This window comes from Pseudomonas sp. PDM28, from assembly GCF_019219115.1.
Taxonomy (GTDB): domain Bacteria; phylum Pseudomonadota; class Gammaproteobacteria; order Pseudomonadales; family Pseudomonadaceae; genus Aquipseudomonas; species Aquipseudomonas laurylsulfatiphila.
The window spans coordinates 1-56,521 of record NZ_JAHUWG010000011.1 but is presented as its reverse complement, the minus strand read 5'-3'; the positions used below and the strand labels follow the sequence as shown (position 1 = coordinate 56,521).

The window sequence follows — 56,521 nt, the reverse complement described above, 5'->3', positions numbered from 1 at the left end:
TTCTCCGGCACGGCGTTCACCATGCCGCGCAGCGAGGCGCGGCGGACGTGGATGTACCGCATTCAGCCGTCGGCCAATCACCCGGCATTCGTCAAGCTGGACCGGCAACTGGCTGGCGGCCCACTGGGTGAGGTGACCCCAAACCGCCTGCGCTGGAACCCGCTGGACATTCCCGCCGAGCCGACCGACTTCATCGACGGCCTGGTGAGCATGGCCGCCAACTCGGGCGCGGAAAAGCCGGCCGGTATCAGCATCTACAACTACCGTGCGAACCGTTCCATGGAGCGGGTGTTCTTCAACGCCGACGGCGAGATGTTGCTGGTGCCTGAACTGGGGCGCCTGCGCATTGCCACCGAACTGGGCGCGCTTGAACTGGAACCGTTGGAAATCGCCGTGCTGCCACGCGGTCTTAAATTCCGCATCGAGCTGCTCGATCCGCAGGCCCGTGGTTATGTCGCCGAAAACCATGGCGCGCCGTTGCGTCTGCCGGACCTGGGGCCGATTGGCAGCAATGGTCTGGCCAATCCGCGGGACTTCTTGACCCCGGTGGCGGCCTACGAGAACCTGCAACAACCCACCACGCTGGTGCAGAAATTCCTCGGCCAGTTGTGGGCGTGCGAGCTCAATCATTCGCCGCTCAACGTGGTCGCCTGGCACGGTAACAACGTGCCGTACAAATATGACCTGCGCCGTTTCAACACCATCGGCACCGTCAGTTTCGATCACCCCGATCCGTCGATCTTTACCGTGCTGACCTCACCGACCAGCGTCCATGGCCTGGCCAACCTCGACTTCGTGATTTTTCCGCCGCGCTGGATGGTGGCCGAGAAAACCTTCCGTCCACCTTGGTTCCATCGCAACCTGATGAACGAATTCATGGGTTTGATCCAGGGCGAATACGACGCCAAGGCCGAAGGCTTTGTGCCCGGCGGTGCGTCCTTGCACAGTTGCATGAGCGCCCATGGCCCCGACGGAGAGACTTGCACCAAAGCGATCAACGCGGACCTCAAACCGGCGAAAATCGACAACACCATGGCCTTCATGTTCGAGACCAGCCAGGTGTTGCGCCCGAGCCGTTTCGCCCTCGATTGCCCGCAACTGCAAAACACTTACGATGCCTGCTGGGCTACGCTGCCCGCCACTTTCGACCCGACCCGGAGATAACCCATGACGCAGACTTCCATCACTCGCAGCTGGGTTGCATCCGCCAACGACCATGCGGACTTCCCCCTGCAAAACCTGCCGCTGGGTGTGTTCAGCCTCAACGGCTCGGCGCCGCGCAGTGGCGTGGCCATCGGTTCACACATCTTTGATTTGCAGGCGGCCCTGGAGGCCGGGTTGTTCGATGGCGCTGCGAAAGCAGCGGTCGAAGCGACCCTTGGCGGTCAGTTGAATGCCTTCTTCGAACTGGGGCGTGAAGCTCGCGTCGCGTTGCGCGAGCGTTTGCTGGAACTGTTCGCCGAGGGCAGCACCCTGCGCGGCAAGATCGAAGCCCAGGGCGCAAAACTGCTGCCTCTGGCGGTGGATTGCGAAATGCACCTGCCGGCAAAAATCAATGATTACACCGACTTCTACGTCGGCATCGAGCACGCGCAGAACGTCGGCAAACTGTTCCGTCCCGACAACCCCTTGCTGCCGAACTACAAATACGTGCCGATCGGCTACCACGGTCGTGCGTCGACCATTCGCCCGTCCGGTACCGACGTCCGCCGCCCGAAAGGCCAGACGTTGCCGGCCGGTCAGAGCGAGCCGACGTTCGGCCCTTGTGCGCGCCTGGACTACGAACTGGAGCTGGGCATCTGGATCGGCCAGGGCAACGACATGGGTGACTCGATTGCCATCGGCGACGCCGCCGATCACATCGCCGGTTTCTGCCTGCTCAACGACTGGTCGGCACGGGACATCCAGGCCTGGGAATACCAGCCACTGGGGCCGTTCCTGTCGAAAAGCTTCATCACCAGCATCTCGCCGTGGGTCGTCACCGCCGAAGCGCTGGAGCCGTTCCGTCGTGCCCAGCCTGCGCGTCCGCAAGGCGATCCGCAGCCACTGCCGTACCTGCTCGACAAACGCGATCAGGCCGCTGGCGGGTTCGACATCGAACTGGAAGTGCTGCTGCTCACCGAGGCCATGCGCGAGCAGAACCTGCCGGCTCATCGCCTGACCCTGAGCAACACACAGCACATGTACTGGACCGTGGCGCAAATGGTTGCGCACCACAGCGTCAACGGCTGCCAATTGCAGGCCGGTGACCTGTTCGGTTCGGGCACCTTGTCGGGGCCGGAGAACGGTCAGTTCGGCAGCCTGCTGGAAATCACCGAGGGCGGTAAAAAACCGATCGAACTGGCCTCGGGCGAGGTGCGTAAATTCCTTGAGGACGGTGACGAAATCATCCTGCGCGGCCGTTGCCGTCGTGACGGTTTCGCGTCCATCGGTTTCGGTGAGTGCCGCGGCAAAGTACTGCCGGCGCGCTGAGAGGAGCGGGGCATGGATCTCTATACTTACTACCGTTCGACGTCGTCGTACCGGGTGCGTATCGCGTTGGCGCTCAAGGGCCTGGATTATCAATCCCTGCCCGTCAACCTGATCGCACCCCAGGGCGGCGAGCATCGACAGCCACCTTATCTGGGCATCAACCCGCAGGGCCGTGTGCCGGCCTTGCGTACCAATGAGGGCGAGTTGCTGATCCAGTCTCCCGCGATCATCGAATACCTGGAGGAACGTTATCCACAGGTGCCACTGCTGTCCAAGGACCTCGCCACCCGCGCACATGAGCGTGGCGTGGCGGCAGTGATCGGCTGCGATGTGCACCCGCTGCACAACGTCAGTGTGCTCAATCGGCTGCGCCAGTCGGGCCACGACGAACCGCAGGTGGTGGAGTGGATCGGGCACTGGATCGGTCAGGGCCTGGCCACGGTAGAGCAGTTGATCGGTGATGACGGTTACTGCTTCGGCCCCGAGCCGGGGCTGGCGGACGTCTATTTGATCCCGCAGCTGTACGCGGCCGAGCGTTTCAATGTTTCTCTTGAGGCTTATCCTCGGATTCGTCGAGTGGCGGCATTGGCGGCGACGCATCCGGCGTTCATCCAGGCGCATCCGGCGAATCAGCCAGATACGCCATAACGGTTCACACCGACCCAATGTGGGAGCGAGCTTGCTCGCGATAGCGGTATGTCAGTCATATTGATTTGACTGACACTCCCTCTTCGCGAGCAGGCTCGCTCCCACAATGATTTTTGATCAATGAACGATGGCATTCGGCGGCAGGTGCCCCAGCCGTTCCGTGAGGCGAATCCGCTGGATGGGATCGTCGGTGAGCAGCAGTGCGTGCTCCAGGTCAAAACGCTCGGCGTTCGGGCAGTCCAGCCGTTGGTACAGACTGGCTCGGGCCAGATAGTCGGCGGTGCTGGCATTGCCCAGTTCCAGGACGCGCCCGGCGTCGATCAGGGCATTGATGAAGTCGTCGTGGGAGAGGTACAACTGGCGCAGGTTGCGCGACAGCCGTTGCAGCATCTGCACCGGCTCGGCGGTGACCAGATGGTCGGCGCTGAGCTTCATGTTCGGGCCATACTGGCGCTGCAACAACTCTCGGCAATCGTTCGGATAAAGGCGGCGGCCGCCGCAGGGATCGAGCAAATGATCGGCGCCCGGCACCCGCAGCAGGAAATGCCCGGGAAAGTTGACCCCGACCATGGGGATCTCCAGGCCCCTGGCCAACTCCAGCGCAATCAACCCCAGCGTCAAGGGTTGCCCTCGTCGGCGTTCCAGTACCTTGTCGAGCAGTGCCACTTGCGGGCGCAAAGGTGTGAAGTCGTCCTGGGCAAAGCCCAGGTCGTTCATGCGCCGCAATAGCGGTTGGGCCAGTTCACTGACCGGCAACATCGGCAAGCCACCGCTGACCCGTTGCTGCAACTCCTGGAAATCGGCCAGTACCGCTTGGGGCTTCACGTCACCGTCATGCTCGACCGCAATCCATAGCGCGGCCTCGAACAGCGCGGGCGGTGAACGTTGCAGGCAGGCGAAAAACGATTGGCGCGGGGTCATCAAAATCTCCGGGCAATGCCTCGTTTTAGTCCCCTCTCCGGCATTCGTCCAGTGCTGTACAAGCGCGAATTCCGGTTATTTCCGAAAGCCTGCATCGCGGCCGCGCTTATTCCGGTGCGCTTCTGCAATTTTCGGGCGCAAGCCTATACTGGCGTCTACAAGAAGTGATTCGGGAGCCTTACGATGTTCGCTCTCATGCAAAGTACTCGCCTTGAATCGCTGCATCTGAGCGTTGACCCGGTCACCGGGTTGAAGGCGGTCATTGCCATTCATAACAGCCGACTGGGGCCTGCCCTGGGTGGTTGTCGTTATCTTGCCTATCCCAGCGACGAGTCTGCGGTCGAGGATGCGGTGCGCCTTGCCCAAGGCATGAGTTACAAGGCGGCACTGGCCGGCCTGGCCCAGGGTGGCGGCGTGGCGGTGATCATTCGCCCCGTTCATGTGGCCAACCGCGCCGCACTGTTCGAAGCCTTTGGGCGCTGTATCAATCAACTGGACGGGCGCTACATCACGGCCATCGACAGCGGCACCTCAGTGGCGGACATGGATTGCATCGCCCAACAGACCCAACACGTCACCAGCACCACCTCGGCAGGTGACCCGGCGCCGCACGCGGCGATGGGCGTATTCACCGGCATTCGCGCCACTGCGATGGCGAGACTGGGCAGCGATAACCTTGAAGGCCTGCGCGTCGCCATTCAAGGCCTGGGCAACGTCGGTTATGCCCTGGCAGAACAGCTGCACGCCGCCGGGGCCGAACTACTGGTCAGCGATATCGATCACGGCAAGGTACAACTGGCGATGGAACAACTCGGGGCTCACCCCATTGCCAACGACGCACTTCTCAGCACGCCTTGCGATATTCTGGCGCCATGCGGGTTGGGCGGGGTGCTGAACAGCCACAGCGTGACGCAACTGCGCTGCTCGGCAGTGGCCGGCTCGGCGAACAATCAACTGACGCATCTGGATGTCGCCGACCAACTGGAACGTCGCGGCATCCTGTATGCGCCGGACTACGTGATCAACGCCGGCGGTCTGATCTATGTGTCGCTCAAGCACCGTGGCGAAGAACTGTCGACCATCACCGCACACCTGTCGAAAATCAGCTCGCGCCTGACCGAGGTGTTTGCCCACGCCCAGGCGGAAAAACGTTCGCCGGCACGGGTGGCGGACGAGTTGGCGGAAAAGGTGCTCTATCGATAAAAAGATCGGACATGAAAAAGGCCCTGACTCCATCGGAATCAGGGCCTGTTCAATTTGGGCCTTGCTTACTTGGCGGCTTTGGGGGCCTTGGCAGGCTTGGCCGGGGCAACCGGCTCAGCGTTTGCCTCTTCCACAGGAGCGGGCACTGCAACCGGCTCGGCGACTTCAACAGGTGCCGCAAGCAGTTCGGACAGGGCGTCCGGCTGGCTCTTGAACGCCTTGGCGAACACATCGCGATTCTTCGCCATGTAGATCCCGGCTTCTTCCACTTGCTGCTCGGTCAGCGACGGAACGGCTTTTTGCAACACTTCAGCCAGCAATTCGGCCAGTTCGAGCATTTTGTCATGACGGTCAGCTTCGGCTTTATCCATGAACAAGCGCTCCAGATCTCGGCTGCTGCGGTATACCACTTCGACGGCCATTCACCACCTCACATGCCTTCACATTGGTTGTCGGTTTCGACTACTGTATCTATATACAGCTAAAGGATAAGCGAAACCCTGTCTTTTGGGTAGTGGCTTTTTAATGTAGACCGGTTTCGGCATTTGTCAGGCGAGGTCCTGCACAGGTGCGACCAAACGCCACGGCGCGCAATCCAGAGCAGCTCGCCATCATGGGCTGGCCTTTTTTCTGCATGCAGAAAAACCGTCACGTCCAACCCGCATCATCCGGTCGAGCCGACCTAAGGAAGCATCATCGTGAAAATCAACTGGGCCGAAAAACTGCGGCAGAGCGTGCATGAACTGGCCGAGTCCCTGGGCAATCTGTTCGTCGAGACCTTTCATTACCTGGCGCTGTTCGCCATCGGTGCGGTGACCGCGTGGGCAGCGGTGATGGAGTTTCTCGGGATGATCGAAGAGGGGCACATCAAGATCGATGACATCCTGCTGCTGTTCATCTACCTGGAGCTGGGGGCGATGGTCGGGATTTACTTCAAGACCAACCATATGCCCGTGCGCTTCCTGATCTACGTGGCGATCACCGCGCTGACGCGGCTGCTGATTTCCAATGTTTCGCACCACAACCCGCCGGACCTGGGGATCATTTACCTGTGCGGGGGGATCCTGCTGTTGGCGTTTGCGATTCTGGTGGTGCGTTACGCTTCGTCGCAATTTCCCTCAGTGAAGATCGAAAACCCGCAACGCAAGACCGGCGCGGGTTCCAGTGAGCATCCAGAGGTCGAGAAAGGCGAAATCTAGAGCCCGAGCGTGGGACGCAGCCGCCCTTTGAGAGGAGGGGGCGGCAACGCCGGTCCGCTGCCGGTGGTCATGGCTTCGAGGATGGCCACGGCGCTGTGGCCCTGTTCGATGGCAATGCCGAATTGAATGCTTTGAACCAGGCGCTTGAGGCGTTGGGGGTCATTGCGTTGTTCGGCGCTGATCATGCGTTTGGCCACCACGCGTCCACTGTTGGAAAGGGTCAGCATGATGCTGCCGTCCAGGCCCTGAATGCTCAGGTTGATCTGGTAATCCGCTGCAAAGGCATCGGTAATGAGCTGGAAAGGGTTGTCCATGATGCGTCACCGCCTGATTGAACGTGCAGTTGTTGACCGGCCGTGATCAGGTTGGTTCGCAACGCCAGACCATCGGCCATCTCGCCATCATTGTTCCAACTGGGAAGTAGCAAGGCCCATGCCGGAAAAATTGTCGGACAAAAAACAGGTTCTGTAGGAGCGAGCCTGCTCGCGATGGTCGTCAACGATAACGCGTAAACCCAGACACCCCACGGTGCCTTCTGGTTTTTCGCGAGCAAGCTCGCTCCTACAGGGAACCGCGTTTTCTGCACGTTTCAGGGCAATAACGGCGGGCGTGCAACCAAAACGGTCAGCACTCCACCCAGTTCACCGCCAGACCGCCTCGTGACGTCTCTTTGTATTTGTCGTGCATGTCGGCTCCGGTATCGCGCATGGTGCGGATCACCCGGTCCAGGGAAATGAAGTGTTTGCCGTCGCCGCGCAGGGCCATTTGCGTGGCGTTGATGGCTTTCACGGCGGCGATTGCATTGCGTTCGATGCATGGCACTTGTACCAGTCCGCCCACCGGGTCGCAGGTGAGGCCGAGGTTGTGTTCCAGACCGATTTCAGCGGCGTTTTCCAACTGTTCCGGGCTGGCGCCCAGTACCTCTGCCAGGCCTGCGGCGGCCATGGCGCAGGCGGAACCGACTTCGCCCTGGCAACCGACTTCGGCCCCCGAGATCGATGCGTTTTTCTTGCACAGGATGCCAACAGCGGCTGCACCCAGGAAGAACGCGACCACGTCGTCGTCAGACGCATCGGCATTGAATTTCATGTAGTAGTGCAGCACCGCCGGGATGATGCCCGCTGCGCCGTTGGTCGGCGCCGTGACCATGCGCCCGCCTGCCGCGTTTTCTTCGTTCACGGCAAGGGCGTACAGGTTGACCCATTCCATCGCCGACAAGGTGGAGGTGATGACATTCGGCCTGCCGATTTCCTGCAGGCTGCGATGCAGTTTCGCTGCTCGACGTGGAACATTCAGGCCGCCGGGCAGGATGCCTTCGTGACGCAAGCCCTGCTCGACGCATTCGCGCATCACCGACCAGATGTGCAACAGGCCCTCGCGGATCTCGGCATCCCCACGCCATGCCCGTTCGTTGGCCATCATCAGTTCACTGACCCGCAGCCCGTGTTTGTTGCACAGCTTGAGCAGTTCGGCGGCGCTGGAGAAATCGTAAGGCAGCACCACATCGCCGGCCGGTGCGATCCCGGACTCGGCTTCGGCCGCTTCGATGATGAAACCGCCGCCCACCGAGTAATAGGTTTGCTCGAACAGCTCGCCGGTTTCACTGAATGCCGTCAGGGACATGGCATTGGGGTGGTAGGGCAGGCTCTCGTCAAGCAGCAGGAGATCGCGTCGCCAGTCGAAGGCAATGTCCGCAACGCCTGCCAGACGCAATTTCCCGGTTTCGCGCAGGGTGTGAATGCGACTGTCGATGGTGGTGGGATCGATGCTGTCGGGCCATTCGCCCATCAGGCCCATGATGCAGGCGCGGTCCGTCGCGTGACCGACACCGGTCGCCGACAGAGAGCCGTAAAGGCGAATCTCCACGCGTCGCACGTCCGTCAGAAAACCCTGTTCGAGCAGTTGTTGAGCGAAGGTCGCGGCGGCGCGCATCGGACCGACGGTATGGGAGCTGGACGGGCCGATGCCGACTTTGAAGAGATCGAAAACACTGATAGCCATGCTAAAGCCTATGCAAGCAATGGAAGAGGAATCGCCGCCATTTTTGTAGGACAAGCGCTATATCGGCGATACTGCCCGCCACGGTCCTACGTGACCAACGAAATTTCCTAAGACATCCTTTAGCAGGACTAAACGATGAGCCGTCAATTACATGCCCAGACCTATGTCTGGCTGAACGTGTTTGCCTGTGCCGCGCGGCACCTGTCGTTTACCCGTTGCGCTGAAGAACTGCACATCACGCCGGGGGCGGTCAGCCAGCAGATCCGCCAGTTGGAAGAGCGCCTGGGCTTTCGCCTGTTTCACCGCCGTGCCCGTGGCGTGGAACTGAGCGCCGAGGGCCAGCGCCTGGCCATTACCGTCAACGAGGCCTTTGGCAGTATCGACGCGGAATTGCGGCGACTGGATGCGGGCATGATTAGCGGGATTCTGCGGGTGCGTTCGATTCCGTCGTTCCTGAGCAAATGGCTGACGCCGCGCCTGCCGCGTTTGCAGCAGCGTTTTCCGGACATTCAGTTGCGCCTGGTGGCCGAGGACAGCAGCGTGCCGTTGCATGAAGGCGACTTCGACCTGGCGATCGACCTGAACGACGGCAGCTACCCGGGCCTGTTATCCACAGCCTTGCTGGATGAACAGATTTTTCCGGTGTGCGCGCCGAGCCTGCTACGGGGGCGGCCGCCGCTGCACGGTCCGGCAGACCTGATGCACTTTCCGTTGTTGCACGACATCACCGCCTGGCGCGGCAGCTACGAATATGCGGAATGGGAGTTTTACCTCAACGCCATCGGCTTCGAAGGGGCCGATGTGCGACGCGGGCATACCTTCAATCGCAATCACCTGACCATCGAAGCGGCCATCGCCGGGATGGGCGTGGCGATTGCCCGACGAACGCTGCTCAATGATGAGCTGGAACGTGGGGCGCTGATCGTGCCGTTTGGCCTGGCGGTGCCCAATCACAAGCGCTACATGCTGCTTTACGCGCCGGGGGCATTGAGCCATCCGGGTGTGCGCGCGGTGCACGATTGGTTGGTGGAGGAAGCGGGGGTTTTTCGCAGCCTGCACCCGTTGGGGGAGCAGCAAATGTGAGCAATTGTTACGCAAGAGCAGGGCGACCCAACTCCCGACCTTAACAGCGCTTTTACCGGTTGTCCGGCTTTTTTTGCGATTGAACATTTATCTTTTTTTAGGGGTTGAATTGTTCAGCGTACAGACCGATTGTGTAACCAAGAGGTCACGGTGATGACGCCCAAGGGCTTAGCTGACCGGCCTCTCGCGAGCTAGCTGAAATAAGGGATGAACTATGCAAATCCAAGTCAATAGCGATAACCATATTCAAGGCAGTAAACGACTGGAGGAGTGGGTACGTACGACCATTGAGAGCACGCTCGAACGCTACGAAGAGGACCTGACACGCGTCGAGGTTCACCTGCGGGACGAGAACGGCGACAAGCCGGGTCCCCACGACATGCGCTGCCAGCTGGAGGCGCGGCCAAAAGGCCATCAACCGGTTTCCGTCACCCATAAGGCCTCCACCATGGAGCAGGCGATCGACGGAGCAGCCACCAAACTTGAACATGCGCTGGAGCATATGTTCGGTAAATTACGCGGCAAACGAGCAAATGTGGTGCCCATCGAGAGTGGCGCCCATGCCGACCAGCTGCTGGAAGAAGAGTTTCTGGAAAACGAACAGGCGGCGCTTAACGGCTGACCTGATTCACTTTTTACCTTCCCATGAGAACGGGCCTGCATTGCAGGCCCGTTTTCGTTTCGGTGGCTTTTGGATTCCATGGTCGTTGGCATGGGCTGTGGGGACAGCCAGGTTTGCGGTGAACCAACGGGCGAGATAGGGGCAGCACCCGTTCTTTTGCATATGAGAATATTTATCATTAATATTGCGACCTTGCCGGCCCCCCTGACGCTGTTGTGGTCTCCCCGGTCTCCAGGTCGAAACTTGAACAATGATGACTCTCCCACCCGACCCCCACGATATCGAGCGTGATCAACAGCGCGGCGACCGTGCGCATTTTCTCCAGGTGTTTCTCTCCCAGCGTTCGCAAATGGAAGCGCTGGTAAATCGGCGTGTCGGCTGCAGCGCGACGGCGGCGGACCTCGTTCAGGACTTGTTCCTGCGTTTCTGGCGGCGGCCGTTGGTGCAAGTCGAGGAACTCAGTACCTACCTGTTGCGCTGCGCCGGCAACATCGCCATTGATCATTTGCGCAGTGAAGGCACCCGGGTGCGGGCCAGCGAAGGCATGCTGGTGGAATCTTCGGACAGCCATGGCAGCGGACCACAAGCGGCGCTGGAGGCGGGCAACGATCTGCGCCACGTCGAAAGCGCATTGCGCGCGTTACCGCAGCGCACGCGGCAGATCTTTTTGCTCAATCGCATTCATGGCCGTAAATACGCCGAGATCGCCAAGGCCATGGGCTTGTCCCAAAGTGCCGTGGAAAAACATATGATGCGCGCCCTCGAAGCCTGCAAGGCCAGCCTTCGGGAACCCGAACCGCGTACGGCAGGGAAAGCACCGTGAACCACTTCGAACGCGTCACCCCGACCCCCGCTCAGGAACAGGCAGCGCTGGCCTGGCTAAGTCTGTTGCATAACCAGCCCAGCAGTGCTGATCAGGCGACTTTCAGTCATTGGTTGCAGGCCGATCCCGCCCATGCCGAGGCCTATGCCCGGGCGCAGGTCTTGTGGGAGCTGAGCGAAGGACCGGCGCGCACGCTGGCCGATGAAGATGCCCCGGCCTTGCAGAGCTATCTCGACGCCATGGACAAGTCTCGTCGCAGCACGGTCGGGCGCTGGTCCGGTGCGCTGGCGATGGCGGCGTGTCTGCTGTTGATGGTCAGTCTCGGTACAGGCTGGCAGCCCTCGCGCTGGATCGATGACTTGGGTGCGGACTTCGTCTCGGCACCGGGGGAAATCCGCACCGTCACTCTGGCCGATCAGTCACAGGTGACACTGGATGCCGACAGTGCCATCGCCGTGGATTTCAGTCGCGGCGAGCGGCATGTGCAACTGCGTCGCGGCGCCGGGTTTTTCAGTGTTACACACACCGGTGAGCCGTTTGTGGTGGACGCCGAGAAAGGCCGGGCGCGCGTCCTGGGCACGCAGTTCGAAGTCCGTTTGCAACCCCACGGTGCACAGGTCACGGTGCTGTCCGGGCGAGTCGGCGTGACGGCGGACCAGGATGCCGAACAGCAAATCCTCACCGCCGGCCAGCAAGTTGCCTACGGCGATGGCACGGCGCAAAAGCTCCACGCGGTGGACAGCGAAGCGCAGTTGGCCTGGCGCCAGGGCTGGCTCAATTACTACAAGGCGACGCTGGCCGATGTGGTGCGGGATCTGGGGCGCTATTACCCCGGACGGATCGTGTTGCTCAACGATGAACTGGCGGCACGCCGGGTCAGTGGTAGCTTCCCGAGCAGGAACCCGCAGGCGGTGTTGAGTTCTTTGCAGGGGGTGTTGGGGTTTGAGCAGCATCAGGTGTTGGGGCATCTGATTATTTTGCGTTGAAGCTTGCGGCCTCTTCGCGGGCAAGCCCGCTCCCACAGGTACTGAGTCGGTCACACTATTAGGACAACACACAACCCTGTGGGAGCGAGCCTGCTCGCGAAGAGGCCAGTTCAAACACCACATCACCCTGAATAAAAAATATTTTCAAATTGTTGTGAGGTAAACCCGATCGTCATCCGTGTAGTGACTGAAACTGCGAGTCATTCGCATCCGTTGCGGTTCTACACAGGTCATGAGTCATGAAGTCCAGGGCAAAATCGGGTTCGGTCAAACAATGGTTGGGTGTGTCTGCGTTGAGCTTTTCAGCATCGGCGTTGTTGCCGCTTGGCCTGGTGCTGGCCGCAGAGACGGGCAGCACTCAGCCGCGTGCGCAGTTCAGTTTCTCGCTGGCCGCCAAACCGTTGCCCCAGGCACTGAGTGATTTCAGCCGGGTAACCGGCATCAGCGTCGTCTATACCGATGAAGCGCCGTACGGCCTCAATGCGCCGGCGGTCAATGGCCAGATGAGCGCCGAACAAGCCCTGCAACGTCTGCTCACCGGCTCGGGATTGACGTTCCGCCGCACCGACGGCCATACCATGGCGCTGGAACCGCGGCTGACTGAAGGTGCGTTGACACTGGGCGCGACCACTATCACCTCGGTGATGGATGAGTCCATGAGCTACCAGCCGCCACCGACCTCTTCGGTGATGCGCTCTTCGGCCCCGATTCAGGACATCCCGCAGACCATCAATGTCGTCCCCGCCCAGGTGATCCGCGATCAGGCACCGCGCAATCTCGATGACGCCCTGGCCAACGTCAGCGGCATCACCCAGGCCAATACCCTGGGCAGCACCCAGGACTCGGTGATGGTTCGCGGTTTTGGCGACAACCGTAACGGCTCGATTATGCGCGACGGCATGCCGATCGTGCAGGGCCGTGGCCTCAACGCCAGTGTGGATCGGGTCGAAGTGCTCAAGGGGCCGGCGTCGTTGCTCTACGGCATCCAGGATCCGGGTGGCGTGGTCAACATGGTCAGCAAGAAGCCCGAACTTGAGCAATTCAACGCACTGACCGCGCGCGGTTCGAGCTATGGCGACGGCAAGAACGGCAGCGGCGGCACTTTCGACAGCACCGGCGCCCTCGGCGATTCCGGGCTGGCCTACCGCATGGTGCTGGACTACGAAGACGAAGATTACTGGCGCAACTTCGGCGTGCATCGTGAAAGCCTGATTGCGCCGTCGCTGGCCTGGTACGGCGAAAGCACCAAGCTGCTGTTCGCCTATGAGCACCGCGAATTCCTCACGCCGTTCGACCGTGGCACGCTGATCGACCCACGGACCAACCACCCGCTGGACATCTCGCGCAACGAGCGTCTCGACGAGCCGTTCAACAACATGGAAGGGCGTTCGGATCTCTATCATTTCGAGGCCGATCACGAACTCAATGACAACTGGAAAGCCCATTTCGGCTACAGCTGGAACCGCGAAACCTACGACGCCAGCCAGGTGCGCGTGACCGCCATCGACACCAAAAAAGGCACCCTGACCCGCAGCATGGACGGCACGCAGAACGCGATCAGCACCGACCGATTCACCACCGTCAGCCTCGAAGGCAATGTGAATGTGCTCGGCCTGCAGCACGACCTGCTGTTCGGCATCGACGACGAATACCGCAAGATCTATCGCGAAGACCTGATCCGCCAGAAAAGCCGTACCAACTTCAGCTACGTGAACCCGATCTATGGCCAGGAAGTAGCGGGCACCACTGTCAGCGCTCCCGACAGCGCGCAGACCGATGAGCTGCGCAGCGATTCGGCCTTCCTGCAGGATTCCATCCACCTCAACGAGCAATGGATTCTGGTGGCCGGCGCGCGTTTCCAGATGTACGACCAGTACGCCGGCAAAGGCGTGCCGTTCCACGCCAACACCGACAGCAACGGGCAGAAATGGGTGCCGCGCGCGGGCCTTGTGTACAAGTACACCGATACCTTGTCGTTCTACGGCAGCTACACAGAATCGTTCAAACCCAACTCGACCATCGCACCGTTGAGCGGCAGCAGTACCGTGCTTGACGGCGGCATCGCGCCGGAAGAAGCCAAGTCCTGGGAGTTGGGGGCCAAGCTTGATCTGCCGGGCCGCGTCACCGGCAACATCGCGTTGTTCGACATCAAGAAGCGCAATGTGCTGGTGGCCAACGCCGAAGGCCCGACCACGATCTACAGCGCCGCCGGCGAAGTGCGCTCCCGTGGCCTGGAAGTGGACTTGAGCGGGCAGCTCACCGATCGCTGGAGCATGATCGGCAGTTACGCCTACACCGATGCCGAAGTCACCGAAGACCCGGTTTACAAGGGTAATCAACTGCAAAATGTGGCGAAGAACAGCGGCTCGTTGTCGGCGGTCTATGACTTCGGCACCGTCATTGGCGGTGATCAGCTGCGGGTCGGCGCCGGGGCGCGTTATGTGGGGGAGCGCGCGGGCAACGCGGTGAACGATTTCGACTTGCCGAGCTACACCGTGGCCGATGCGTTCGCCACCTACGACACCCAGGTCGACGGGCAGAGGGTCAAGTTCCAGCTCAACGTGAAGAACCTGTTCGACCGCACCTACTACACCTCGGCGGCGAGCCGGTTCTTTGTGTCCATGGGCGATTCGCGGCAGGTGACGCTGTCCAGCACCCTGGAGTTCTGACGACAGTCACTGAACCTGTGGGAGCGGGCTTGCCCGCGATGGCGGCAGTACAGGCGATAAATAATCGGACTTAGCGCAAAAACGCCTGTCGATACTCCCCGGGTGTTGCGCCCAAAGCCTGGCGAAAGCGGTTGGTGAAGTGGCTGGCACTGGAGAAGCCGCAAGCCAGCGCAATCTCCCCCAGTGGCTGCGAGGTCGTGCGCAGCAATTCCCGCGCCCGGTTCAGGCGCCGCGCCAGCAGGTACTGGTGGGGCGGCAAGCCGAGGCTCTCGCGGAACATCCGCGCGAAGTGGTACTCCGACAACGCGCACAACGCCGCCAACTGACCAAGGCTGATGGCCTGGTCCAGATGGCTGTCGATGTATTCCACCAGATGCCGGCGCTGATGCGCGGCCAATCCACCTTTGAGGCGCAGGCCTTGCCGGGCGTTGACCTGGCTGAGCAGGGCATGGCTGAGCAGTTCGTGGGCCAGGCTGCTGGTCAGCAGACGCTCGCCCGGCTCGTCCCAGTTCAAGCGGATCAACTGCCGAAAGCGCAGCGCCTGCTGCGGGTCATCGAGAAAGGTCTGCTCGCGCAGCTGCATTTCCCGTGGTTCGCGATCAAGCAGGGTGACGCAGCCGAGGGCAAATTGTTCGGGGCTGAAGTACAGGTGTGCCAGACGGATGTCGCCGTTGATCACCCAGCCTGACTGGTGGTCGGCCGGCAGGATGCACAGTTTGTCCGGGCCGCCCTTGTTGCCGGGCTGACCGCGACGGAAGGTGCCGGTGCCGCCGGCTATGTAACAGGACAATGTGTGGTGGCTGGGCGCCTCGTATTCCCGGGCGTCGTGGTGATTGCTCCACAAAGCGGCAGACATGCCGTCACCCAGTTCGGCGCTGTGCTCCAGACGAGCATTCGGCGAGCTGTTGAGGGCTTGAAAGACTTGTAGGGTATCCAGTGCAGCCATGATCGTTGCTCTCTAACACCAGCATCCAACGCCCTGCATGCTACTCCGTAGACGTGCGCCTGCCAGCCCATCGCGAGACAAAAGCGCAAGTTTATGCAAGTGCCCCAAGGCGTGACGCCGGACACTGGGCGCCTATCGAGGAGCCTTTGTCATGAACCTTTCTTTGTACCTGCTGACCGTGCTGATCTGGGGCACCACCTGGATTGCCTTGAAATGGCAACTGGGCGTGGTGGCGATTCCCGTGTCGATCGTCTATCGCTTCGGCCTCGCCGCGCTGGTGCTGTTCGTGATCCTGTTGCTCAGTCGGCGCCTGCAAGTGATGAACCGTCGTGGGCACTTGATTTGCCTGGCTCAGGGCCTGTGCCTGTTCTGCGTCAACTTCATGTGCTTCCTTACCGCGAGCCAGTGGATCCCCAGCGGTCTGGTGGCCGTCGTGTTTTCCACCGCCACCCTGTGGAATGCCCTCAACGCGCGAGTGTTCTTCGGCCAGAGAATCGCCCGCAACGTGCTGATGGGCGGTGCGCTGGGTTTGCTTGGGCTGGGCTTGCTGTTCTGGCCGGAGCTGGCCGGGCATACCGCCAGCCCGGAAACCTTGCTCGGCCTTGGTCTGGCCCTGTGCGGCACCTTGTGTTTCTCGGCGGGCAACATGCTCTCAAGCCTGCAACAGAAGGCCGGTCTCAAGCCGCTGACCACCAATGCCTGGGGCATGGCCTACGGGGCGGCGATGCTCTCGGTGTGGTGCCTGGTCAAAGGTATTCCCTTCGATATTGAAATGAGCGCGCGTTACATCGGCTCACTGTTGTACCTGGTGATTCCCGGGTCGGTGATCGGTTTCACCGCCTATCTCACACTGGTCGGCCGCATGGGGCCTGAACGGGCGGCGTACTGCACCGTGCTGTTTCCGGTGGTGGCGCTCAACGTGTCGGCGTTTGCCGAGGGCTATCAATGGACAGTACCGGCGTTGTTGGGGCTGGTGTTGGTGATGTCGGGGAACGTACTGGTGTTTCGCAAACCGAAAGTGCCGCAGGTATTGGGCAACGGCAAGCTGGCCTGAGGGCGCATCGAGTGCTGAGTAATTCAGTGCTCGATTTTTATCGCGATGTATATCAATAGCGGAAAGATGAAATCAACAATGTACCCAGCCCTGTCATTGTAGTTCCAGGTTTTCGACTCATCCATGTTGAACCATTCGGTGCCGATTGTTTGAAAGCCGAAGTAATAAAGAAATATGGCAATCAATAATCCAATGAGTGCAGGTTTTTTAGCTTCGTGAAACTGTTCCTGGCTGGCGTTGATGTTTTTGTAAAGATAATAGGTTCCGAGGAGGCAGCTTAGGGTGTAGACCACTTCCAGTGTGATGATCAGCCAGTAAATGCGGTGGTGAAGTAGGGTGGAAGTAATAGCCCTGTGTCTGTATTTGTTTTGATCATTGGTAGTGTCCATGCTCAGGATGTGGCTAATGTATTCATAGTTGGTAGAGTAGTCCGTGAAATTGTTATACAGCATCAGTAGTCCGAAGAGGCTTATAAACAGCGTCAGTAAGACTTTGCTGAGTCGAATGACGTGATTGGTTGTGAGTGGGTTCAAGTTGGTGATCTCCGTTGTTGATCCCGTAGTTCCAGGGTAAACAAGGAGAGTCTATCTCGCAGTTTTGTTATTTGGCTGCTGACTGAGTTGCAGAGTGTGTATTCAGAAAGTTGTTTGATTGTTTGAGCGTGCTTTATTTATTAAGCGGGCAGGCGCGTGTAACGCCTGCCCGTTTAGTTCAACCCTTCCAGACTTGCGGGTTGACCAGGTCCTGCGGGCGCTCGCCCAACAGGGCGCTGCGCAAGTTGGCCAAGGCACGGTTGGCCATGGCATCGCGGGTCTCATGGGTGGCCGAGCCGATGTGCGGCAAGGTCACGGCATTGTTCAGTTGGAACAGCGGCGACTCGGCCAGCGGTTCTTTTTCGTACACGTCCAGCCCGGCTCCACGAATGCGCTTGTTTTGCAGCGCTTCGATCAGCGCCGGTTCATCCACCACCGGGCCACGGGCGATGTTCACCAGTATCGCGCTCGGCTTCATCAGCGCCAGTTCGCGATGGCTGATCAAGTGTCTGGTTTTCTCGCTGAGCGGCACCACCAGGCAGACGAAATCAGCTTCGGCCAGCAATTGATCGAGGCTGCGAAACTGCGCGCCGAGTTCCTGCTCCAGTCCGGTCTTGCGACTGTTGCCGCTGTAGATGATCGGCATGTTGAATCCCAGTCGACCGCGTCGGGCGATGGCCGCACCGATGTTGCCCATGCCGACGATGCCCAGGGTCTTGCCATGCACATCGCAACCGAATAGCTGCGCACCGACAGTGGCCTGCCATTGTCCGGCCTTGGTCCAGGCATCCAGTTCGGCGACGCGGCGCGCGCTACTCATCAATAGCGCGAACGCCAGGTCGGCGGTGCTTTCGGTGAGCACGTCCGGCGTGTTGGTCAGCATGATCCCGCGTTCGTTGAAGTAGGCCAGGTCATAGTTGTCGTAGCCCACCGAGACGCTGGACACCACTTCCAGCCTGGCGGCGTTTTCCAATTGGGCGCGGCCGAGTTTGCGACCAACGCCGATCAGGCCGTGGGCGTGGGGCAGGGCTTCGTTGAACTGGGCGTTGATATCGCCGTTTTTCGGATTCGGCACGATGACGTCGAAATCCTGTTGCAGGCGTTCGACCATTGCCGGGGTGACGCGGCTGAAGGCCAGGACAGTCTTTTTCATGGGAGGCGGGCTCGTCGGGCGGTGAAGAATGCTTAGCAAGCTACAAGTTTCACGCGGCAAGCTGCAAGTCTAAAAGCCGCCCTCATGGTTTTTAACTTGAAGCTTGTCGATTGAAGCGTGTCGCTGCCGTTCCGTTATACTGCCGTACTTCTTATACTGCGGCATGCGGCTCACTCACCGGGCCCGACATTTCACGCATCACCCGGAGCTTTCATGACTTCCCCGAAACAACCGCCGGTCGCCGACGCCCAGAGCGACGTGCAGGCAGAGCTGCCAGACAGCGTCGACTCCAGCGCCGACAGCGAAACCAAAACCGAAATCCCGGCATTCAAGTTCCCGTTCAAGCCGGGCGAACTGGCGGCAGCCAAAGGCTCGAACCAGCCGTGGTACAAGAACGGCGCCAAGAACGGCCACACCAAGACGCCGGGCATGGCACCGCCGGGGACTCGCCGGTCGATGGGCAAGCGCTGAAATTCCAGTGCCTGGCCTGCCGTCATCGCGAGCAGGCTCGCTCCCACAGTGGATCTGTGTCGTACACAAATTCCATGTTCACTGAAGATCCCTTGTGGGAGCGAGCCTGCTCGCGATGGGGCCGTTGCCGGTAGCACAAGTTTTTGATCAAGCTGCCCGCAACGAAATGTGCGCCACTCAATTGGACTTGGCGGCCGGGCGGATGGAGTCCCATTCGGTGACGTACGCGGTTTTGCTCTTTTTGTTGTAGAGGCACAGCTCGGTGCCTTGTGTGCCTTTCATGTGCTTTTGCGGGTACTGGCCCTGGAGCAGGAGCGCGGTATAGCCAACCCGGTCGTCGAACTGCGCGGCGTTGCCGACCGGTTTACTGTTCTTCAGGCCGCTGGCCTTGGTGCAACTGGCGAGTACGGCCTTGTCGTAGGCGGCCCAGGCGTCGGGGCTGGAGGCGTGGGCCTGAGAGGCGAGGGCAGTGAGGCAGAGAAAAGTCAGTGTTGCTGCTTTCATGGTCCAGGCATCCTTGGGGCTGTGGCCGAAAAGTGAGTATGCCTGAAGATTTGACGCCTCATCGCGAGCAGGCTCGCGATGAGGCGTATCAGTCTGGAACCGGCTCCCGGCGAACGGCACGCATCCCGACACTTTCATACAATCGCCGCGCCCGGTGGTTGTCTTCCAGCACCTTCAAGTCCACACATCCTTCGCGACGTTGCTGGAACACCTTGAACGCCTGCAACAACAAGGCACGCCCCAATCCTCGGCCCTGAAACCGTGGATGCACCACCAGATTCTTGATGTAGGCGCTGGTCCAGCACTGGCACACGCCAACAATGCCTTCGGCATCCCGGGCGATGAAGCACAGTGCCGGGTCATATTCCGGGTCGTTTTCAAACTGCCATTGCCACATGTCCAGCGCTGCCACGCGACCGCCACCTTCGAGGTAACCGAACTCCATCAACCGGTGCACGGCTGCGCCGATTTCGGGATGGTATTCGCTCAGTTGCAGGCCGGCTGGCCAATCGGGTGACGGCACGACTTCAGTGAGGTCGCGCCGCATCAGCCAGCAAAAGTCCTCGGCCAAGACTCAATATCCCTGTTCGGCGACAGCCTTGGCCGCAGTGATCAGGCACTGGGTCAATTCCGGCGAAGAGAACTTGGTCAGCACCGCGTTCGCCCCCGCCAGTCGGGCTTTCTCGGCGTTCATCGCACTGTCCAGCGACGTGTGCAGCAAGACATAAAGATGCGCGAAGTCCGGGGTTTCCCGCAGGGTGCGGGTGAAGGCGTAGCCGTCCATCTCGGACATTTCGATGTCCGAGACGATCAGGTTGATCTGCTGCGCGGTGCCTTGCAGATCCAGCAGGCAGTCGATGGCTTCCTTGGCGCTGCGGGCCGTATGGCATTGCAGGCCAAGGTTACGCAAGGTGTGCACCGATTGCTGCAAGGCAACCTGGCTGTCATCGACTACCAGGATGCGCGCGTTGCCGAGCAGTTCGGCGTCTTCCATGCTCAGTTCGGTCGGTGCCATTTCGATTTGTGCCGGGGCGATGCCGTGGATGACTTTTTCGATGTCCAGTACCTGCACCAGGGTGCCATCGACCGACGTCACGCCGGTGATGTAGGCGCGCAAACCACCGGAGCCGAAGGGCGGCGGGCGGATATCGGTGGTCAGGCAATGGACGATCTTGCTCACGGCCTGCACGTGCAATCCCTGCTTGGAGCGGCTGACATCCGTGACGATCAGGCAGCCGCCGTTCGGGTCTTCCAGTGGGCGCTCGCCAATGGCGCGGCTGAGGTCGATCACCGACAGCGATGCACCGCGCAGGGTGGCGATGCCTTTGACGTGGGGGTGTGACTCCGGCAACCGGGTCAACGGCGGGCAGGGAATGATCTCACTGACCTTGAGCAGGTTGATCGCCATCAGCTTGCCGCTGCGCAGGGTAAACAGCAGAAGCGAAAGTGAGTCTGCGCGGGCTTTGGTGGAGGACATATGAACCTTCTCTGGAAAAAGGTGACGGGCAATCCCGGGATCGCCATGACTTCGATGCCGGGTTATCGACTTGTCGGGGGCAGGCTTTAGTTTCAATGACTCAAGGGCAGATCAAAAGATCGCAGCCTGCGGCAGCTCCTACAGAGAAATGCGATCCCTGTAGGAGCTGCCGCAGGCTGCGATCTTTGCTTATTTCATCCCCAACCGCTTGGCCATTCGCCCCAGGTTCGCCCGATCCAAGCCTAGCTCACGGGCCGCGCTTGCCCAGTTGTTGTTGTGCCGTTCCAGGCAGGCACCGATCATTTGACGCTGATATCGCTCGGTGGCCTCACGCAAATCGCCGATCGGCGCTTGGGTGACGGTGGCGACAGGTTGCTCGGCAGCGGTTTCAACGCTGGCGTTGGGCAAGTCCAGGTCGGCTGCGCTCAGGCTGAGAATCTTCGGCCGTTCCTTGCAATTGCCCAGGGCTTTCAAGGCGCTGCGGCCGATCAAGTGCTCAAGCTCGCGCACATTGCCGGGCCAGTCGTAGGCCAATAGCGCGGCCTGGGCGTCGCTGTTCAGGCGCAGGCTGTTGAGGCCCATGCGCGAGCGATTCTGCTCGAGGAAGTAACCGCTGAGCAGCAGCACATCGCGCCCGCGATCGCGCAGGGCCGGCACCAGCAGCGGATAAACACTGAGGCGATGGTAGAAGTCGGCACGGTAACGACCGCTGCGCACTTCCTCGGCGAGGTCGCGGTTGGTCGCCGCGATCAACCGCACGTCGACCTGATGCTCCTGATCCGAGCCCAGTCGCTGCAGCTGACCGCTCTGCAACACGCGCAACAGCTTGGCCTGCACGGTCAGCGACAACTCACCGACTTCATCGAGGAACAGCGTGCCGCCATTGGCCAGTTCGAACTTGCCACGGCGGTCGTTCATCGCCCCGGTAAAGGCGCCGCGGACATGGCCGAACAACTCGCTTTCCACCAAGGTGTCGGGCAACGCGGCGCAGTTGAGGCTGATGATCGGCTTGTCGGCGCGGGGCGAGGCGGCATGGATGGCTTGGGCCACCAACTCCTTGCCGACCCCGGTTTCGCCGGTGATCAGCACGGTCAGGTCGCTGCCGCCGACCAGGCTGATTTCTTCGACCAGACGCTTGTGGGCCTTGCTCTGGCCAATCAACTCGCGATTCTGCTGGCCGCTGGCCTGGCGGTAGACCTCGGCGCGCTGATGCTCATCTTCGACCCGGTTGTTCAACCGCTCGATGCGTTCGGCGGCGTTGACCGTGGCGGCCGCGAGGCTGGCGAAGGCTTGCAGGGCATCCAGTTCGATCGGCTCGAAGCGTTCCGGGTCGAGGGCGTCGAGGGTCAGCAGACCCCAGGGGCGCTCGTCGATGAACAAGGGGCAACCCATGCAGTCGTGGACTTCCAGGTGATCATCCAGGCCATCGACCAGACCGTCATAGGGATCAGGCAAGTCGCTGTCGGCAGCGAAACGGGTCGGGCCGGGGCCGCTGAGCAGCGCTGCGAAGCGCGGGTGCTCACTGACCTTGAAGCGCCGACCGAGGGTGTCGGTACTCAAACCGTCGACGGCCAGTGGCACTAGCCATTCACCATCGAGGCGCAGCAGGGCGGCGGCATCGCACGGGAGTAGGGCGCGCATGGCTTCCAGCAGGCGGCGATAACGCTCGCCCTCGGGCAGTTCGCGGGAAAGGTCGGAGACCAGGGGCAGCAAGGCGGTGAGCAGGGGTTTTGCAGTCATAGTGACTCCATGTAGTCGGTATGACTATAAAGCAGACAGTGTCGAAATGACTATTACGTTATTAACTTATTGATTTATAACGATTAAATAATTGGCACGAAAGCTGATATGCACAGGGTAATCCGTTAGCAATCCAAGAAGACCAGGAGTCACCTTATGCTGAGCGCTCAAGACCGTGCCATCGTCAAATCCACCGTACCGCTGCTCGAAAGCGGTGGTGAGGCGCTGATCACGCACTTCTACCGCATGATGCTCTCCGAATACCCGCAAGTGCGCCCGCTGTTCAACCAGGCCCACCAGGCCAGCGGTGACCAGCCGCGTGCCTTGGCCAACGGCGTATTGATGTATGCGCGCCATATCGACCAGCTCGACCAGTTGGGCGACCTGGTGGCCAAGATCATCAACAAGCACGTAGCCCTGCAGATCCTGCCTGAGCACTATCCGATTGTCGGCAGCTGCCTGCTGCGGGCCATCGCCGAAGTACTGGGCGAAGAGATCGCCACCCCGGAAGTGATCGCGGCCTGGGGCGCGGCCTACGGCCAACTGGCGGACATCCTGATCGGCGCCGAAGCCAGCGTTTACGACCAAAAAGAACAGGCCCACGGCGGCTGGCGCGGGGCGCGGGAATTCATCGTGGTGGACAAGGTCGAGGAGAGCGCCGAGATCACTTCGTTCTACTTCGAACCGGCGGACAAAGGCCCTATCCTGGCCGCAGAACCCGGCCAGTACATCGGCATGAAACTGATCCTCGACGGTGAAGAGATCCGTCGTAACTACTCGCTGTCGGCGCTGGCGAACAAAGGCCAGTACCGCATCAGCGTCAAGCGTGAAGCCGGTGGTCGCGCGTCCAACTACCTGCATGACCAGATGCATGTCGGCGACAGCATCCAGTTGTTCCCGCCATCGGGCGAGTTCACCCTGACCGCCAGCGACAAACCGCTGGTGCTGATCAGCGGCGGTGTCGGCATCACCCCGACCCTGGCGATGCTCGAAGCGGCGCTGGAGACCCAGCGGCCGGTGCATTTCATCCACTGCGCGCGCAACGGCAGTGTGCATGCCTTCCGCGACTGGATCGATGGCCTGGCCGAACGTCATCCGCAACTCAAGCGTTTCTACTGCTATTCCGAGGACGACGGCGTGAGCCCGGCGGCGCACAAGGTCGGTTTGTTGAGCCAGCAGCAGTTGAATGCGTGGCTGCCGGAGCAGCGTGACCTGGATGTTTACTTCCTGGGGCCGAAAGGTTTCATGGCGTCCATCAAGCGCCATCTCAAGGCACTGGGTGTGCCGGAGAAGCAAAGCCGCTATGAGTTCTTCGGGCCGGCAGCGGCGCTGGAATAAATAGTACCGGAGACCGCGTCGCCCTCATCGCGGGCAAGCCCGCTCCCACAGGTTGTGTGTCGTTCACATCAATCTGGATCGACACAAATCCCTGTGGGAGCGGGCTTGCCCGCGATGAGGGCGACGCGGTCTTGAATGGAAAAAAGCTGAAAAGTTAATCCCTCCTTAACCGCCTTGTCGTCTATTCCCCCCGAATCCCCCGGACATGCTCCAGACTCTCAAAGGTCCGGGCCAGCGTGTAGACTGGCGGGCACTCGAATCTTGAAGGGAAACGCGATGAGCGATGAATCCATGCGGTTGGGGCGTGAACGGCGCTACCTGGTGTTGTTGGGCATCATTTGCCTGGCGTTGATCGGCGGCGCGCTGTACATGCAAATTGTCCTGGGCGAGGCGCCTTGCCCGCTGTGCATCCTGCAACGTTATGCGTTGCTGCTGATCGCGATCTTCGCCTTCATCGGCGCGGCCATGCGCAACCGTCGCAGCATCACGGTGTTCGAAAGCCTGGTGGTGATCTGCGCGTTGGCGGGTGCAGGCGTTGCCGGGCACCACGTCTATACGCAGTTCTACCCGGCGGTCAGCTGCGGCATCGATGTGTTGCAACCGATTGTCGATGACTTGCCGCTGGCGAAGATCTTCCCGCTGGGTTTCCAGGTCGATGGTTTCTGCTCCACGCCATACCCGCCGATCCTCGGTTTGTCGCTGGCGCAGTGGGCGCTGGTGGCGTTCGTACTGATCGTGGTGCTGGTGCCGCTGTTGACGTCGCGTAACCGCAAAGCGCTGCGCTGAGGTCATCTGCCGCCGCACATTGTCGGACAAAAAAGCCCCGTTCCTTGCACAGAGGAACGGGGCTTTTTTTGTGGTGAGCGGCGCATTCCAGAGACCCGGTAAAAAGGCCGTGATGTGGGACAGCCAAGGGTGCGACACATGTGCGACATGTTGTCACAGAGTTGGTGTCGCAGGGCGTTCATGGAAGCCGGATTGGCACATGGAATCGTAACTAAATTGGGCTGTTTTGCAGGCTCCCGTTTTTTCCCGTTCCGAGCCCGAACAGGCAGTTTTAACAGGGCCTGGCGAATGGCCGCAGTCCCCGTCATATCGGGCCTCTGGCAGGATCAAGGGTAGCAGGGAGGCACCCGATACTGTCTGAACTGTGGGTGGAAGACCTACTTATTTTGGTGTTTTTGTTGAGAATCAATTTCGATAAGATGCGCCACTTTTGCGAAAATGGTGAATGATTGTTGCCGGTTCGGATAAAAATTATTTCGGGATGAGACATGGTTTATAAAACGCTACATATCTACAATCGCCCGCACTGAATTCCCGACGCTGCTCAAATCTTAACCAGATGTGAGCAGGAACAGGGTGTCGAGAGGTCTGGTGGCTTCATGCGATGCCCAGGTGTCGGAGCCTCCAACTACCCGCACCAAATGGAATTGGTCTGTAACAAGGCCTTTGACCACGAATTCGAATAAGAACTCACCGCAGGCCCGGGATTTGTCGTACAGCGTCTGACGCACGACGGGCATGCCCTTATTCAATCCAAGAAAAATGCCAACCCTTGGCAGGGTGAAGTGTTGGCGATCAAAACCCAACTGCATTGCGCAAGCTGCTTTAGAGGTCGTGAGATGAGTAAAAACAGGTACCCCAGACTACTAGGCTTATTGCCGCTGATCGGCACGTTGTTGCTGTCAGGCTGCAACATGACCTTGCTCAATCCCAAGGGCCAGGTCGGTCTGGACGAGCGAAACCTGATCATCACCGCAACGCTGCTGATGCTGTTGGTCGTGGTGCCGGTCATCGTCATGACCTTCCTGTTCGCCTGGAAATACCGCGCGTCCAACACCAGCGCCACCTACACCCCGAAATGGAACCACTCCACCAAGATCGAGATCGCGGTGTGGGCCGTTCCAGTGCTGATCATCATTGCCCTGGGTTACGTCACCTACAAGTCGACCCACGCTCTGGACCCGTACAAGCCGCTGGAGTCGGATGTGAAGCCGGTGACCATCGAAGTGGTCGCGCTGGACTGGAAATGGCTGTTCATCTACCCGGAACAAGGCATCGCCACGGTCAACAAGATCGTGTTCCCGGCGCACACCCCGATCAACTTCCGCATTACCTCTGACGCCGTGATGAACTCGTTCTTCATCCCTGCGCTGGGTGGCCAGATCTACGCGATGGCGGGCATGCAGACCAAGCTGCACCTGATCGCCAACGAAAACGCTGAAATGGACGGTATCTCCGCCAACTACAGCGGCGCTGGTTTCACCGGCATGAAATTCAAAGCGATCGCAACTTCCCAGGAAGATTTCGACGCCTGGGTAAGTGAAGTCAAAAAGGCACCTAAACAGCTTGAACAAGCTGAATACGCAGCCCTTGCCAAGCCAAGCCAGAACAACCCAGTCGAGCTCTACTCCTCGGTGACACCGAACCTGTTCCAGACCATCGTCGACAAGTACGAAGGCATGAAACCGGGTCCTAAGGTGCACCACGAGAAGAAAGAGAAAGAAGTGGCCGCTACGGACATGAACTCGCATTCAGCTGCCGGGGCAGAGGAGTAAACGATGTTTGGTAAATTAAGTTGGGAAGCGATCCCGTTCCACGAGCCGATCGTCATGGTGACCATCTCCATGATCGCGCTCGGTGGTCTGGCGTTGTTCGCTGCAATCACCTACTTCAAGAAGTGGACCTACCTGTGGACCGAGTGGCTGACGTCGGTCGACCACAAGAAAATCGGCGTGATGTACATCATCGTCGCCATGGTCATGCTGCTGCGCGGCTTTGCCGACGCCATCATGATGCGTACCCAGCTGGCCATGGCCACCGAGGGTTCGCCTGGCTACCTGCCACCTGAACACTATGACCAGATCTTCACCGCTCACGGTGTGATCATGATCATCTTCATGGCGATGCCATTCTTCACCGGCCTGATGAACCTTGCAGTGCCGCTGCAGATCGGCGCGCGTGACGTTGCCTTCCCGTTCCTGAACTCCCTGAGCTTCTGGCTGCTGGTTTCCGGCGTGGTGCTGATCAACCTGTCCCTGGGCGTCGGCGAATTCGCCAAGACCGGCTGGGTTGCCTATCCGCCGTTGTCGGGCCTGCAATACAGCCCTGGCGTGGGGATGGACTACTACATCTGGGCGCTACAGCTATCCGGTTTGGGGACAACGCTGACGGGGGTTAACTTCCTCGCTACCGTGCTGAAAATGCGTACCCCTGGCATGAAGCTGATGGACATGCCGATCTTCACCTGGACCTGCACCTGGGCCAACGTTCTGATCGTGGCTTCGTTCCCGATCCTGACCGCTACTCTGGCGCTGCTGACGCTTGACCGTTACATGGATTTCCACATTTTCACCAATGAACTTGGTGGCAATCCGATGATGTACGTGAACCTGTTCTGGGCCTGGGGTCACCCTGAGGTGTACATCCTGATCCTGCCGGCGTTCGGTATCTTCTCCGAAGTCATCTCGACCTTCACCGGCAAGAAACTGTTCGGCCACCACTCGATGATCTACGCATCGGGCGCGATCTCGATCCTGGGCTTCATGGTTTGGCTGCACCACTTCTTCACCATGGGTTCGGGTGCCAGCGTCAACGCCTTCTTCGGTCTGGCGACGATGCTGATTTCCATCCCGACGGGTGTGAAGCTGTTCAACTGGCTGTTCACCATCTACCAGGGCCGTCTGCGTTTCACCAGCCAGGTGCTGTGGACCCTGGGCTTCATGGTGACCTTCGCCATCGGCGGCATGACCGGCGTACTGCTGGCCATCCCGGGTGCTGACTTCGTTCTGCACAACAGCCTGTTCGTGATCGCGCACTTCCACAACGTGATCATCGGCGGTGCGGTATTCGGTTACATCGCAGGTTTCGCGTTCTACTTCCCTAAAGCGTTCGGCTTCAAGCTGCACGAAGGTTGGGGCAAGGCTGCATTCTGGTTCTGGATCTCGGGCTTCTTCGTCGCGTTCATGCCGCTCTATGCACTGGGCTTCATGGGCATGACCCGTCGTCTGAACGCCACCACCAACCCTGAGTGGGTGCCGTACCTGTACGTCGCCATGTTCGGTGCGGTGATGATCGCTGTGGGTATCGCTTGCCAGTTGATCCAGCTGTACGTCAGCGTGCGTGACCGCAACAAGCCGGAAAACATGTGCGAACACGGCGACCCGTGGAATGCACACACCCTGGAATGGTCGACCTCGTCGCCACCTCCGTTCTACAACTTCGCCGTGCTGCCTAAAGCCGACGTTGTCGACCCGTTCACCGAGGCCAAGGAAAACGGCACCGCGTACAAGGTTCCGGCCAAGTACGAGCCGATCCACATGCCAAACAACACCGCGACCGGTGTGGTGATGGGCGCGCTGTTGACCGTGTTCGGTTTCGCGATGATCTGGCACATCTGGTGGCTGGCAATCGCGAGCCTGGCTGGCACCGTGATCTACTTCGCGATCCACGCGGCCCGTGATGATCAAGGCTATATGGTGCCGGTCGACGTGATCGAGCGCATCGAAGCCGAGCAGCACAAGCGTCTGGTTGCGGCAGGGAAAATCCCGGCCACCGCCACCCGTGTTGAAACCTCGTTGGAACAGGCTTAAACCATGTCGAACTTAGTGACCAATGCTGGACACACCCATGTCGATGGACATGGGCATGATGACCATCACCACGACTCGGGCGAGATGACCGTATACGGTTTCTGGCTCTACCTGATGACCGACTGCATTCTGTTTGCGTCGATCTTCGCGGCGTACGCGGTACTGGTTAACAACGTAGCGGGTGGCCCGTCGGGCCACGACATCTTCGAACTGCCATACGTACTGGGCGAAACCGCTCTGCTGCTGTTCAGTTCGATCACCTACGGCTTCGCCATGCTGGCGTTCTTCCGTGGCAACAAGAAGCAGGTCCTGGGCTGGCTGGCCATGACCTTCCTGTTCGGTGCCGGCTTCATCGGCATGGAGATCAACGAGTTCCACGTACTGATCTCCGAAGGCTACGGCCCTAGCCGTTCCGGCTTCCTGTCCGGGTTCTTCACCCTGGTCGGCACCCACGGTCTGCACGTGACCAGCGGTCTGATCTGGATGGCGATCATGATGTATCAGGTGCAGAAAAACGGCCTGACGGCGACCAACAAGACCCGTCTGAGCTGCCTGAGCCTGTTCTGGCACTTCCTGGACGTCGTGTGGATCTGCGTATTCACCGTTGTTTATCTGATGGGGACTATGTAAATGGCTAACGCAGCTCATTCCCACAATGGCCATGACAGCCACGATGCCGGTCACGGCAGCGTCAAGTCCTACGCCATCGGCTTCATCCTGTCGGTGATCCTGACCCTGATCCCGTTCGGTCTGGTGATGTACCCGACGCTGCCGAAGTCGATCACCCTGATGATCGTCGTCGCATTCGCCGTCATCCAGGTGCTGGTGCACCTGGTGTACTTCCTGCACCTGGACCGTTCGGCCGCGCAGCGTAACAACGTGATTGCGTTTGTCTTCGCCGCGATCGTGATTGTCCTGCTGGTTGGCTTGTCGCTGTGGATCATGTTCAGCATCCACACGTTCATGATGGCGAAGTGAGGTAGATCCGCATGTCCCTTAAGCACTTTATCCAAATCACCAAACCGGGGATCATTTTCGGTAACGTGCTTTCTGTGGCAGGCGGATTTTTCCTGGCCTCCAAAGGGCATGTCGATCTGGCCATCTTCCTGGCCGCCATGATCGGCACGTCCCTGGTGGTTGCCTCCGGTTGCGTGTTCAACAACTGCATCGACCGCGACATCGACCTGAAGATGGAACGCACCAAGAACCGGGTGCTGGTCCAGGGCTTGATCTCCCTGAAACTGGCCCTGATCTATGCGACCGTCCTGGGCGTCGCCGGCGTTGCCCTGTTGTACAAGGTGGCCAACCCGTTGGCCGCGCTGTTCGCCGTCATCGGCTTCGTGATCTACGTCGGCTTCTACAGCCTGTACCTCAAGCGCAAGTCGGTTCACGGCACGCTGGTGGGCAGTCTGTCGGGTGCCATGCCGCCGGTCATCGGCTACGTCGCGGTGAGCAACACCTTCGACATGGCCGCGCTGACCCTGCTGGTGATGTTCAGCCTGTGGCAGATGCCGCATTCCTACGCCATCGCGATCTTCCGCTTCAACGATTACCTGGCCGCATCGATTCCGGTGCTGCCAGTGAAGCGCGGCATCGAAGTGGCCAAGAAGCACATCCTGATCTACATCCTGGCCTTCCTTGTGGCGACCTTGATGCTGACCTTCAGCGGCTACGCCGGCATGAGCTACCTCGCCGTCGCCGCGGCCATGGGCATGTACTGGCTGTACATGGCCTGGACCGGCTACAAGGCAGTGGATGACACGGTCTGGGCACGCAAGCTGTTCGTGTTCTCGATCTTCACCATTACCGCGTTGAGCGTGATGATGTCCCTGGACTTCAAAGTGCCGACCGAGTTGCTGCTGACGTACGCGCCGTAAGGTTTAGATGCTGTAACGAAAAGCCCCGCCTTCGAGAGAAGTGCGGGGCTTTTTGTTGGGGTAAGTCGCAGGGCTGCTCGTCGGGAAGATGTTTCGATGGTTGCCTGGCTATAGGCAACTTGCTTATAGTTTACTAATGCGAACCGTATTCTTCGAAACCACATCTTTCACTGCTACCGTTGGTAATTATCTGACGGACGATGAGTATCGTGCGTTGCAGTCGCACATGCAGTTGAACCCGCAAGCGGGTGATGTCATGCCTCGAACAGGCGGTTTCCGAAAGCTGCGTTGGGCAGATGGACGTCGCGGTAAAGGTAGGCGAGGTGGCTTGCGGGTTATCTATTATTGGCTTATGAATGATGGCCAGTTCTGGATGTTTGCAATTTATGACAAAGATGAGCTTGAGAATTTGACCGCCGACCAAGAGAAGGTGCTCAAGAAAGCCATAGAAACAGAGTTGAAAAAACGAGGTACCCCATGAAAAAACGCGACCTGTTTGCAGAATTGATGCAGGGCGTTGATGAGATGGCGGCTCAACGCGGAGCCAAGATTACATTGCGCAATACTGTTGTGGAGGACATCCCTGCACCAGAGGTGGGGGCGCAAGAGATCGTTGCGCTACGGGAAAAGTTACACATGTCCCAGGCTGTTTTTGCCAAGCGAATTCGAACCAGCCCCAGCACCCTGAGAAACTGGGAGCAGGAAAAGTCGAAGCCCAATGCTCAGGCCGCCTTGCTGATCAGGTTGGTGGAGAAATTCCCGGATATGGTGGATCGACTTGCAGTCGTTTGATCACACCGTCGAATACCTGAAAAGCCCCGCGTTTCAAACGAATCGCGGGGCTTTTTCATTCACGCGCGGTTGTTACACGGCGCATCGAGCACCTTCACCACGTCATCGATGATCGCCTTGCTCATGTCCTGCAAAAAATGCGAGGCCCAGGCGTGCCGGTCGGAGTCGCGAACCATGGCGGCGTCTGAGGCGAGCAGTTTGGCGAGGTGGAGCAGGTCGGAGGCGTGGTAGAGGGCTTGGATCACCGGGACACCGGCGTTGATGCGGAACAGCGGTTCGTTGGCGTGGTAGGAGAAGGGGGTGAGGCCGATGGTTTTCAGGTCTTGAGGGTTGGTCATTGGGCTTCACCTCCTGCTGGGCTGGGGGTGGAGGGGCATGACTGGTGTAGCAGACGGATCGATAGCGTTCATTTGTAACTCCTGCATAAGTGAAGCTGTCCCGTTCGTTCTCAGGCGAATGGGTGGCAGCTGTGCGCAGGCTGAGAAACCGGAGATGCAGGACCCGGCAGACCCTAAGGTCTCCCACACACAGCCGCCATAGCACGAAAATTCAGGCGTAAAAAAACGCCAACAATCGTGGGGCGTAGCTGCGTGGCATCTTACTCGGGTTCTCAGGCCCGGTCGCTGAATTGGCAGCGACCGGGCGAAGTTATCCGGCAAGGATGGAGTCGGCAATCGTAGCGATCTGCTGGCCGGGGGGTGGCCGGGACACCACAACCCCTGTGGGAGCGGGCTTGCTCGCGAAGGCGGTGTGCCAGGCAACATTGATGCTGGATGTGACGGCCTCTTCGCGGGCAAGCCCGCTCCCACATTGGATTGGTGGTGCCGCCAATTTTATGTACGACGCTGACCTCCTGTGGGAGCGGGCTTGCCCGCGAAGGCGGTGTGCCAGGCAACATTGATGCTGGATGTGACGGCCTCTTCGCGAGCAAGCCCGCTCCCACAGGATTGAGAGCAGTCAGTTATTTATGGGGTTTATCCAGCAACCGGAAAAACCGCTCCCGCACCTGCAGACTATCGCTGTGCGCCACATTGAAACGCAGGAACTGACTGGCATTCGGCCCTTTGCTCAGCAAGGTCCCCGGTGCCAACACCATGTTGTTCTCCAGCCCTTGTCGAGCCAGGTTCTCGGCATGCAATCCATCCGGCAACCGCGCCCAGATAAACACGCCTTCACCGGGCAACGAGGAAAGCGAACACCCGGCCTCCGCCAACCAACTGGCCACTCGGCTGTTGGATTCATACAACCGATCCACCGTGCGCCGCGCATGCTTGGCGTAGCTGCCGTCGCTGAGCATGGTGCAGGTGATCTGCTCCGCCAGTTCCGAGGTCACGCCACCGCAGGCCATTTTCAGCGCGACCATCCGCGCCGCCAGTTGTGGTGAGAGCACGGTGTAGCTGACGCGGCTGTTGGCGGTCAGGGTCTTGGAGAAGCCCGACACATAACTCACATTATCCAGCCCGCTGGCCGCCAGGCGCGGGGTGCGGCGTTGCTGGATGTCGCAGTACAGATCGTCTTCGACGATGTGGAAGCCATGGCGGTGGCTCAGTTCCAGCAAGCGGTAGACCTGGGCCGGGGTGAACGAGTGGCCGGTGGGGTTATGCAGTGTGCTGTTGGTCATGTACAGCACGGGTTTGTGGGCGATCAGCAGTTGCTCGAGCGCGTCGAGGTCCATGCCGTCGCAATCCCGGGCAATGGTGATGACTTTGGCCCCGTGCAGCGCCAGGTTGGCGTGCATGTTGAAGTAGCACGGATCATCGAGCAGTACGGTGTCGCCGGGTTTGACCAGCAGGCGCATCAGCAGGTCGATGGCCTGCATGGTGTTGGCGGTGGTGATGATCTGGTCCACCGGCGCTTCGATGCCGAAGGTCGCCAGTTTGACCCGCAAAGCCTGGCGCAACGGCAAGTAACCACCGGCCACGCCGTACTCGCCCATGCGCAACGATGTCGCTCGCAAAGTGCCGCGCACGGCTTTCTGCAATTCTTCGGCGGGCAGCCAGGAGGTCGGAAGAAAACCGCAGCCGGGGCGCAGTGCGCCGTTGTCCAGCAGCAGTGCGCGGCGAATCACGCTGAGGGTGTCCTGGGGTTGCAGGTCCGGGCCGGTGCCACTTTTCAGCGCAGCTTCGGAACGATGCACGTAATGTCCCGAGCCCTGGCGCGACACCACCAGCCCCTTGGCGCGCATGCGGTCCAGGGCATCGACCACCGTGGACTTGCCCACGTTCATCAAGTCGGAGAGTTCGCGAATCGGCGGCAGCTTGGCGCCGTGGGGCAGGCCCCCGGTGCTGATGGCTTGCGTGAGCTGATCGACGATCTGCTGCACCAGCGGTGCGCCGGGCTGGAATTCAATGGCTTTGATGACTGCACGTTGAACCTGCATTTTACTGGTCTCTCCGGCAGTAAAGTTCGTTGGATTCTATACGAACTTGCCCTGATCAGGACAAGCCTCTCTCTCTACCATGCCCTTACAGACTTTTCTGAATGTCGGCCTTTATTGGCGGGCGTTCATCCGGTTCCTGAGGTGCTGCATGAGTGTCGAAACAACGGTCGTGGTGGCCAAGCCGGTCATTAACCTGCGGTTATTCACGATCCGGATCATCACGGCTGTTTCGCTGTTCGCGGTGCTGGGCAAGGCCAACGTCTGGCTCGACACGGCCACCAATAGCATCCTGGCCCTTGGATATCGTGCCTTGTTGCTGTTGTTGCCCCTGACTTTACTGGTGCTTGGGCGCCGTTCCCTGAGCGTCACGCTGCTGTGTGCCGGCCTTGGCCTGGTGCTGCTGGCGCTGACCAGCAATCAAGGCATGGTGATGTTTGCCGCCGCACTCTTTGCCTACGGCATTGCCATCGCCGGCTACCTGATCAAGAGCGAAGCGGCCCAGACCAAGGAAGGCGCGGCCTACAACCGCGTGGCCATGAACATGGGCAGCCTGGTGGCCGGTTTGATCCTGCTGTCGCCGCTGCTCACCCCAACGATGTTTTTCCTCGGTGCGGCGGCGTTCGTGTTGCTGTGCCTGCCGATCGCCCTCGGCGCGACCTTCACCACCGAACCGGTGCTGGCCCGTCCAGCCAGCCAGGTCGGCAGCAGTTGGGGCAACAAACTGCCGTGGGTGATCGCCGGGATCATCATGGGCATCAAGCTGTTCGGGGTGTTCTCGATCCTGCCACAGGCGATCCTGCTCAAGACCGGCGAGCTGCCGGCCTGGTACGGCCTGATGCTGATCCTCAACAGCGCCGTGGTGGTCTTCGCCCAGGTGCCGGTGATGAAGCTGATCGAGCGCACCGGGCGCTTCAAGGTTGTGGCGGTGATCGGGATCATCGTCGGCGGCTTTGCCGTGCTGTCCTCGCCTGCCGCGTTCCACGTCGAAACCCTTGCCGGGGCGCTGATCTGGGTGGCGTTGCTGTCGATCGCCGAATGCGCCTTCAGCTACCTCGATTACTTCTCGGTCAAGCAAAACAACATGTTCGTCAAGGAAGTGTCCCTGGGTGTGGGGGCCGGGCTGACCGTGTTGATCATGCGAGTGGTGCCGGCGCCGGACAACGCGCTGGTCCTCGCCGCCATCGGCGCCGGCGGGATCCTGGCCTGGTACTGGCTCAACCGTAAATCCAATGCGTCGTTGCATGACTGAGTCAGCGCCGTTGCGGTTTTCACTTTGCAGGTCGGGGGCATTATGAATACGACTTCATGCGTGGTAGTGGTCGGTTACAACGGCAATCGGGTTCACGACATCCAGAAATTGCGCGAACTATGCAAGTCGCTCTACAACGCCAGGCTTATCCTGCTGGTCGAGAAGATTCAGCCCCATGACGACCAGGTGGCCGATCACGTCTGTAGCACTTCGCTGGCCGAGAAAGACGTGGCGGCGTCCCTTGAACTGGTGGTGGGGTGCCTGAATGCCGACAGCTGGAAGCTGATCGGCGTGCTGCCGTTCTCCGATCGCGGCGTGCTGCTCGGTGCCGCGCTGGCCAGTCACTTCGGCCTGCCGGGCATCACCCCGGACGAAGCGCGGGCGGGCCTGGACAAGCAGATCTTTCGCCGTCTCGAAGCCACGGCCAGCCGTTCCCCCGAAGATTACCGGCCGGTGATTTCCGTGCGGGTCGAAAGCCTGGCGGAACTGCGCCAGCGCGTCGTTGAGCTGGGCGGCAAGGCCTTCATCAAGCCGGCCTGCGAAGGGGCGAGCCGAGGCTGTCGCGTGATCCATCACCCTTCGGAGTGTGATGACGCCTGGCTCGCCCTCAAGCCCTACCGCGAAGGCGGCATCGTCCTTGAAGAGCTGGTGCAGAACGCTCGCGAATACAGTTGGGACTGTGTGGCCGGCAGCACCTGGGTGACTGAAAAAACCACCACCGAAGGCGCCTACCGCGCCGAGATCCAGCAAGTCGTCCCCGCACCGCTGCCGGCTGAGGCCCAGGCGCGCTTGATGGCTGCCGGTCGGCATATGGCGGGTCTGGTGTCCCGGGACAACGGTGCCTGGCACAACGAAGTGTTCCTGCGCTGCGACAACCTGACCAGCGCTGTGGAAACCAACATGCGCCCCGGCGGCATGCACATCTGGGACCTGGCCAAGCACGCTTTCGTCAATTTCGATCCGTGGGAACGCTGGGTGCGCTGGGCGGTGGAAGGCAAGACCGAGCAGCATGAGCCAGTGGCTCGCGGCTACTGCGGCATTCGCCTGCTCCGGGCGCCGGCCGGCGGCATCCTGCGGGCAACGCCAGACATCGAGGCCCTGGCCCGCGCACTGCGCATCGACCTGGTGGAGGGGCAGTACGCCAAGCGCATCGGCGACTCGGTCAGCGCGCTGGTCAAAGACAACTTCTCATTCATCGGCCACATCGTGTTGTTCAACGAACACTACGGGCAACTGAGCCACGACCTGTTGCGCCTGGCCGAGTCGATTGAGTCACGCATCGAGGTCACTTGCCTGGCACCGGCCACCCGCGCCGTGTGCTGAGCCTGCAAGCAGCCGTTTTTTGCATTACCGATCAAGAGGGTTCGATCAATGATCCAGCACATGACCTGCGATGAACGCTTCATCGCCCTGGCCAAAGAGTTTGGCTATGACATCTACGGCGAAAACACCGCGGGCGGGCATTACGCGCCGCTGATCCGTCATCACGATGAGCTGTACATCAGCGGCCTGGTGCCACGCATGAACGGCAAGATCCTTTATCCTGGCCGCGTCGGGCTGGACCTCAGCATGGCCGATGCGCAAGCGGCCGCCAGCATCAGTGCGATGCGCGGGCTGGCGTTGATCGTCGATGCCATCGGTTCGCTGGACAAGATCAAGTCATTGATCCGGGTAACGGTCTATGTGAAGTCCACGGCGGATTTTGTCGACTTGAGCGAAGTGGCCAATGGCGCCTCGGATGTGTTCAGCCACGTGTTGGGCGATGCCGGTAAACATACGCGCACTACAGTAGGTGTTTATCAACTACCGAAGAACGCCGCGATAGAAGTGGACATGATTGCCGCCTTGCGTCCATCGGTTTTGTAAATTACCTCCAGACTTTACAGCGCTGAACCTATAACATAAGGTTTAGCGCTAAAGTGTGGGAAATAAAAAGAAAGGACGTGCGAATGGATAACTTTCAAGGTGCGTTTTTTTCATATAAGGACTTTCGTCAGAGCCTGCATCATCGACAGCAAAGTGCCAAGGTGTGGAAAGGCACCGAACTGGCGGGTTTGCGTCAGACCCTCGAAGCCAGCGACGTTGATATTGTCGCGTTGGCTCACGACAAGAGCATTGACGGCTGTGCAGTGACGCCCGGGATGGCGATCGCCATGCAATGGCTGAACCCCGGTGTGACACTCAACGGTCATGCCCATTCCTGGTGGCATCTGTTCGTTATCCAGTGTGGCAGCGGCGTGCTGACCCTTGGCGATGCCGATGAGGTCAACGTCAGCAGCGGCGACGTGCTGCTGGTGCCGGCCTGGACCCGGCATGGCTTCGTCAACACCAGCAAACACGAGCCTCTGGCGATGCTGAACATGAGCAACATGCCACAAATGGCACTGCTGTCGAACTTTGCCGACAGCCATGGCCTGATTACCACCCAGCCGTAATTTCCCCACCACCGCTTTTCGTAGGAGCCGGCTTGCCGGCGATAGCGACCTTGAGATCGCCATCGCCGGCAAGCCGGCTCCTGTGTTTTTTGTATCCGTCGAAACACGCTCCCGAGCCCGCTTTTTGCCTGCGTGTTTACCCACGTAAACAAACTTTCTGTATCGATTGAAACGGACAAATTCTGTATCTATTCAGCCTTCATTCAACTAACTACGATCACTTCCAATGCACGTTAATCCCTGCAGTCAGTGAATGGAGTGCTCTATGGAAAACAGGAAGCTCAAACTGTATGTCGGCGCCGATCATGTCAGCGCTTTTGCGATGTCGGCTTTTGTCGCGCTCAAGGAAAAGCAACTTTCATTTGAACTTGTCACGGTTGATCTGAAATCACGCGAAAACTACAGGGCGAGTTATCGCGATCTTTCGCTGACCTGCAAAATTCCAACCTTAGTTCACGACGATTTTGCCTTGTCGGAATCCTCGGCGATTGCCGAGTACCTCGATGAACTCTGCCCTGGGCATAAAAAACTCTATCCGCAGGGCCTCCAGCAGCGTGCCCGTGCCCGTCAATTGCAGGCCTGGTTGCGCAGTGACTTGCTGGTGGTGCGCAAGGAGCGCCCGTTTGACCTGGTGTACTTCGGCAAGAAAAACACCGCGTTGTCCGACGAGGCCCAAGCCGCCGTCGAGCGCCTGTTGTTCGTCGCCGACCATTTGCTGGAGGAGGGCGCCGAGCATCTGTTCGGTGCCTGGAGCATTGCCGACACCGACCTGGCAATCATGCTCAACCGCCTGGTTGCCAACGGCGATCCGGTGCCGGCACGGCTCCAGGCCTATGTGCGTCGCCAGTGGGACCGCGACAGCGTTCGGGCGTGGATGGACATAGAGCGCAAAGCGCCGGCCATCGCCTAACAACACTCAGGGCAACCACCAGGAGCGCGGCCATGCAAGGACTGTCGGAGCACGAACGCTACAAACCCTATAACTCACGCACCATCCGCGACACACCTTACTGGCACAAGCTGACGCCGGGTTTGCAGGAGGCCATGACCGTCGTGGCCCGGGTCATGCCGTTTCGCACCAACGAATACGTGCTGGGCACGCTGATCGACTGGAACAACATTCCGGACGATCCGGTTTTCCGCATGACCTTCCCCCACAAGGACATGTTGCTGCCAGAGGAATATGCCTCGCTCAAGCAACTGATCGAACTGGATGACAGCGCGGCGATCAAGCGCCGGATCGAGGCGATCTGGCTGCGGATGAACCCGCATCCGGCCGGACAGTTGACCCACAACGGCGTCACCCTCAACGGCAAAGTCCTGCCGGGCATCCAGCACAAGTACCGCGAGACCGTGCTGTTTTTCCCCGGTGCCGGGCAGACCTGTCATGCGTACTGCACCTTCTGTTTCCGCTGGGCGCAGTTCATCGGCGAGGAAGAGCTCAAGTTCAACGCTCGCGAGTCCCAGGAACTGGTCAGCTACCTGCGGGTGCATACCGAAGTCACGGACGTGCTGATTACCGGCGGCGACCCGATGATCATGAACACCCGCTCGCTGGCCGGATACATCGAGCCGCTGCTGCAATTGCCACACCTCAAGAGCATCCGCATCGGCACCAAATCGGTGGCGTACTGGCCGCAGCGTTTTGTCAGCGACAAGGATGCCCCCGAGCTGCTGGCGCTGTTCCGGCGCATCGTCGCGGCGGGTAAGAACCTGTCGATCATGGGCCACTACAACCACCCGGTGGAGATCCGCCAGGCCATTGCCCGCCAGGCGATCGAGCGCATCCGCTCGACGGGCGCGACGCTGCGCATGCAGGCGCCGGTGATCCGCCACATCAACGAAAACCCTGCCGATTGGGCCGCGCTGTGGACTGAAGGCGTACGGCTCGGGGCCGTGCCTTATTACATGTTCGTCGAGCGTGACACCGGCCCCAGCCATTACTTCGCGATGCCGCTGGCCCGGGCCTTCGAGATCTTCCAGGCGGCGTACCGCACGGTGTCGGGGCTTGCGCGAACGGTGCGCGGGCCGTCCATGAGCACCTTCTACGGCAAGGTGTTGATCAACGGCATCGAGACCGTCGCCGGGGAAAAAGTCTTCGTCTTGCAGTTCCTCCAGGCACGCAATCCGCAATGGGTGTTGCGCACGTTCTACGCGCGCTTCGATCCGCAGGTGACCTGGTTCGACGACTTGCAACCCGCTTTCGGCGAGCGCTCGTTCTTCTTTCAGACCGAGCTCGCCGCCGTGCCGGAATTGATACCTGTGTTGCTGGAAACGGCGTAGGAACATTCATGAACAATGGGGAGATAGGGAGATGAGCAGTATCCCGTTTGATCAGCGCGAGGGTGTCATCTGGCTCGACGGCGAGTTCGTCGAGTGGTCCCGGGCGCAGTTGCATGTGCTGACCCATGGCCTGCATTACGCGAGCACCGTGTATGAAGGCGAACGGGTCTACAACGGCAGGATCTTCAAGCTGCGCGAGCACAGCGAGCGGCTGTACCGCTCGGCGCACTTGATGGATTTTGCCATCCCCTATGAGCTGGCCGAACTGGAAGCGGCGAGGCAGGAACTGCTGCAACGCAACAAGGTGGTCGAGGGTTATCTGCGCCCGGTGGCCTGGCGCGGCAGTGAAATGATCTCCACCTCGGCGCGCTTCAACCGTGTGCACCTGGCCATCGCCTGCTGGCAGTGGCCGAGCTATTTCGACCCGGCGGCGCGCATGGCCGGCATCCGCTTGAAAACCGCGAGCTGGCGCCGTCCGCCACCCTGCAGCAGTCCGTTCGAGGCCAAGGCCTCCGGGCATTACCAGATCGCCACGCTGAGCAAGCACGACGCCGAGAGCACGGGTTACCACGATGCGCTGATGCTCGACTGGCGCGGCCATGTCGCCGAAGCCACCAGCGCCAATGTGTTCTTTGTCAAAGGCCGGACGCTGCACACGCCGCTGCCGGATTGTTTTCTCAACGGCATCACCCGGCAAACCGTGATCGAACTGGCCAGGGCGCTGGATTATCAGGTGGTCGAACGGACGATTTTGCCCACGGAGCTCGGCGACTTCGACGAGTGTTTTCTCACCGGCACCGCCGCCGAAATTACCCCGGTGCAGAGCATCGATGAGCAGCGCTACCGACCGGGCGAAGCCTGCCGCGACTTGATTGCTGCCTACACCTCAACCGTAAACGCCTGATCACCTGCCAGGAATCTCACCATGTCAGATCAAGGGATTGTTGCGTCTCAACCTTACATTTCGCTCGGCCATCGTCATGAAGAGCTGTCGACGTTGGGCTGGACCGTGCTGACCCCGGAAGAATTTTCCGATGATGTCGTAGGCACCTTGCATGAGTTCGGTCCGATCATTCCGCAGTTCAACGGCCAGATGGCCTTTGCCATCACTCGCAAGCCAGGCTACGAAGACTTGCCGTATTCCCAGAGCATGAACGGCATTGGCCCGCACACCGAGGCGCCCGTGTACGGGCCGCCGCCGCGTTATCTGGCATTGCATTGCCATAAACAGGCGACGTGTGGCGGCGGGCACACCGGCCTGGTGGACGGCTACGAATTTCTCAAGTCCCTGGAGCGCAGTGAACCAGAACTGCGTGAGTGGCTGGATGACACGCCGGTAGAATTTGTCGCCACCGCCAAACCGGGCGAACCGGGCCAACGGCGGGTCAAGGAGTACATCCTCACGCCTACGGAGGACGGGGATATTTTCCGTTTCAGTTACAACCAGTTTCACTACGGCGATGTAAACCCGTCCAAGGAAGCTCTACAACAATCCCTGGTCGCCAACAGCACCTCGCCGCTGGCCAGGTTTGCCGCGCTCGGCGAGGCGTACTTCGTCGAGCACAACATTCCGGTGCTGATTCCCGACGGATGCCTGCTGATTTGGGACAACTGGCGGATGATTCACGCCCGCAGTCGTTACACTGATCCGGCGCGCAACCTGACCCGCTATTGGCTGGCCTGATTTTTCCGGCGTCCTTCATTCTTTTGGCGTACCCCTTGGCGGGTACGCGCCTTACAGGTATCGCGTCATGCAAACAGCAATCGAGATCGCCCAGGTCGATCATCAACTGATCGTGCGGCTCAACCAGGCCTGGACCAGGCGCGCCTCTGTTTGTGCGCCGGACAGGGCTCAGATCATTGAAGCATTCGACCCGCTGCGCCCGGATTACCCGGAGTGCATGGTGCCGTTTTTCCATCACCCGGCATTCCAGGCCTTGAGTGACGAGCTCAAAAGCAGCGTGGTGACCTGGGGCTGGATCGGCTACAACCTGCGCACCGTCACCGCCGAAGAACACATTGTCAATCCGGCCCTCAGCGTCATTGCCAATCAGTACCTGGGCAAGGACGACTGGCATTTTCGCGAGGCCATGCAACAGACCCTGATCGACGAGCACTACCACACGCTGATGCACCTTCGCGCCATCGAACGGACCAGGCTGGAGCGGGCGCTGGATCAGGATCTGGATCTGCCGCCGTCCGTCACTTACCTGCGCCTGAAGGCCTTGCAGGCAGAGCTGACCGAGCCATGGCAGCGGGATCTGGCGGCGATCACCTTTGCGGTGGTGGCCGAGATCAGCGTCAACGCCTATCTGGATCTGCTGGCGGATGACCAGACCATCCAGCCGCAGAACCGCCAGGTGGCCGAGCAGCACAACCGCGACGAATACGCGCACAGCAAGGTGCTGGCTGAAGTGGCGAAGGTCATGTACGCCAACATGCAGCCGACCCAGCGGGAATTTTTCGCACGCAACCTGTCGGTGGCGCTGAGTGCCTTTATCGCTCAGGACTACTCGATGTGGGAGGCGATTCTGACGCAGCTCGGGGTCGAGGAGGCGGCGTTGATCATTGCCGACACCCGCGAAAGCAACAAGAACGCGACCATCATGCGCGACTACAGCGGCCTGCATAAACTGGCTCAGGACCTGGGCATCAGCGAGCAGATCGATTTCGACTTCCGTCCGACCCTCAAAACCACGGCGGCCGCCTGAGCCCGGAGGTGTCTATGTCCACGCCTGTGTACGAAGTGTTCGCCATCCGTGTCGGCGCAAACGCCCAGCGCACCGCCCGGGAGAATTTTCTCTACGACGCCTGTTGCGGTGATCCGAATGCGCCGATGCCGCTGGATTACTACTTCTGGGTCATCCGCAACGAGCAGCAGGTGATCGTGGTCGACACCTGTTTCCAGCCGGCCACGGCGGACCGGCGCAATCGCCAGATGTACCGCCTGCCGGAGGAATCCCTGCGGCAGCTGGACATCGATCCGGCCCGGGTCGAACACCTGATCCTGACCCATTTGCATTGGGACCATGCCGGCAACCTCGGGCTGTTCCCGAAGGCGACCGTGCATTTGCAGGAAGCGGAACTGCGTTTTTGCACCGGGCCGAAAATGTCCCATCGCACGCTGAACAAAACCTACGAGGTCGAGGACGTGATGTCGGCGCTGCCGCCGCTGTTCGAAGGGCGGATGCGTTTGCACGGTGGAGTCGTCGAGGTCGTTCCCGGCGTGACCTTGCACCCGGTGGGCGGGCATACGCCCGGCAGCCAGGTGGTGCGGGTGAATACTGAGCGCGGCTGGATTGTACTGGCCTCGGATGCCGCGCACCTGTGGGTCAACATTCGTGAGCGCAGTCCGTTCCCGATCCTCGATGACCTGGCGCAAACCCTCGAAGCCTTCACCGAGATCGACCGCCTGGCCGATGGCGAAGACCACGTCATCCCCGGCCACGACCCGCTGATCGCCGAGCGCTTCGCGCACTGGAATGACGACCCGCATATCGTTTGCCTGCACCAACCCCCGATCTGAAGATCACCTCAAACCCTGTGGGAGCGGGCTTGCTCGCGAAAGCGGTGTGTCAGATACATCAATTTTGAACGTACTGACGCCTTCGCGAGCAAGCCCGCTCCCACAGTGCCGGTGTTAACCCTGAGCTTTCAGGATACGTCCCAACGTCTGCAGTGCCTCATCGATCCGTGGCGAATACGGCGCGCCGCAGCCAATGCGCACAAAGTGATTGAAGCGCTCGGTGTTGGAAAAGATATCCCCAGGAGAAATCTGGATGCCGACCTTCAGCGCCTCGTGAAAAAACGCCATGGACGAATGCCTGCGAGGCAATTCCACCCACAACAACGTGCCGCCTTGCGGGTGGGTCACGCTGGTGCCGATGGGAAAATAGCGGGTGATCGCCGTGCTCATCTGCGCGCGTTGTACGGTCAGGGTGTTTCTCAACCGGCGCAGGTAACGTTCATAAGACGGTGTGCGCATGAATTCGCTGACCGCCAGTTGCGATAACAGCTCGCACCCCCGCGACTGCGTATGCTTGAGCATCTCCACACGGTCGTGCCATTTCCCAGCGCTGATCCAACCCAGGCGCATGCCCGGAGCCAGGGTTTTGTTCAACGAGGCGCAATAGATCACGTTGTCGGTGCGGTCCCAATGTTTGAGCGTGGACAGCGGTTGCTCGGTGTCCACCAGGTCGCCGTAGGTGTCGTCCTCGATCAGCACGGTGTCGTGCTCGGCGCACAGTTTCACCAGCCGTGCCTTGTTGGCGTCGGGCATGATGCTGCCCAGCGGGTTTTGCAGGTTGGGAATGACGATCAACGCCTTGACCGGTTCAGGGCCTTGCAGCAGCCCTTCCAGGGCCGCCAGATTGAGCCCGGTGTGGGCCGAGGCCGGGACTTCCAGTACCCGCAGGCTCAGGCTTTCGAGAATTTGCAGCAGACCGTAGAAGGTCGGCGACTCCACGGCCACGGTGTCGCCGGGGCGGGTGACCGCACGCAAGGCCAGGTTGATCGCTTCGGTGGCGCCGTTGGTGATCACGATCCGTTCGGGGGCCAGGTGGGTCTTGCTGGCCAGCGCCCGCCGCGCCAGGAGGTGGCGCAATGCACTGTTTCCGCAGGTCGAGCCCGCGGCGCCGAGCAGGCCGGCGTCGTAGCGCAGCGACTTGATCATGTTGTCTCGCAAGGTCTTCAGCGGATAAAGCTCCGGCGCGCAGTAGGCGCTGGCGAAATTGACCTTGATCGTTGCGCGTTGACTGGCCTTGAGCACCGTTGAGACCTGTTGATGAATGCCGACATAGGCGCAGGTATCCAGCGCTGGCGCCGAGGCAACCGGGGCGGGTCTGGGCAGGGTGTCGGGCTGGCGAATGTAGTTGCCGGAACGCGGTCGGGCTTCCAGCACGCCGCAGTCTTCCAGTTCCCGGCACACCTGCACCGCGGTCGACAGGCTGACGGCGTGTTTTTCCATCATCAAGCGGATCGAGGGCAAGCGTTCACCGGTTTTCAAGGTGCCGCTGCGGATAGCGTCCAGATAGTGATTGGCCAGTTGGCGATACAAAGGGGTCGTGTTCATGATGACCTCAGCAGTTGCACCACCGAGGTCTGGGCTGGAAAGTGAGTTGACGCTCCCTGCAGGCGGACCCGTGGTGCTCATGGGTGAAGGGAAGTGTTGTTCTGCGTCGATACTGGAAGAGTAATCGTGGTTTTGCCCGAATCACGGGCAATAAAAAGCCCTGCGCTAGGGCAGGGCTCTTATTTGAGTCAGTGAGTGACCTGTGGCGAGGGGGCTTGCCCCCGTTGGGTGGCACAGCCACCCCAATCAAGCTATTTGAGTCTTTCAGGAAAACCGCATTCACCGAGTTTACGACGGCCTCGCCGCCGAACGGGGGCAAGCCCCCTCGCCACAGACAAGCTCGCTCGCCACAACAAAAGGTATTACTGCACGGCGATGCTATACCCATCGAACGCCGTCTGCTGTTGCAGGGCGGTGATGATGTTCTTGCGGTTGACCGCTTGCTCGGCGCCGCTGTTGTCCAGGAACGTTTCGCTTTCCAGTTCCGCCTCTTCGCCTTCGCCAATGAAGTTGAAACCGAGGAACTCCAGGGCTTCACGGTCGACGTTCAGGCGCGAGCGCGGGGTACGCAGCGGCAAGGTGACGCTGATGCCGTCCTTGCTGATGGTGAACACTTCGACTTCTTTCTTGGCCTTGGCGGCCTTGCTCTTGCCGCCGCTCGGGTTGCTGATGGCCTGGTGCGTCTGGTTCAGCACCTTCAGGGCCAGGCCGTAGACGATTTCCTGGAACGCCGGGTCGTCCTTGAAGCTGGAGAGGATGCGGCTGATCGGGAACTTGCTGCTCAGGTCTTCCAGCGCGGCGATGTCGGCGGCTTCGGCGTCCTTGAGTTGCTTGAGCTGGCCCATCAGTTCATAGGCCTTGTCGTCGTCGAAGCTGTCGTGGGCCTGACGAATGGCGGCGCGCAGTTCGCGGATCTGGTCACTTTCGCGGGTGGACTGGAAAGCGTCCAGCACCATCTCGCTGATGGTTTTCGCCTGGGGTACGTGTTGTGAAAGATTGATGGAGTTTTCGTATTCCGCTTTGGACGACAAGGTGACTACGGATTCAGCGGTGTTGGAATCGGACATTGAAATTTCACTACTTTTTTCAGCTTGAATAGGGGCGAGAAAGCCCGGGGGCTTTTTCAGGCCGCCTAATCTATTGGACCGGGACCGCGTTGTCACGGATCAACAGGCGGCTGGTCATGTTTTTGCTTTGTAGAGGGCTGACCACAGATTCTTCGGCCAACCCGGATCCCTGTGGGAGCGAGCTTGCTCGCGATGGCAATCTGTCAGGCCCCTTGATGTTGGCTGACACTCCCTTATCGCGAGCAAGCTCGCTCCCACAAAAAGCCCCGCGACCATGACGAAGCGGGGCTTTCTGATTACCGAGAGAAATGACGCGATTATGGGTGCAATAGCTTCTGCGCCCGTTTATCCGCCAGATGCTGCATCACCAGTCGTCCGATCAGCACCAGCAACGTCAGCGAGATCAACAACACCGAAATCGCCGCGACGCTCGGGTCGACGTTATCGCGCAAGCCGCTCCAGATGCGCTTGGGCAGGGTGTCGACGTTGACGCTGGTGATGAACAGCGTCACCGCCACTTCTTCCCAGGACAGGGCGAAACCCAACAGCGCGGTGGAGGCCAGACCCAGTTTCAGGTTCGGCAGGATCACCATGAACGTGGTCTGCATCAGGCTGGCGCCAAGGTTGCGCGAGGCCAGTTCGATGCGCCGGTCGATCTGGCTGAGGGCCACCAGCATGGTCACTACGCCGTACGGCACCACCATGATCACGTGGGCAATCACCACGCCGGTCAGGGTGTCGTAGCCCATGCCCGGCGCGAAGCGACCGAGCTTGGTCTCCATGAAATACAGCACCAGCGCGGAAATCACCGGCGGGATCGCCATCGGCAGCAGCACCAGGCCGATCAGGGCCGTGGCCCATTTCGAGCGCATGTACCAGATGCCGAGGCTGAAACTCGCGGCGAGCAAGGTGGCGATGACGCTGGTGGCGAAGGCGATGGTCAGGCTCTGGCTGATGGCGTGGAACCAGTCCGGGTTGCTCACCAGCGCTTCGTAGTGGCGCAGCGACCAGTTGCCTTCGGGCATCGACAGGAAGCGCTTGCTGGTGAACGACACCGGAATGACCGTCAGCAGCGGGAACAGCATGAAGGCCATGGCGACCACGGCCAACAGCCGCGTACTCAGGCTTGTGCGATGGGTATTCATAGTGATCTCAGCCTACCAGTCGGTTGACGCGGGTCATTTTCAACAGCACCCAGATCAGCGCGCTGACCAGGGCCAGCAACACCACGCTCAGTGCCGCGCCCAGGCCCCAGTTGCTGGTCTGGAACATTTGCAGGAACACGTACTCGGCAATCATCACCGTTTGCCCGCCACCCAACAGCACCGGGGTGATGAAGAAGCCCAGGCAGAACACGAAGACCATGATGAACGCGCCCAGAATGCCCGGCAGGGTCTGCGGCAGCAGCACTTGCCAGAAGGTGCGCAAGGCACCGGCCCCGAGGCCCCGCGAGGCCATGAGCACACGCTGGTCGAGTTGACGCATGGTCGACAGCAGCGGGAACACCGCGTACGGGATCATCACGTGGAGCATGCCGATGACCACGCCAATCTCATTGCGGCTCAGTTGCAGCGGCTGGTCGATCAACCCCATGCCCATCAGCCCGTTGTTGAGCACGCCGTTGCTGCGCAGGGCGATCAACCAGCCGAAGGCCCGCACCAGCACGGAAATCCAGAACGGAATGAAGATGCAGATCTCCACCACGCGCTGCCAGAACGGCGGGCTGAACACCCAGCAGTAGGCCAGCAGGTAACCGATCATCAAGGCCAGGCCACTGACGGTCAGGCACAGGCGCAAGGTGCGCCAGAGCATTTCGTGGATCGCCGGGTCCGTGGCGATGCGCTGGTACTGCTCGATGCCCGGCGTCGGCAGCGAGAAGCTCCAGCCGACCACGCCGAGGAACGGCAGCACGTAGAAGACCAGCAGCAACACCGGCAGCGGAAACAGCAGCAGGCTGCGCTCCAGGCCCGGCGAGCTGAAGCGGGGCTTGGGGGCGGTCAGGGTCGAGGTCAGGGTGGTGGTCATGGTCACAGGCTCACTTGGACAACCGCGTCAGGTACTCTTCCAGGGCTTTGGAGTAGTTGTCGGCGTACCACTGGGCGTTGAGAGCGATCTGCTTCTTCAGGTTTTCTTCGGAGGCGCAGTTGGCTTCAAGTTGCTTGGCCGACATCAGCTTCTCCGTGGCGCTGTTGGAAGGCCCGTTGCCCAGCAGTTCGAACAGCTTGAGCTGGCCTTCAGGCTGCAAGGCTTGCTGGATGAACTGCATGGTCGGTTGAGTGCCGCCGGGGTTGCCGTTCAATACCGCCCAACTGCTGGAGTTGATGAAGCCGTTGTCGAAGCTCCAGCGCACGCGGTTGTCGGTGTCTTCGCTGAGCAGCTTGGCGCGGGTGTGCCAGATCGCACCCACCGACACCTCGCCGTCGACCATCAGTTGCTGGCTTTCGGCACCCGAACTCCAGAACGACAGGACGTGCGGCTTGATCTCGTCGATCTTCTTCAGCGCCCGTGGCACGTCCAGCGGGTACAGCTGGTCAGCCGGAACGCCGTCGGCCAGCAACGCCGCTTCGAGCATGCCGTTCATCCACTTGTACAGCGTGCGCTTGCCGGGGAATTTCTTCACGTCCCAGAAATCGGCCCAGGTCTTGGGCCCGTTTTCACCGAATTTTTCGCTGTCCCAGGCCATCACGTAGCTGAACTGGTAACTGGCGATGCCGTAATCGGAGGAGAGTGCCGGGGCCACCTGATCGCGCTTGATGGTGTTGTAGTCCAGTGGCTGCAGGATCTTTTCCCGGCCCAGTACGATGGCGCTGTAGCTCTCGACGTCGACCACGTCCCAGCTCGGTTGGCCGCTGGCCAGCTGCGAGCGGATGGCGCCCTCGGTCGGGCCGGCACCGTCGATTCGCACCTGGATGCCGGTGTTTTTGGTGAAGGTGTCGGTCCATGCCGAACGGAATGCATTCAGGGCGTCGCCGCCCCAGTTGACCACCACCAGCGGCTTGTCCGCCGACCAGCTGATGCCGCTGCGCAGCGCCAGGGGCACCGCTGCCAGCAGGCCCATGGCCTGGATAAAGGTGCGACGGTTGATCTGACCGTCGCGGGCCTTGTCGATAAGCACTTCGATGCAGTCTTGTTGGTGATCCTGGCGCATGGGCAAGTCCTCAGTCGGCCGGTGCCTGCGTGGGCACCGGCCTTTTTGTTGTCATTGGAAGAGAGCTTTGTGACGCAGTTTTTTGGGGGTTCAGGCCTGAAGCAGGAAGCTTTGCTGCACCGGCCAGCTCAGCCACACCGGCGCGCCGCTGGGCATCGACGCGCCCGGGTGATTGCCGGGTACGGACAGGTTGATCGGCAGTGTGTCGCCGCCGACCTTGAGGGCCAGATGGGTGCTGGAGCCTTGATAAACCTTGTCGGTGAGTTGCGCGGGCATCACGTTGTAGCCGTCGCGGGTCGGGCACTCGCTGTGCAGTTCCATGTGCTCGGGGCGCACGGCCAGCACGATCGGTGCCGCACTCAGTGCGTTCGGCGCCTGGGCATGCAATACGCTGGTGCCGCAGCGGCCGCTGGCGTTCTGGCCGTTGCGGGTCAGGTTGTCCAGCGGGAACAGGTTCATCTTGCCCAGGAACTCGGCGACGAAACGGCTCTCGGGGCGGTTGTAGATGTTTTCCGGGGTGTCGACCTGGGTCAGCTTGCCGTGGTTGAAGATCGCGATGCGCGAGGACAGCGCCAACGCTTCGTTCTGGTCGTGGGTGACGAACACGAAACTGGTGCCGACCTGACGGTGGATGCGTTGCAGCTCGGTTTGCAGTTGTTCGCGCAGGTTCTTGTCCAGCGCCGACAGTGGTTCGTCGAGCAGCAGCAGTTCCGGCTCGAACACCAGCGCCCGGGCAATCGCCACGCGCTGCTGCTGGCCGCCGGACATCTCGGCGGGCTTCTTGTGCATATGCGCACCGAGGCCGACCACTTCGAGGATGTGCTTGACCCGGCGATTGCGTTCTTCAACGGGGACTTTGCGGATGCGCAGCGGGTAGGCCACGTTGTCGGCCACGCTCATGTGCGGGAACAGCGCATAACCCTGGAACACCATGCCGTAGTTCCGCTTCTCGGCGGAGCGCCGGATGATGTCGACGCCTTGCTCCATCAGCTTGCCCGAGGTCGGGCTGAGGAAACCGGCCAGAATCATCAGCAAGGTGGTCTTGCCCGAGCCGGACGGACCCAGCAGGGTAAGAAATTCACCTTGGCGAACGTCGAGATCGACGTTATCCAGCGCCGCGAAACGGCCGTAATACTGGCTGATACCTTGAGCGCTGAGCTGGATCGCTGAACGGCTGGACACAATGAGGTTCCTCTTTTTATTGCCCATAAGACGTACGAGGACGGATGCGAATCCGAAATGGGCTTTGGGCTTATTATTGTTAAAAATATCGCTACATCAATGGAATTATTTTGCTCGTATTGGTTAGTTTTATTGAACAAATAAGCTGCGTATTCCGCCTCGGCCAGATGCCCCGAAATAGAGCTTCTACCCTGTGGGAGCGAGCTTGCTCGCGATAGCGATTTATCAGGCGACATCAATGGTGACTGTGGTGGCCTCATCGCGAGCAAGCTCGCTCCCACAGGGGAGTGTGATGTGCTTTTACAGGGTGTCCTGCCAGGTCTGGCGGGACGATTGCAACTGGGTCTTGACCCAGTTGCCGAAGGCCTGGACCACGGCGCGGTCGGCCTTTTGCGGGTCTGCCGCCAGGTAGTAGCCACGGTGTAAATCGATGCCGATGTCGAACGGCCGCACCAGCAAACCCTTGGATAACGCGTCACCGCTGATCAGGTTGTCACCGATGGCGATGCCCTGGCCGGCAATGCATGCGGACTGGGCGCAGTGTGCATCGGAGAACAGGATGCCGCTCGTCGCATTGACCGCGGAAGCCCCCGCTGCGGTCAGCCACACGCGCCAGTCGGAGTAGTCGGTCATGTGCAGCAAGGGGTAGCTGCTCAGTTCCTGCGGGCTTTTCAGACCGCCCAAGGCGTTGATCAGGCGCGGGCTGCACACCGGGAAGAAACGCAATGCCACGATCTCCTCGACGATCATTTCCGGCCAGTCGCCAATCCCGTAGGCGATGAACAGGTCGACGTTGTGGTTGTTGGTGTCGTCCGGCGTGCGCGGGGAAACCAGTTGCAACTGCACTTGCGGGTACTGCCGCAAAAAAGCACCGATGTGGTGACACAACCAATAGGTGGCGAACCCCGGCGCGCAACTGACGCATAGCCGCCCGGAGATTTCCTGGTCGTCGACCAACTGTCCGGCGTCGAGCAGGTTCAACAGAATCCCGTGCACTTCCCGCGCATAGCGTTCGCCCTGATACGTCAGGCCGATGCCTCGGCCAATGCGCTCGGTCAGGGCGAAACCGACACATTCCTCGAGCTTGCTGATCTGGTGGCTGATGGCGCTGCGGGTCAGGTTCAGTTCACGGGCCGCGACCGACACGCTGCCCAGACGGGCAACCGCATCCAGCGCACGAAGGGCTGTCATCGAAGGAAAACGCATAAATCATCCCGTTATGGTTTAGAGCGGTAGATATGGTGACGTAAATCGAACAGTCAGGCCAAAAAAAATCGATTGTTGTATCGGTTGATTCAACAATACTAGCCCCATTCGTCGTTGGGCCCCGCTGGCCCTTTATCCAAGAGGTGCTGCATGACCAGTTGTGCCGAGGCGCTCGTTCAGTTGCTGGAAGGCTATGGTGTTGAAACCGTCTTCGGCATTCCCGGCGTGCACACCGTCGAGTTGTATCGTGGCCTGCACGGCAGTCGCCTGAAGCACATCAGCCCGCGCCACGAGCAGGGCGCCGGGTTCATGGCCGACGGTTATGCCCGTGCCAGCGGCAAGCCCGGGGTGTGCTTCATCATCACCGGACCGGGCATGACCAACATCATCACCGCCATGGGCCAGGCCTATGCCGACTCGGTGCCGATGCTGGTGATTTCCACCTGCAACCGTCGCGAACACCTGCGCCTGGGCCATGGCCACCTGCATGAATTGCCGGATCAGCGCGCGCTGGTCGCCGGGGTCTGTGCTTTCAGCCATACGCTGCAACACCCGTCGCAATTGCCGGAAGTGCTGGCACGGGCCTTTGCCTTGTTTGGCTGTACGCGGCCGCGTCCGGTGCACATCGAGATTCCGCTGGATGTGCTGGAAATGTCTGCCGACGGGCTGGACCTGCACCCGCGTTCATTGCCGGCCGCACCGGCCCCGGCGCCGGAAGCCATCGATGACGCCGTGGCCCTGATCAACAACGCCAAGCGCCCCTTGATTCTCGCCGGTGGTGGCGCACGTCGGGCCAGTGAGGCGCTGACCGCACTCGCCGAACGCCTGCAGGCCCCCGTGGCGCTGACCACCAACGCCCGCGGTTTGCTGACCCCCGAACATCCTTTATTGCTCGACGGTGTGCAGTCCTCAGCCCATGGTCGCGAGCTGTTTGCCGAGGCCGACCTGGTGCTGGCCGTCGGCACCGAGCTGGGGGAAACCGACTACGACTTTTTCGGTCTTGGCCCTGTGCAGTTCAAGGCACCGCTGATTCGCCTGGACATCGATCCCATGCAAATACTCGGCGTACAAGCGGCCACGGTTGGCTTGCTGGGGGATGCCGGTCAAGGCTTGCTGTTGTTGCTCGATCGCCTGCCGCAGCGCCAGGCCGATCCAGCCTGGGCGGCTGAGCGAGTGAGCAAGGTCAACGCCCTCGAGCACGCCGGCTGGAGCGCCAGACAATCCCGTATGCAAGCGCTGCTCGATATCCTGCGCGATCACTTGCCGCAGCCCCTGATCGTCGGCGATTCGACCCAACCGGTGTATCAGGGCGCCCTCGGCTACCGGGCGCCAACCCCCAATAGCTGGTTCAACGCCGGCAGCGGCTACGGCACCCTCGGCTACGGTTTGCCCGCCGCCATCGGTGCCAAGCTGGCCCAACCCCTGCGACCGGTGGTGGCGTTGGTCGGCGACGGCGGCTTGCAGTTTTCCAGCGCCGAACTGATCGCCGCCAAAGAGGCCGGCGTCGGCGTGATCCTGCTGCTGTGGAACAACAGCAGCTACGCCGAAATCCGCGACTACATGAACGCCAAGGCGGTGCCGTTGCTGGGGGTGGACATCCTCACGCCGGACTTCGCCGCCCTCGCGCAAAGCTGCCACGTCAGCCATCACCGGGCACCTGATCTGGGCGGTTTGCGCGAGCTGCTGGGACAACTCGGCAGCAGCAATGAGCCGGTGATGATCGAGGTCGACGCTGCAATGTTTCTGGCTGACTAAAACAACAACAATTTTTTCAGGTCGCCGACACGCACAACGTCCGGCGGACCTTTCAATCTCCTGAACTCAAAGGTGGCTTACATGGCTGAGTCCGATAACTTTTCCTCTACCCATTCCGTGCAGGGGACCTACGCCGACCTGATCCTCGCCAACGGTCGTATCTACACCCAGGACCCGGCCAACCCGTGGGCCGAGGCCGTGGCCATCCGCGACGGCAAGTTGATCGCAGTCGCCGGACTCGGCCAGATCGAGATGTTCAAGGGCCCGAACACCCGCGTGCACGACCTGCAAGGCGCATTCTGCATGCCGGGCCTGCACGACATGCACACGCACCCCGACCTCGCGCTGGCGCCGCGCTACGCCGATGACCTCGACGTCGGCATCGAAGACCCGACCCCGGAACAGCTGCGTGAAAGCATCCTCGCCTACGCCGACAGCCATCCCGGCGACGGCTGGATCTACGGCCAGTACTGGGTGCGCTACACCTTCCGCGAGGCCGGCCTGACCCCGGGCCGCGAGTGGCTCGACAGCGTCATGCCGGACCGCCCGGTGGCACTGCTCGACCGCATGTGGGGCACCATGATGGTCAACTCCAAGGCCCTGGAGCTGGCCGGCATCGACCGCCACACGTCCGACCCGCGTAACGGGTATTTCGAGCGTGACGAGCTGAGCGGCGAACCCACCGGCCTGATGATCGACGGTGCCTACGCGATGATCCACGCCGCCATGCCACCGACACCGGTCAGCGTGTTGCGCCGTGCCTACCGCGATGGCGTGCACTTCCAGAGCTCGCGCGGCGTCACGGCGAGCAAATACGTGCACGTCTGCGAACAGCGTTTGCAGGCCCTCAAGGAACTCGACGACAGCGGCGAACTGACGGTGCGCATCGAAGCGGCGATCAGTTGGCAGGACGACATCTTCCCGGTGCGTCGTCGCTGGGAGCTGCTGGCCGGCGAACGTCACTACTACCGTAGCGCGCGCCTGAGCGCCAACGCGGTGAAGTTCCACTTCGACGGCACCGTGGAGCCGAAGTCTTCGTACCTGCTGACCCCGTGGCCGCAGGAGTCGAGCTGGCGCGGCAAGCTCAACCTGACCCCGGAACACATCACCGACATGGTGGTGGACATGGACCGCAAGGGCATCCGCGTGATCGCCCACTGCACCGGCGACGGTGCCTCCGACGTGTTCCTCGATGCCGTGGCCGAGGCCCGTCGTCGCAACGGTTTCAGCGGTGTGCGCCACCAATGCGCCCACAGCACCTTGCTGCACCCCGGCAACCTGCCGCGCTTCAAGGAGCTGAATGTCATCGCCGAGTTTTCCCCGGCCGCCTGGTACCCGACGCCGTTCGCCAGCGGTGCGCGTTCCGGTTACGGCCAGGAACGCCTCAAGCGCATCTACGACTTCAAAGGCGTGCTCGCCGCCGGTGGCACGGCGGTGATGGGCACCGACTGGCCGGTGGCGTCCATCGACCCGTGGCTGGCGCTGGAAACCATGATCACCCGGCAGAACCCATGGAACGATGACCCGGCGTGCTTCGGCGACCCCATCAGCCTCGAACAGGCGCTGACCGTGATCACCAGCAACGGCGCCGTGGCCATGGGCCTGGAACACAGCACCGGCAGCCTGCAAGTGGGCAAGTCGGCGGACCTGATCGTGATCGACCGCGACCTGTTCGCTGCACCGGCACGCAACTACATCCACAAGACCCAGGTGCTGCTGACCTTCGTTGAAGGGCAACTGGTCTACGACCGCCACTCAACGCTGGAGACCCTCGGCCTCAAAGCCGTCTGGCAAGGCGAACCACCGGTGCTGGAGGGCAAGGCAGAATGACTTCCCCACGTATCGCCGTGACCGTGGTGTCGGGTTTTCTCGGCGCCGGTAAAACCACACTACTCAACCGTATGGTGCGCCGTGCCGAAGGCAGTCGGCTGGCGGTGATCGTCAACGATTTCGGCGAGCTGAACATCGATGCGGCCATCGTGTCCGAAGTCACCGACGCGGTGTACAGCCTGCAAAACGGCTGCATCTGCTGCACGGTGCAGGAAGACCTGCTGGCGCAGCTCGCCAGCCTGGCGCAGCTTGAACCAAGGCTGGAGCGCATCGTCATCGAGTGCAGCGGAGTGTCCGACCCGCAGCGCATCGTGCAGACCTTGGCTTATCCACAGCTGCGCAGCCAGATGCAATTGGACATGGTGATCACGGTGGTCGACGCCACCCGCCATCTGCAACTCGACGGTGAATACGCGCGCCTGGCTCGGGCGCAGGTGGCCGCTGCCGACCTGCTGTTGTTGAACAAGACCGATCTGGTCGATGAGGCGCAGTTGCAGGCGTTGCGCGATGCACTGGGTGCCAGGACGCGTGTGCATGAAAGTGTGCAAGCCGAGTTGCCCGATGCGTTGTGGCTGGATACCGATCTGGATCTTGAGCCTCGGGCACAGAAACCGTTGACCCGGGTGTCCGATGGCGATCACGGCGAGATGTTCAGCAGCTGGTTGTGGCAGAGCAACGCGGCCCTCGACGTCGAGTGCTTGCGTGGCTGGTTGAGGGCGTTGCCCAGCGATGTATTCCGGGTCAAAGGCCTGGTACTGCTGACGCCGGGCAGCACGGCGCACTGGCTGCAACATGTCGGCACCCGCAGTCAGTTTCTGCCGGCGCTGGATGACGCCCTGGCCAACACCACACGCCTGGTGTTCATCGCTCGCCGGGGTTTCGATGGCTGGGAGGCATTGGGGCAAGGGCTGGAAGATTGCACTGTGAAAGAGGTTGCCGGGGTATGACATCGACAGAGCAACGTTTGCGTGAAGAGTTGGCGGCCTGCTATCGACTGGTTGCGTACTTTCGCATGACCGACCTGATCTTCACCCACATCTCGGTGCGCATTCCGGGGCCGGAGCATCACTTTCTGATCAACCCGTATGGGCTGATGTTCGACGAAATCACCGCGTCCAACCTGGTGAAGATCGACCTCGATGGCCATGCCGTAGAGCCCTCGCCGTACCCGGTGAACCCGGCCGGCTTCGTGATCCACAGCGCCATCCACGGTGCCCGGGAAGATGCGCAGTGCGTGCTGCACACCCACACCAAATCCGGGTGCGCGGTGGCGGCGTTGAAGTGCGGGTTGTTGCCGGTCAATCAGATTTCCATGGAGTTCTATGGCCGCGTCGCTTATCACGATTACGAAGGTGTAGCGCTGGACTTGAGCGAGCAACAACGGCTGGTGGCGGACATGGGTGACAAGCCGGTGATGATGCTGCGCAACCATGGATTGCTGACGGTGGGCGAGACGGTAGGGCAGGCGTTCATGCGCATGTATTACCTGGAAAAGGCCTGTGAAATCCAGTTGGCCGCGCAAGCTGCCGGTGAAGTTGTTCTACCGTCGCATGAGGTCTGCGCGCACACCGAGCGGCAGTTCAATGATCCGGGGCGGCCGTTGGATGAGGGGGAGTTGAGTGATCCGGATGCGATGCAACTGGCTTGGGCGGCGTTGTTGAGAATGTTGGAGCGCATTGCACCGGACTATCGAGACTGATCGAAGTTTTCGGTTGTTCTGGCTGGCCTCATCGCTGGCAAGCCAGCTCCCACAGAGTAAGTGGGTGTACGCAAAATCTGTGAGCACCCGAAAACATTGTGGGAGCTGG

At 60.5% G+C, this 56,521-nt stretch carries 55 protein-coding genes and 1 pseudogene (1 of these 56 cut by a window edge); 35 read left to right on the top strand and 21 right to left on the bottom strand.

Going from position 1 to position 56,521, the window contains the following annotated elements:
* The 3 genes in view from hmgA to maiA are tightly spaced (at most 12 nt apart) and all read left to right on the top strand, a layout consistent with a single transcriptional unit that may run on beyond the window.
* Positions 1–1,164: the 3' portion of a homogentisate 1,2-dioxygenase gene (gene hmgA, locus KW841_RS24020; RefSeq protein WP_218480060.1), read on the top strand. 141 nt of this gene lie to the left of the window's left edge; only the last 1,164 of its 1,305 coding nucleotides appear in the window; its start codon lies beyond the left edge, outside the window; it ends in the stop codon at positions 1,162–1,164.
* Between the two features lie 3 nt (positions 1,165–1,167).
* Positions 1,168–2,472 (top strand): fumarylacetoacetase, encoded by a 1,305-nt coding sequence (fahA, locus tag KW841_RS24015; protein WP_218480059.1) that lies wholly within the window; start codon positions 1,168–1,170, stop codon positions 2,470–2,472.
* 12 nt (positions 2,473–2,484) lie between these two features.
* Positions 2,485–3,120, top strand: coding sequence for a maleylacetoacetate isomerase (gene maiA / locus KW841_RS24010; RefSeq protein WP_218480058.1), 636 nt, complete (start codon positions 2,485–2,487; stop codon positions 3,118–3,120).
* A gap of 117 nt (positions 3,121–3,237) precedes the next feature.
* Here the strand turns inward: maiA and KW841_RS24005 are convergent, their stop codons facing one another.
* Positions 3,238–4,041, bottom strand: coding sequence for a SirB1 family protein (locus tag KW841_RS24005; RefSeq protein WP_218480057.1), 804 nt, complete (start codon positions 4,039–4,041; stop codon positions 3,238–3,240).
* A gap of 183 nt (positions 4,042–4,224) precedes the next feature.
* Here KW841_RS24005 and KW841_RS24000 point away from each other — a divergent pair, with 183 nt between their 5' ends.
* Entirely contained in the window at positions 4,225–5,244 is a 1,020-nt protein-coding gene (locus KW841_RS24000; RefSeq protein WP_007970336.1) for a Glu/Leu/Phe/Val dehydrogenase dimerization domain-containing protein, read from the top strand.
* 182 nt (positions 5,245–5,426) lie between these two features.
* On the opposite strand, the pseudogene KW841_RS23995 reads toward KW841_RS24000, so the two are convergent.
* Positions 5,427–5,666, bottom strand: a pseudogene (locus KW841_RS23995) (YebG family protein); the annotation flags it as partial.
* A 276-nt stretch (positions 5,667–5,942) separates the two neighbouring features.
* On the opposite strand from KW841_RS23995, the gene KW841_RS23990 reads away from it, so the two are divergent.
* Positions 5,943–6,443, top strand: coding sequence for a phosphate-starvation-inducible protein PsiE (locus tag KW841_RS23990; protein WP_007970338.1), 501 nt, complete (start codon positions 5,943–5,945; stop codon positions 6,441–6,443).
* On the opposite strand, the gene KW841_RS23985 is transcribed toward KW841_RS23990, so the two are convergent.
* Complete coding sequence (locus KW841_RS23985) at positions 6,440–6,757, bottom strand: DUF3509 domain-containing protein (RefSeq protein WP_104450985.1); 318 nt, start codon at positions 6,755–6,757, stop codon at positions 6,440–6,442. The genes KW841_RS23990 and KW841_RS23985 overlap by 4 nt on opposite strands.
* A 310-nt stretch (positions 6,758–7,067) precedes the next feature.
* The gene (locus tag KW841_RS23980; protein ID WP_218480055.1) at positions 7,068–8,444 is read right to left on the bottom strand and encodes an L-serine ammonia-lyase; all 1,377 of its coding nucleotides are present in this window, start codon (positions 8,442–8,444) and stop codon (positions 7,068–7,070) included.
* Between the two features lie 135 nt (positions 8,445–8,579).
* Between KW841_RS23980 and KW841_RS23975 the strand changes: the two genes are divergently transcribed.
* The 5 genes from KW841_RS23975 to KW841_RS23955 all read left to right on the top strand — a co-directional run bounded on the left by KW841_RS23975 (position 8,580) and on the right by KW841_RS23955 (position 14,627).
* Positions 8,580–9,527: a LysR substrate-binding domain-containing protein gene (locus tag KW841_RS23975; protein ID WP_007970343.1), complete on the top strand. Its 948-nt coding sequence runs from the start codon at positions 8,580–8,582 to the stop codon at positions 9,525–9,527.
* Positions 9,528–9,741: 214 nt separating this feature from the next.
* Positions 9,742–10,149 carry an HPF/RaiA family ribosome-associated protein gene (locus KW841_RS23970; RefSeq protein ID WP_007970346.1) on the top strand — a complete coding sequence of 136 codons (408 nt, stop codon included), beginning with the start codon at positions 9,742–9,744 and terminating at the stop codon, positions 10,147–10,149.
* Positions 10,150–10,399: 250 nt separating this feature from the next.
* Positions 10,400–10,972 (top strand): RNA polymerase sigma factor, encoded by a 573-nt coding sequence (locus KW841_RS23965; protein ID WP_218480054.1) that lies wholly within the window; start codon positions 10,400–10,402, stop codon positions 10,970–10,972.
* Entirely contained in the window at positions 10,969–11,958 is a 990-nt protein-coding gene (locus KW841_RS23960; protein WP_218480053.1) for a FecR family protein, read from the top strand. Before KW841_RS23965 ends, KW841_RS23960 begins: the two co-directional genes overlap by 4 nt.
* 239 nt (positions 11,959–12,197) lie before the next feature.
* Positions 12,198–14,627 (top strand): TonB-dependent receptor, encoded by a 2,430-nt coding sequence (locus KW841_RS23955; protein WP_218480052.1) that lies wholly within the window; start codon positions 12,198–12,200, stop codon positions 14,625–14,627.
* Between the two features lie 70 nt (positions 14,628–14,697).
* Here KW841_RS23955 and KW841_RS23950 read toward each other — a convergent pair whose 3' ends face one another.
* The gene (locus KW841_RS23950) at positions 14,698–15,573 is read right to left on the bottom strand and encodes a helix-turn-helix domain-containing protein (RefSeq protein WP_218480051.1); all 876 of its coding nucleotides are present in this window, start codon (positions 15,571–15,573) and stop codon (positions 14,698–14,700) included.
* Positions 15,574–15,724: 151 nt separating this feature from the next.
* On the opposite strand from KW841_RS23950, the gene KW841_RS23945 reads away from it, so the two are divergent.
* Positions 15,725–16,627, top strand: a complete 903-nt coding sequence (locus KW841_RS23945; protein WP_007970356.1) for a DMT family transporter — start codon at positions 15,725–15,727, stop codon at positions 16,625–16,627.
* Between the two features lie 23 nt (positions 16,628–16,650).
* Here KW841_RS23945 and KW841_RS23940 read toward each other — a convergent pair whose 3' ends face one another.
* Together KW841_RS23940 and KW841_RS23935 are read right to left on the bottom strand one after the other, a co-directional pair.
* Complete coding sequence (locus tag KW841_RS23940; protein ID WP_218480050.1) at positions 16,651–17,160, bottom strand: DUF2165 family protein; 510 nt, start codon at positions 17,158–17,160, stop codon at positions 16,651–16,653.
* Positions 17,161–17,338: 178 nt separating this feature from the next.
* Positions 17,339–18,313 carry a D-glycerate dehydrogenase gene (locus KW841_RS23935; protein ID WP_218480049.1) on the bottom strand — a complete coding sequence of 325 codons (975 nt, stop codon included), beginning with the start codon at positions 18,311–18,313 and terminating at the stop codon, positions 17,339–17,341.
* A gap of 213 nt (positions 18,314–18,526) precedes the next feature.
* Between KW841_RS23935 and KW841_RS23930 the strand changes: the two genes are divergently transcribed.
* Positions 18,527–18,784, top strand: coding sequence for a hypothetical protein (locus KW841_RS23930; protein WP_007970360.1), 258 nt, complete (start codon positions 18,527–18,529; stop codon positions 18,782–18,784).
* Positions 18,785–18,961: 177 nt separating this feature from the next.
* Here KW841_RS23930 and KW841_RS23925 read toward each other — a convergent pair whose 3' ends face one another.
* The 4 genes from KW841_RS23925 to norR form a co-directional block, all read right to left on the bottom strand.
* Complete coding sequence (locus tag KW841_RS23925) at positions 18,962–19,288, bottom strand: hypothetical protein (RefSeq protein ID WP_218480048.1); 327 nt, start codon at positions 19,286–19,288, stop codon at positions 18,962–18,964.
* A gap of 88 nt (positions 19,289–19,376) precedes the next feature.
* Positions 19,377–19,859 (bottom strand): N-acetyltransferase, encoded by a 483-nt coding sequence (locus KW841_RS23920; RefSeq protein WP_102701093.1) that lies wholly within the window; start codon positions 19,857–19,859, stop codon positions 19,377–19,379.
* A gap of 3 nt (positions 19,860–19,862) precedes the next feature.
* Positions 19,863–20,765 carry a chemotaxis protein CheV gene (locus tag KW841_RS23915; RefSeq protein WP_007970363.1) on the bottom strand — a complete coding sequence of 301 codons (903 nt, stop codon included), beginning with the start codon at positions 20,763–20,765 and terminating at the stop codon, positions 19,863–19,865.
* Positions 20,766–20,954: 189 nt separating this feature from the next.
* Positions 20,955–22,505: a nitric oxide reductase transcriptional regulator NorR gene (norR, locus tag KW841_RS23910; RefSeq protein ID WP_104450997.1), complete on the bottom strand. Its 1,551-nt coding sequence runs from the start codon at positions 22,503–22,505 to the stop codon at positions 20,955–20,957.
* A gap of 156 nt (positions 22,506–22,661) precedes the next feature.
* Here norR and hmpA point away from each other — a divergent pair, with 156 nt between their 5' ends.
* Together hmpA and KW841_RS23900 are read left to right on the top strand one after the other, a co-directional pair.
* Positions 22,662–23,843 (top strand): NO-inducible flavohemoprotein, encoded by a 1,182-nt coding sequence (gene hmpA / locus KW841_RS23905; RefSeq protein ID WP_218480047.1) that lies wholly within the window; start codon positions 22,662–22,664, stop codon positions 23,841–23,843.
* Positions 23,844–24,119: 276 nt separating this feature from the next.
* On the top strand, positions 24,120–24,629 hold the full coding sequence (locus KW841_RS23900; protein WP_218480046.1) for a disulfide bond formation protein B: 510 nt from the start codon (positions 24,120–24,122) through the stop codon (positions 24,627–24,629).
* Between the two features lie 551 nt (positions 24,630–25,180).
* Here the strand turns inward: KW841_RS23900 and KW841_RS23895 are convergent.
* Positions 25,181–25,441 (bottom strand): hypothetical protein, encoded by a 261-nt coding sequence (locus KW841_RS23895; protein WP_218480045.1) that lies wholly within the window; start codon positions 25,439–25,441, stop codon positions 25,181–25,183.
* Between the two features lie 27 nt (positions 25,442–25,468).
* Between KW841_RS23895 and cyoA the strand changes: the two genes are divergently transcribed.
* The 7 genes from cyoA to KW841_RS23860 all read left to right on the top strand — a co-directional run bounded on the left by cyoA (position 25,469) and on the right by KW841_RS23860 (position 31,107).
* Positions 25,469–26,404 carry a ubiquinol oxidase subunit II gene (gene cyoA, locus KW841_RS23890; protein ID WP_218480044.1) on the top strand — a complete coding sequence of 312 codons (936 nt, stop codon included), beginning with the start codon at positions 25,469–25,471 and terminating at the stop codon, positions 26,402–26,404.
* 3 nt (positions 26,405–26,407) lie between these two features.
* Positions 26,408–28,438 carry a cytochrome o ubiquinol oxidase subunit I gene (gene cyoB, locus KW841_RS23885; protein WP_007970371.1) on the top strand — a complete coding sequence of 677 codons (2,031 nt, stop codon included), beginning with the start codon at positions 26,408–26,410 and terminating at the stop codon, positions 28,436–28,438.
* Between the two features lie 3 nt (positions 28,439–28,441).
* Complete coding sequence (locus KW841_RS23880; protein ID WP_102701088.1) at positions 28,442–29,068, top strand: cytochrome o ubiquinol oxidase subunit III; 627 nt, start codon at positions 28,442–28,444, stop codon at positions 29,066–29,068.
* On the top strand, positions 29,069–29,416 hold the full coding sequence (gene cyoD / locus KW841_RS23875; RefSeq protein WP_007970373.1) for a cytochrome o ubiquinol oxidase subunit IV: 348 nt from the start codon (positions 29,069–29,071) through the stop codon (positions 29,414–29,416).
* 11 nt (positions 29,417–29,427) lie between these two features.
* Positions 29,428–30,315 (top strand): heme o synthase, encoded by an 888-nt coding sequence (cyoE, locus tag KW841_RS23870; RefSeq protein ID WP_104451002.1) that lies wholly within the window; start codon positions 29,428–29,430, stop codon positions 30,313–30,315.
* 136 nt (positions 30,316–30,451) lie between these two features.
* On the top strand, positions 30,452–30,796 hold the full coding sequence (locus tag KW841_RS23865) for a hypothetical protein (protein WP_033047368.1): 345 nt from the start codon (positions 30,452–30,454) through the stop codon (positions 30,794–30,796).
* Positions 30,793–31,107 carry a DNA-binding transcriptional regulator gene (locus KW841_RS23860; RefSeq protein ID WP_218480043.1) on the top strand — a complete coding sequence of 105 codons (315 nt, stop codon included), beginning with the start codon at positions 30,793–30,795 and terminating at the stop codon, positions 31,105–31,107. The genes KW841_RS23865 and KW841_RS23860 overlap by 4 nt, the downstream gene beginning before the upstream one ends.
* 59 nt (positions 31,108–31,166) lie before the next feature.
* Here KW841_RS23860 and KW841_RS23855 read toward each other — a convergent pair whose 3' ends face one another.
* Both KW841_RS23855 and KW841_RS23850 read right to left on the bottom strand, forming a co-directional pair.
* Entirely contained in the window at positions 31,167–31,445 is a 279-nt protein-coding gene (locus KW841_RS23855) for a DUF3077 domain-containing protein (protein ID WP_218480042.1), read from the bottom strand.
* A 623-nt stretch (positions 31,446–32,068) separates the two neighbouring features.
* Entirely contained in the window at positions 32,069–33,487 is a 1,419-nt protein-coding gene (locus KW841_RS23850; RefSeq protein ID WP_218480041.1) for a PLP-dependent aminotransferase family protein, read from the bottom strand.
* Between the two features lie 148 nt (positions 33,488–33,635).
* Here KW841_RS23850 and KW841_RS23845 point away from each other — a divergent pair, with 148 nt between their 5' ends.
* From KW841_RS23845 to KW841_RS23800, 10 genes are all read left to right on the top strand, one after another.
* A complete protein-coding gene (locus KW841_RS23845) occupies positions 33,636–34,736 on the top strand; it encodes a hypothetical protein (protein ID WP_218480040.1) in 1,101 nt (366 codons plus the stop codon).
* 42 nt (positions 34,737–34,778) lie between these two features.
* Positions 34,779–36,059, top strand: a complete 1,281-nt coding sequence (locus tag KW841_RS23840) for an acetyl-CoA carboxylase biotin carboxylase subunit family protein (protein ID WP_218480039.1) — start codon at positions 34,779–34,781, stop codon at positions 36,057–36,059.
* Positions 36,060–36,107: 48 nt separating this feature from the next.
* Complete coding sequence (locus KW841_RS23835; RefSeq protein WP_218480038.1) at positions 36,108–36,602, top strand: RidA family protein; 495 nt, start codon at positions 36,108–36,110, stop codon at positions 36,600–36,602.
* 83 nt (positions 36,603–36,685) lie between these two features.
* A complete protein-coding gene (locus KW841_RS23830) occupies positions 36,686–37,171 on the top strand; it encodes a cupin domain-containing protein (protein WP_218480037.1) in 486 nt (161 codons plus the stop codon).
* A 265-nt stretch (positions 37,172–37,436) separates the two neighbouring features.
* A complete protein-coding gene (yfcF, locus tag KW841_RS23825; protein WP_218480036.1) occupies positions 37,437–38,081 on the top strand; it encodes a glutathione transferase in 645 nt (214 codons plus the stop codon).
* Positions 38,082–38,113: 32 nt separating this feature from the next.
* Positions 38,114–39,454, top strand: coding sequence for a KamA family radical SAM protein (locus KW841_RS23820; RefSeq protein ID WP_218480035.1), 1,341 nt, complete (start codon positions 38,114–38,116; stop codon positions 39,452–39,454).
* Positions 39,455–39,485: 31 nt separating this feature from the next.
* Positions 39,486–40,358: a branched-chain amino acid aminotransferase gene (locus KW841_RS23815; protein WP_218480034.1), complete on the top strand. Its 873-nt coding sequence runs from the start codon at positions 39,486–39,488 to the stop codon at positions 40,356–40,358.
* A 21-nt stretch (positions 40,359–40,379) separates the two neighbouring features.
* Entirely contained in the window at positions 40,380–41,138 is a 759-nt protein-coding gene (locus KW841_RS23810; protein ID WP_218480033.1) for a TauD/TfdA family dioxygenase, read from the top strand.
* A 67-nt stretch (positions 41,139–41,205) separates the two neighbouring features.
* Entirely contained in the window at positions 41,206–42,165 is a 960-nt protein-coding gene (locus KW841_RS23805; protein ID WP_218480032.1) for a diiron oxygenase, read from the top strand.
* A gap of 14 nt (positions 42,166–42,179) precedes the next feature.
* Positions 42,180–42,980, top strand: coding sequence for an N-acyl homoserine lactonase family protein (locus KW841_RS23800; RefSeq protein WP_218480031.1), 801 nt, complete (start codon positions 42,180–42,182; stop codon positions 42,978–42,980).
* A 114-nt stretch (positions 42,981–43,094) separates the two neighbouring features.
* Here KW841_RS23800 and KW841_RS23795 read toward each other — a convergent pair whose 3' ends face one another.
* The 7 genes from KW841_RS23795 to KW841_RS23765 form a co-directional block, all read right to left on the bottom strand.
* Positions 43,095–44,525, bottom strand: a complete 1,431-nt coding sequence (locus tag KW841_RS23795) for a PLP-dependent aminotransferase family protein (protein WP_218480030.1) — start codon at positions 44,523–44,525, stop codon at positions 43,095–43,097.
* A gap of 362 nt (positions 44,526–44,887) precedes the next feature.
* Entirely contained in the window at positions 44,888–45,592 is a 705-nt protein-coding gene (locus tag KW841_RS23790; RefSeq protein ID WP_218480029.1) for a hypothetical protein, read from the bottom strand.
* A 317-nt stretch (positions 45,593–45,909) separates the two neighbouring features.
* Positions 45,910–46,737: an ABC transporter permease gene (locus KW841_RS23785; protein ID WP_218480028.1), complete on the bottom strand. Its 828-nt coding sequence runs from the start codon at positions 46,735–46,737 to the stop codon at positions 45,910–45,912.
* Positions 46,738–46,744: 7 nt separating this feature from the next.
* Positions 46,745–47,617, bottom strand: coding sequence for an ABC transporter permease (locus tag KW841_RS23780; protein WP_218480027.1), 873 nt, complete (start codon positions 47,615–47,617; stop codon positions 46,745–46,747).
* A gap of 10 nt (positions 47,618–47,627) precedes the next feature.
* Complete coding sequence (locus KW841_RS23775; protein WP_007972055.1) at positions 47,628–48,740, bottom strand: ABC transporter substrate-binding protein; 1,113 nt, start codon at positions 48,738–48,740, stop codon at positions 47,628–47,630.
* A 90-nt stretch (positions 48,741–48,830) separates the two neighbouring features.
* Positions 48,831–49,922 (bottom strand): ABC transporter ATP-binding protein, encoded by a 1,092-nt coding sequence (locus tag KW841_RS23770; protein WP_116581033.1) that lies wholly within the window; start codon positions 49,920–49,922, stop codon positions 48,831–48,833.
* A gap of 300 nt (positions 49,923–50,222) precedes the next feature.
* Positions 50,223–51,128, bottom strand: coding sequence for a LysR substrate-binding domain-containing protein (locus tag KW841_RS23765; protein WP_218480026.1), 906 nt, complete (start codon positions 51,126–51,128; stop codon positions 50,223–50,225).
* Positions 51,129–51,278: 150 nt separating this feature from the next.
* Here KW841_RS23765 and KW841_RS23760 point away from each other — a divergent pair, with 150 nt between their 5' ends.
* The 4 genes from KW841_RS23760 (at position 51,279) to KW841_RS23745 (ending at position 56,412) form a co-directional block, all read left to right on the top strand.
* Complete coding sequence (locus KW841_RS23760; RefSeq protein WP_218480025.1) at positions 51,279–52,883, top strand: 5-guanidino-2-oxopentanoate decarboxylase; 1,605 nt, start codon at positions 51,279–51,281, stop codon at positions 52,881–52,883.
* Positions 52,884–52,964: 81 nt separating this feature from the next.
* Positions 52,965–54,713: an amidohydrolase gene (locus KW841_RS23755; protein WP_218480024.1), complete on the top strand. Its 1,749-nt coding sequence runs from the start codon at positions 52,965–52,967 to the stop codon at positions 54,711–54,713.
* The gene (locus KW841_RS23750) at positions 54,710–55,660 is read left to right on the top strand and encodes a GTP-binding protein (RefSeq protein WP_218480023.1); all 951 of its coding nucleotides are present in this window, start codon (positions 54,710–54,712) and stop codon (positions 55,658–55,660) included. The genes KW841_RS23755 and KW841_RS23750 overlap by 4 nt, the downstream gene beginning before the upstream one ends.
* The gene (locus KW841_RS23745; RefSeq protein ID WP_218480022.1) at positions 55,657–56,412 is read left to right on the top strand and encodes a class II aldolase/adducin family protein; all 756 of its coding nucleotides are present in this window, start codon (positions 55,657–55,659) and stop codon (positions 56,410–56,412) included. The genes KW841_RS23750 and KW841_RS23745 overlap by 4 nt, the downstream gene beginning before the upstream one ends.
* Positions 56,413–56,521: the final 109 nt, after the last annotated feature.

Excerpts from the sequence above, each read along its gene's own strand:
- KW841_RS23985 (WP_104450985.1), bottom strand. The coding sequence starts at position 6,757 with ATGGACAACCCTTTCCAGCTCATTACCGATGCCTTTGCAGCGGATTAC.
- KW841_RS23815 (WP_218480034.1), top strand. The coding sequence starts at position 39,486 with ATGAGCAGTATCCCGTTTGATCAGCGCGAGGGTGTCATCTGGCTCGAC.
- KW841_RS23915 (WP_007970363.1), bottom strand. The coding sequence starts at position 20,765 with ATGTCCTCCACCAAAGCCCGCGCAGACTCACTTTCGCTTCTGCTGTTT.
- KW841_RS23810 (WP_218480033.1), top strand. The coding sequence starts at position 40,380 with ATGTCAGATCAAGGGATTGTTGCGTCTCAACCTTACATTTCGCTCGGC.
- cyoD (WP_007970373.1), top strand. The coding sequence starts at position 29,069 with ATGGCTAACGCAGCTCATTCCCACAATGGCCATGACAGCCACGATGCC.
- KW841_RS23925 (WP_218480048.1), bottom strand. The coding sequence starts at position 19,288 with ATGAAAGCAGCAACACTGACTTTTCTCTGCCTCACTGCCCTCGCCTCT.
- KW841_RS23745 (WP_218480022.1), top strand. The coding sequence starts at position 55,657 with ATGACATCGACAGAGCAACGTTTGCGTGAAGAGTTGGCGGCCTGCTAT.
- KW841_RS23900 (WP_218480046.1), top strand. The coding sequence starts at position 24,120 with ATGAGCGATGAATCCATGCGGTTGGGGCGTGAACGGCGCTACCTGGTG.
- KW841_RS23775 (WP_007972055.1), bottom strand. The coding sequence starts at position 48,740 with ATGCGCCAGGATCACCAACAAGACTGCATCGAAGTGCTTATCGACAAG.
- KW841_RS23785 (WP_218480028.1), bottom strand. The coding sequence starts at position 46,737 with ATGAATACCCATCGCACAAGCCTGAGTACGCGGCTGTTGGCCGTGGTC.
- KW841_RS23950 (WP_218480051.1), bottom strand. The coding sequence starts at position 15,573 with ATGGCTGCACTGGATACCCTACAAGTCTTTCAAGCCCTCAACAGCTCG.
- KW841_RS24000 (WP_007970336.1), top strand. The coding sequence starts at position 4,225 with ATGTTCGCTCTCATGCAAAGTACTCGCCTTGAATCGCTGCATCTGAGC.
- KW841_RS23865 (WP_033047368.1), top strand. The coding sequence starts at position 30,452 with ATGCGAACCGTATTCTTCGAAACCACATCTTTCACTGCTACCGTTGGT.
- KW841_RS23830 (WP_218480037.1), top strand. The coding sequence starts at position 36,686 with ATGGATAACTTTCAAGGTGCGTTTTTTTCATATAAGGACTTTCGTCAG.
- KW841_RS23755 (WP_218480024.1), top strand. The coding sequence starts at position 52,965 with ATGGCTGAGTCCGATAACTTTTCCTCTACCCATTCCGTGCAGGGGACC.
- KW841_RS23935 (WP_218480049.1), bottom strand. The coding sequence starts at position 18,313 with ATGAAAAAGACTGTCCTGGCCTTCAGCCGCGTCACCCCGGCAATGGTC.
- KW841_RS23880 (WP_102701088.1), top strand. The coding sequence starts at position 28,442 with ATGTCGAACTTAGTGACCAATGCTGGACACACCCATGTCGATGGACAT.
- hmpA (WP_218480047.1), top strand. The coding sequence starts at position 22,662 with ATGCTGAGCGCTCAAGACCGTGCCATCGTCAAATCCACCGTACCGCTG.
- KW841_RS23965 (WP_218480054.1), top strand. The coding sequence starts at position 10,400 with ATGATGACTCTCCCACCCGACCCCCACGATATCGAGCGTGATCAACAG.
- KW841_RS23850 (WP_218480041.1), bottom strand. The coding sequence starts at position 33,487 with ATGCAGGTTCAACGTGCAGTCATCAAAGCCATTGAATTCCAGCCCGGC.
- KW841_RS23780 (WP_218480027.1), bottom strand. The coding sequence starts at position 47,617 with ATGACCACCACCCTGACCTCGACCCTGACCGCCCCCAAGCCCCGCTTC.
- KW841_RS23930 (WP_007970360.1), top strand. The coding sequence starts at position 18,527 with ATGACTTCCCCGAAACAACCGCCGGTCGCCGACGCCCAGAGCGACGTG.
- cyoE (WP_104451002.1), top strand. The coding sequence starts at position 29,428 with ATGTCCCTTAAGCACTTTATCCAAATCACCAAACCGGGGATCATTTTC.
- KW841_RS23970 (WP_007970346.1), top strand. The coding sequence starts at position 9,742 with ATGCAAATCCAAGTCAATAGCGATAACCATATTCAAGGCAGTAAACGA.
- KW841_RS23975 (WP_007970343.1), top strand. The coding sequence starts at position 8,580 with ATGAGCCGTCAATTACATGCCCAGACCTATGTCTGGCTGAACGTGTTT.
- KW841_RS23805 (WP_218480032.1), top strand. The coding sequence starts at position 41,206 with ATGCAAACAGCAATCGAGATCGCCCAGGTCGATCATCAACTGATCGTG.
- KW841_RS23855 (WP_218480042.1), bottom strand. The coding sequence starts at position 31,445 with ATGACCAACCCTCAAGACCTGAAAACCATCGGCCTCACCCCCTTCTCC.
- KW841_RS23860 (WP_218480043.1), top strand. The coding sequence starts at position 30,793 with ATGAAAAAACGCGACCTGTTTGCAGAATTGATGCAGGGCGTTGATGAG.
- norR (WP_104450997.1), bottom strand. The coding sequence starts at position 22,505 with ATGACTGCAAAACCCCTGCTCACCGCCTTGCTGCCCCTGGTCTCCGAC.
- KW841_RS23845 (WP_218480040.1), top strand. The coding sequence starts at position 33,636 with ATGAGTGTCGAAACAACGGTCGTGGTGGCCAAGCCGGTCATTAACCTG.
- KW841_RS23955 (WP_218480052.1), top strand. The coding sequence starts at position 12,198 with ATGAAGTCCAGGGCAAAATCGGGTTCGGTCAAACAATGGTTGGGTGTG.
- maiA (WP_218480058.1), top strand. The coding sequence starts at position 2,485 with ATGGATCTCTATACTTACTACCGTTCGACGTCGTCGTACCGGGTGCGT.
- KW841_RS23765 (WP_218480026.1), bottom strand. The coding sequence starts at position 51,128 with ATGCGTTTTCCTTCGATGACAGCCCTTCGTGCGCTGGATGCGGTTGCC.
- yfcF (WP_218480036.1), top strand. The coding sequence starts at position 37,437 with ATGGAAAACAGGAAGCTCAAACTGTATGTCGGCGCCGATCATGTCAGC.
- cyoB (WP_007970371.1), top strand. The coding sequence starts at position 26,408 with ATGTTTGGTAAATTAAGTTGGGAAGCGATCCCGTTCCACGAGCCGATC.
- KW841_RS23835 (WP_218480038.1), top strand. The coding sequence starts at position 36,108 with ATGATCCAGCACATGACCTGCGATGAACGCTTCATCGCCCTGGCCAAA.
- KW841_RS23820 (WP_218480035.1), top strand. The coding sequence starts at position 38,114 with ATGCAAGGACTGTCGGAGCACGAACGCTACAAACCCTATAACTCACGC.
- KW841_RS23790 (WP_218480029.1), bottom strand. The coding sequence starts at position 45,592 with ATGTCCGATTCCAACACCGCTGAATCCGTAGTCACCTTGTCGTCCAAA.
- KW841_RS23750 (WP_218480023.1), top strand. The coding sequence starts at position 54,710 with ATGACTTCCCCACGTATCGCCGTGACCGTGGTGTCGGGTTTTCTCGGC.
- KW841_RS23980 (WP_218480055.1), bottom strand. The coding sequence starts at position 8,444 with ATGGCTATCAGTGTTTTCGATCTCTTCAAAGTCGGCATCGGCCCGTCC.
- cyoA (WP_218480044.1), top strand. The coding sequence starts at position 25,469 with ATGAGTAAAAACAGGTACCCCAGACTACTAGGCTTATTGCCGCTGATC.
- KW841_RS24005 (WP_218480057.1), bottom strand. The coding sequence starts at position 4,041 with ATGACCCCGCGCCAATCGTTTTTCGCCTGCCTGCAACGTTCACCGCCC.
- KW841_RS23795 (WP_218480030.1), bottom strand. The coding sequence starts at position 44,525 with ATGAACACGACCCCTTTGTATCGCCAACTGGCCAATCACTATCTGGAC.
- fahA (WP_218480059.1), top strand. The coding sequence starts at position 1,168 with ATGACGCAGACTTCCATCACTCGCAGCTGGGTTGCATCCGCCAACGAC.
- KW841_RS23895 (WP_218480045.1), bottom strand. The coding sequence starts at position 25,441 with ATGCAGTTGGGTTTTGATCGCCAACACTTCACCCTGCCAAGGGTTGGC.
- KW841_RS23840 (WP_218480039.1), top strand. The coding sequence starts at position 34,779 with ATGAATACGACTTCATGCGTGGTAGTGGTCGGTTACAACGGCAATCGG.
- KW841_RS23760 (WP_218480025.1), top strand. The coding sequence starts at position 51,279 with ATGACCAGTTGTGCCGAGGCGCTCGTTCAGTTGCTGGAAGGCTATGGT.
- KW841_RS23800 (WP_218480031.1), top strand. The coding sequence starts at position 42,180 with ATGTCCACGCCTGTGTACGAAGTGTTCGCCATCCGTGTCGGCGCAAAC.
- KW841_RS23945 (WP_007970356.1), top strand. The coding sequence starts at position 15,725 with ATGAACCTTTCTTTGTACCTGCTGACCGTGCTGATCTGGGGCACCACC.